The organism is Paracoccus xiamenensis (assembly GCF_011308835.1).
GTDB classification, from domain to species: domain Bacteria; phylum Pseudomonadota; class Alphaproteobacteria; order Rhodobacterales; family Rhodobacteraceae; genus Paracoccus; species Paracoccus xiamenensis.
The window spans coordinates 1-52,855 of the sequence record NZ_JAAOHY010000012.1; the positions used below are offsets into that span (position 1 = coordinate 1).

54 protein-coding genes, 1 tRNA gene and 2 pseudogenes are annotated in these 52,855 nt (G+C 62.6%); 11 read left to right on the forward strand and 46 right to left on the reverse strand.

Annotated features, from left to right (window positions below):
• The first annotated feature begins 72 nt into the window (after positions 1-72).
• Both G7044_RS17000 and G7044_RS17005 read left to right on the forward strand, forming a co-directional pair.
• Positions 73-149, forward strand: a tRNA-Met gene (locus G7044_RS17000).
• 27 nt (positions 150-176) lie between these two features.
• A complete protein-coding gene (locus tag G7044_RS17005) occupies positions 177-1,067 on the forward strand; it encodes a GIY-YIG nuclease family protein (RefSeq protein ID WP_166331071.1) in 891 nt (296 codons plus the stop codon).
• On the opposite strand, the gene G7044_RS17010 is transcribed toward G7044_RS17005, so the two are convergent.
• From G7044_RS17010 to G7044_RS17025, 4 genes are read right to left on the reverse strand one after another with little or no spacing between them, the layout of a single operon-like run.
• Complete coding sequence (locus G7044_RS17010; RefSeq protein ID WP_223115874.1) at positions 1,064-2,227, reverse strand: DNA cytosine methyltransferase; 1,164 nt, start codon at positions 2,225-2,227, stop codon at positions 1,064-1,066. The two genes, G7044_RS17005 and G7044_RS17010, sit on opposite strands and share 4 nt — an antisense overlap.
• Positions 2,224-2,634 carry a very short patch repair endonuclease gene (locus G7044_RS17015; RefSeq protein WP_166331073.1) on the reverse strand — a complete coding sequence of 137 codons (411 nt, stop codon included), beginning with the start codon at positions 2,632-2,634 and terminating at the stop codon, positions 2,224-2,226. Before G7044_RS17015 ends, G7044_RS17010 begins: the two co-directional genes overlap by 4 nt.
• Positions 2,635-2,645: 11 nt before the next feature.
• Positions 2,646-3,842 carry a helix-turn-helix domain-containing protein gene (locus G7044_RS17020; RefSeq protein WP_166331075.1) on the reverse strand — a complete coding sequence of 399 codons (1,197 nt, stop codon included), beginning with the start codon at positions 3,840-3,842 and terminating at the stop codon, positions 2,646-2,648.
• A gap of 29 nt (positions 3,843-3,871) precedes the next feature.
• Positions 3,872-4,564 (reverse strand): hypothetical protein, encoded by a 693-nt coding sequence (locus G7044_RS17025; protein WP_166331077.1) that lies wholly within the window; start codon positions 4,562-4,564, stop codon positions 3,872-3,874.
• A 178-nt stretch (positions 4,565-4,742) separates the two neighbouring features.
• On the opposite strand from G7044_RS17025, the gene G7044_RS17030 reads away from it, so the two are divergent.
• Positions 4,743-6,548, forward strand: a complete 1,806-nt coding sequence (locus tag G7044_RS17030) for an ATP-dependent nuclease (protein ID WP_166331079.1) — start codon at positions 4,743-4,745, stop codon at positions 6,546-6,548.
• A 111-nt stretch (positions 6,549-6,659) separates the two neighbouring features.
• Entirely contained in the window at positions 6,660-7,622 is a 963-nt protein-coding gene (locus G7044_RS17035; RefSeq protein WP_235931375.1) for an SOS response-associated peptidase, read from the forward strand.
• A 9-nt stretch (positions 7,623-7,631) separates the two neighbouring features.
• Here G7044_RS17035 and G7044_RS17040 read toward each other — a convergent pair whose 3' ends face one another.
• The 13 genes from G7044_RS17040 to G7044_RS17100 form a co-directional block, all read right to left on the reverse strand.
• Positions 7,632-7,823, reverse strand: coding sequence for a hypothetical protein (locus G7044_RS17040; protein ID WP_235931376.1), 192 nt, complete (start codon positions 7,821-7,823; stop codon positions 7,632-7,634).
• Complete coding sequence (locus G7044_RS17045; RefSeq protein WP_166331083.1) at positions 7,792-8,043, reverse strand: hypothetical protein; 252 nt, start codon at positions 8,041-8,043, stop codon at positions 7,792-7,794. The genes G7044_RS17040 and G7044_RS17045 overlap by 32 nt, the downstream gene beginning before the upstream one ends.
• Positions 8,043-8,717, reverse strand: coding sequence for a YcbK family protein (locus tag G7044_RS17050; RefSeq protein ID WP_166331085.1), 675 nt, complete (start codon positions 8,715-8,717; stop codon positions 8,043-8,045). Before G7044_RS17050 ends, G7044_RS17045 begins: the two co-directional genes overlap by 1 nt.
• A gap of 95 nt (positions 8,718-8,812) precedes the next feature.
• Positions 8,813-9,100 carry a DUF6127 family protein gene (locus G7044_RS17055; RefSeq protein WP_166331087.1) on the reverse strand — a complete coding sequence of 96 codons (288 nt, stop codon included), beginning with the start codon at positions 9,098-9,100 and terminating at the stop codon, positions 8,813-8,815.
• Positions 9,097-10,173: a DUF2793 domain-containing protein gene (locus G7044_RS17060; RefSeq protein WP_166331089.1), complete on the reverse strand. Its 1,077-nt coding sequence runs from the start codon at positions 10,171-10,173 to the stop codon at positions 9,097-9,099. Before G7044_RS17060 ends, G7044_RS17055 begins: the two co-directional genes overlap by 4 nt.
• A gap of 20 nt (positions 10,174-10,193) precedes the next feature.
• Complete coding sequence (locus G7044_RS17065; protein WP_166331091.1) at positions 10,194-14,192, reverse strand: baseplate multidomain protein megatron; 3,999 nt, start codon at positions 14,190-14,192, stop codon at positions 10,194-10,196.
• 9 nt (positions 14,193-14,201) lie between these two features.
• A complete protein-coding gene (locus tag G7044_RS17070; protein ID WP_166331093.1) occupies positions 14,202-14,648 on the reverse strand; it encodes an NlpC/P60 family protein in 447 nt (148 codons plus the stop codon).
• Positions 14,645-15,529 carry a DUF2163 domain-containing protein gene (locus G7044_RS17075; protein WP_166331095.1) on the reverse strand — a complete coding sequence of 295 codons (885 nt, stop codon included), beginning with the start codon at positions 15,527-15,529 and terminating at the stop codon, positions 14,645-14,647. The genes G7044_RS17070 and G7044_RS17075 overlap by 4 nt, the downstream gene beginning before the upstream one ends.
• Entirely contained in the window at positions 15,526-16,152 is a 627-nt protein-coding gene (locus G7044_RS17080) for a DUF2460 domain-containing protein (RefSeq protein ID WP_166331097.1), read from the reverse strand. Before G7044_RS17080 ends, G7044_RS17075 begins: the two co-directional genes overlap by 4 nt.
• 15 nt (positions 16,153-16,167) lie before the next feature.
• Positions 16,168-18,351, reverse strand: a complete 2,184-nt coding sequence (locus tag G7044_RS17085; protein WP_166331099.1) for a phage tail tape measure C-terminal domain-containing protein — start codon at positions 18,349-18,351, stop codon at positions 16,168-16,170.
• A gap of 1 nt (position 18,352) precedes the next feature.
• Positions 18,353-18,502, reverse strand: a complete 150-nt coding sequence (locus tag G7044_RS17090) for a DUF7697 family protein (RefSeq protein WP_235931379.1) — start codon at positions 18,500-18,502, stop codon at positions 18,353-18,355.
• A 68-nt stretch (positions 18,503-18,570) separates the two neighbouring features.
• Positions 18,571-19,008, reverse strand: coding sequence for a hypothetical protein (locus G7044_RS17095; protein ID WP_166331101.1), 438 nt, complete (start codon positions 19,006-19,008; stop codon positions 18,571-18,573).
• Positions 19,008-19,946 carry a phage tail tube protein gene (locus G7044_RS17100; protein ID WP_166331103.1) on the reverse strand — a complete coding sequence of 313 codons (939 nt, stop codon included), beginning with the start codon at positions 19,944-19,946 and terminating at the stop codon, positions 19,008-19,010. The genes G7044_RS17095 and G7044_RS17100 overlap by 1 nt, the downstream gene beginning before the upstream one ends.
• A gap of 188 nt (positions 19,947-20,134) precedes the next feature.
• Between G7044_RS17100 and G7044_RS17105 the strand changes: the two genes are divergently transcribed.
• On the forward strand, positions 20,135-20,509 hold the full coding sequence (locus G7044_RS17105) for a thermonuclease family protein (RefSeq protein ID WP_166331105.1): 375 nt from the start codon (positions 20,135-20,137) through the stop codon (positions 20,507-20,509).
• Positions 20,510-20,516: 7 nt separating this feature from the next.
• Here the strand turns inward: G7044_RS17105 and G7044_RS17110 are convergent, their stop codons facing one another.
• Entirely contained in the window at positions 20,517-20,936 is a 420-nt protein-coding gene (locus G7044_RS17110) for an acyl-CoA transferase (protein WP_166331107.1), read from the reverse strand.
• A 37-nt stretch (positions 20,937-20,973) separates the two neighbouring features.
• Here G7044_RS17110 and G7044_RS17115 point away from each other — a divergent pair, with 37 nt between their 5' ends.
• Positions 20,974-21,939, forward strand: a complete 966-nt coding sequence (locus G7044_RS17115) for a hypothetical protein (RefSeq protein WP_166331109.1) — start codon at positions 20,974-20,976, stop codon at positions 21,937-21,939.
• Here the strand turns inward: G7044_RS17115 and G7044_RS17120 are convergent.
• The 9 genes from G7044_RS17120 to G7044_RS17160 form a co-directional block, all read right to left on the reverse strand.
• Positions 21,936-22,568 (reverse strand): DUF6441 family protein, encoded by a 633-nt coding sequence (locus G7044_RS17120; protein ID WP_166331111.1) that lies wholly within the window; start codon positions 22,566-22,568, stop codon positions 21,936-21,938. The two genes, G7044_RS17115 and G7044_RS17120, sit on opposite strands and share 4 nt — an antisense overlap.
• The gene (locus tag G7044_RS17125) at positions 22,565-22,879 is read right to left on the reverse strand and encodes a head-tail joining protein (protein ID WP_166331113.1); all 315 of its coding nucleotides are present in this window, start codon (positions 22,877-22,879) and stop codon (positions 22,565-22,567) included. The genes G7044_RS17120 and G7044_RS17125 overlap by 4 nt, the downstream gene beginning before the upstream one ends.
• 6 nt (positions 22,880-22,885) lie before the next feature.
• Complete coding sequence (locus G7044_RS17130) at positions 22,886-23,908, reverse strand: major capsid protein (protein ID WP_166331115.1); 1,023 nt, start codon at positions 23,906-23,908, stop codon at positions 22,886-22,888.
• Between the two features lie 79 nt (positions 23,909-23,987).
• Positions 23,988-24,368, reverse strand: a complete 381-nt coding sequence (locus G7044_RS17135) for a head decoration protein (protein ID WP_166331117.1) — start codon at positions 24,366-24,368, stop codon at positions 23,988-23,990.
• Between the two features lie 26 nt (positions 24,369-24,394).
• Positions 24,395-25,780 carry a S49 family peptidase gene (locus G7044_RS17140; protein WP_166331119.1) on the reverse strand — a complete coding sequence of 462 codons (1,386 nt, stop codon included), beginning with the start codon at positions 25,778-25,780 and terminating at the stop codon, positions 24,395-24,397.
• The gene (locus G7044_RS17145; protein WP_166331121.1) at positions 25,780-27,300 is read right to left on the reverse strand and encodes a phage portal protein; all 1,521 of its coding nucleotides are present in this window, start codon (positions 27,298-27,300) and stop codon (positions 25,780-25,782) included. The genes G7044_RS17140 and G7044_RS17145 overlap by 1 nt, the downstream gene beginning before the upstream one ends.
• Positions 27,301-27,303: 3 nt before the next feature.
• Positions 27,304-27,516 (reverse strand): phage head-tail joining protein, encoded by a 213-nt coding sequence (locus tag G7044_RS17150; RefSeq protein WP_166331123.1) that lies wholly within the window; start codon positions 27,514-27,516, stop codon positions 27,304-27,306.
• 3 nt (positions 27,517-27,519) lie between these two features.
• Complete coding sequence (locus G7044_RS17155) at positions 27,520-29,583, reverse strand: phage terminase large subunit family protein (RefSeq protein ID WP_166331125.1); 2,064 nt, start codon at positions 29,581-29,583, stop codon at positions 27,520-27,522.
• Positions 29,531-30,124: a hypothetical protein gene (locus G7044_RS17160; RefSeq protein ID WP_166331127.1), complete on the reverse strand. Its 594-nt coding sequence runs from the start codon at positions 30,122-30,124 to the stop codon at positions 29,531-29,533. The genes G7044_RS17155 and G7044_RS17160 overlap by 53 nt, the downstream gene beginning before the upstream one ends.
• 124 nt (positions 30,125-30,248) lie before the next feature.
• Between G7044_RS17160 and G7044_RS17165 the strand changes: the two genes are divergently transcribed.
• Both G7044_RS17165 and G7044_RS17170 read left to right on the forward strand, forming a co-directional pair.
• A complete protein-coding gene (locus G7044_RS17165; RefSeq protein ID WP_187794880.1) occupies positions 30,249-30,476 on the forward strand; it encodes a hypothetical protein in 228 nt (75 codons plus the stop codon).
• Between the two features lie 97 nt (positions 30,477-30,573).
• Positions 30,574-31,104: a DUF3489 domain-containing protein gene (locus G7044_RS17170; protein ID WP_166331129.1), complete on the forward strand. Its 531-nt coding sequence runs from the start codon at positions 30,574-30,576 to the stop codon at positions 31,102-31,104.
• On the opposite strand, the gene G7044_RS18090 is transcribed toward G7044_RS17170, so the two are convergent.
• From G7044_RS18090 to G7044_RS17230, 14 genes and pseudogenes are all read right to left on the reverse strand, one after another.
• Positions 31,083-31,592 (reverse strand): hypothetical protein, encoded by a 510-nt coding sequence (locus tag G7044_RS18090; protein WP_235931380.1) that lies wholly within the window; start codon positions 31,590-31,592, stop codon positions 31,083-31,085. The genes G7044_RS17170 and G7044_RS18090 overlap by 22 nt on opposite strands.
• A gap of 112 nt (positions 31,593-31,704) precedes the next feature.
• A pseudogene (locus G7044_RS18095) lies at positions 31,705-32,214 on the reverse strand (DNA cytosine methyltransferase); the annotation flags it as partial.
• Between the two features lie 4 nt (positions 32,215-32,218).
• On the reverse strand, positions 32,219-33,472 hold the full coding sequence (locus tag G7044_RS17180; protein ID WP_166331133.1) for a site-specific DNA-methyltransferase: 1,254 nt from the start codon (positions 33,470-33,472) through the stop codon (positions 32,219-32,221).
• A 350-nt stretch (positions 33,473-33,822) separates the two neighbouring features.
• Positions 33,823-34,545, reverse strand: a complete 723-nt coding sequence (locus G7044_RS17185) for a DUF2290 domain-containing protein (protein WP_166331135.1) — start codon at positions 34,543-34,545, stop codon at positions 33,823-33,825.
• A gap of 3 nt (positions 34,546-34,548) precedes the next feature.
• Positions 34,549-36,639: a DEAD/DEAH box helicase gene (locus G7044_RS17190; protein ID WP_166331137.1), complete on the reverse strand. Its 2,091-nt coding sequence runs from the start codon at positions 36,637-36,639 to the stop codon at positions 34,549-34,551.
• A gap of 141 nt (positions 36,640-36,780) precedes the next feature.
• Entirely contained in the window at positions 36,781-39,474 is a 2,694-nt protein-coding gene (locus tag G7044_RS17195; protein WP_166331139.1) for a DEAD/DEAH box helicase family protein, read from the reverse strand.
• On the reverse strand, positions 39,471-41,009 hold the full coding sequence (locus G7044_RS17200; RefSeq protein WP_166331141.1) for a site-specific DNA-methyltransferase: 1,539 nt from the start codon (positions 41,007-41,009) through the stop codon (positions 39,471-39,473). Before G7044_RS17200 ends, G7044_RS17195 begins: the two co-directional genes overlap by 4 nt.
• 75 nt (positions 41,010-41,084) lie before the next feature.
• Positions 41,085-41,756, reverse strand: a complete 672-nt coding sequence (locus G7044_RS17205) for a hypothetical protein (protein WP_166331142.1) — start codon at positions 41,754-41,756, stop codon at positions 41,085-41,087.
• The gene (locus tag G7044_RS18100) at positions 41,753-42,529 is read right to left on the reverse strand and encodes a DNA methyltransferase (RefSeq protein WP_235931377.1); all 777 of its coding nucleotides are present in this window, start codon (positions 42,527-42,529) and stop codon (positions 41,753-41,755) included. Before G7044_RS18100 ends, G7044_RS17205 begins: the two co-directional genes overlap by 4 nt.
• 28 nt (positions 42,530-42,557) lie before the next feature.
• A pseudogene (locus G7044_RS18265) lies at positions 42,558-43,040 on the reverse strand (DNA cytosine methyltransferase); the annotation flags it as partial.
• A 5-nt stretch (positions 43,041-43,045) separates the two neighbouring features.
• The gene (locus G7044_RS17215; RefSeq protein WP_166331146.1) at positions 43,046-44,011 is read right to left on the reverse strand and encodes a helix-turn-helix domain-containing protein; all 966 of its coding nucleotides are present in this window, start codon (positions 44,009-44,011) and stop codon (positions 43,046-43,048) included.
• Entirely contained in the window at positions 44,008-44,403 is a 396-nt protein-coding gene (locus tag G7044_RS17220; RefSeq protein WP_166331148.1) for a VRR-NUC domain-containing protein, read from the reverse strand. The genes G7044_RS17215 and G7044_RS17220 overlap by 4 nt, the downstream gene beginning before the upstream one ends.
• The gene (locus G7044_RS17225) at positions 44,400-44,636 is read right to left on the reverse strand and encodes a hypothetical protein (RefSeq protein ID WP_166331150.1); all 237 of its coding nucleotides are present in this window, start codon (positions 44,634-44,636) and stop codon (positions 44,400-44,402) included. Before G7044_RS17225 ends, G7044_RS17220 begins: the two co-directional genes overlap by 4 nt.
• On the reverse strand, positions 44,636-44,893 hold the full coding sequence (locus G7044_RS17230; protein WP_166331152.1) for a helix-turn-helix transcriptional regulator: 258 nt from the start codon (positions 44,891-44,893) through the stop codon (positions 44,636-44,638). Before G7044_RS17230 ends, G7044_RS17225 begins: the two co-directional genes overlap by 1 nt.
• Positions 44,894-45,447: 554 nt before the next feature.
• Between G7044_RS17230 and G7044_RS17235 the strand changes: the two genes are divergently transcribed.
• Positions 45,448-46,713, forward strand: a complete 1,266-nt coding sequence (locus tag G7044_RS17235; protein WP_166331154.1) for a tyrosine-type recombinase/integrase — start codon at positions 45,448-45,450, stop codon at positions 46,711-46,713.
• Positions 46,714-46,737: 24 nt separating this feature from the next.
• Here the strand turns inward: G7044_RS17235 and G7044_RS17240 are convergent, their stop codons facing one another.
• Positions 46,738-47,337 (reverse strand): hypothetical protein, encoded by a 600-nt coding sequence (locus tag G7044_RS17240; protein ID WP_166331156.1) that lies wholly within the window; start codon positions 47,335-47,337, stop codon positions 46,738-46,740.
• A gap of 342 nt (positions 47,338-47,679) precedes the next feature.
• Here G7044_RS17240 and G7044_RS17245 point away from each other — a divergent pair, with 342 nt between their 5' ends.
• On the forward strand, positions 47,680-49,014 hold the full coding sequence (locus tag G7044_RS17245) for a hypothetical protein (protein WP_166331158.1): 1,335 nt from the start codon (positions 47,680-47,682) through the stop codon (positions 49,012-49,014).
• A gap of 479 nt (positions 49,015-49,493) precedes the next feature.
• Here G7044_RS17245 and G7044_RS17250 read toward each other — a convergent pair whose 3' ends face one another.
• The 4 genes from G7044_RS17250 to G7044_RS17265 form a co-directional block, all read right to left on the reverse strand.
• Positions 49,494-50,318 carry a hypothetical protein gene (locus tag G7044_RS17250; protein ID WP_166331160.1) on the reverse strand — a complete coding sequence of 275 codons (825 nt, stop codon included), beginning with the start codon at positions 50,316-50,318 and terminating at the stop codon, positions 49,494-49,496.
• 2 nt (positions 50,319-50,320) lie between these two features.
• Positions 50,321-50,755: a hypothetical protein gene (locus tag G7044_RS17255; RefSeq protein WP_166331162.1), complete on the reverse strand. Its 435-nt coding sequence runs from the start codon at positions 50,753-50,755 to the stop codon at positions 50,321-50,323.
• Positions 50,756-51,446: 691 nt separating this feature from the next.
• Positions 51,447-51,758 carry a type II toxin-antitoxin system RelE/ParE family toxin gene (locus G7044_RS17260; RefSeq protein ID WP_068767783.1) on the reverse strand — a complete coding sequence of 104 codons (312 nt, stop codon included), beginning with the start codon at positions 51,756-51,758 and terminating at the stop codon, positions 51,447-51,449.
• A 4-nt stretch (positions 51,759-51,762) separates the two neighbouring features.
• Positions 51,763-52,017, reverse strand: a complete 255-nt coding sequence (locus G7044_RS17265) for a ribbon-helix-helix domain-containing protein (RefSeq protein ID WP_068767782.1) — start codon at positions 52,015-52,017, stop codon at positions 51,763-51,765.
• Between the two features lie 336 nt (positions 52,018-52,353).
• On the opposite strand from G7044_RS17265, the gene G7044_RS17270 reads away from it, so the two are divergent.
• On the forward strand, positions 52,354-52,752 hold the full coding sequence (locus tag G7044_RS17270) for a hypothetical protein (protein WP_166331163.1): 399 nt from the start codon (positions 52,354-52,356) through the stop codon (positions 52,750-52,752).
• Positions 52,753-52,855 lie beyond the last annotated feature (103 nt).

Here is a 52,855-nt window from a genome sequence, read left to right on the forward strand (position 1 = left end):
TCTCTCTAAACGATGAACAAATCCGCACCATCAAACAAAGATCGGTGCAACCGTGCGCCATAACGCACCTGTCGCGGGGTAGAGCAGCCCGGTAGCTCGTCAGGCTCATAACCTGAAGGTCATAGGTTCAAATCCTATCCCCGCAACCAAAAAATTACCACAAATCAAACGCTTACATGCCGACTGAAACAGTCGGGCATCACAAGCGCGACTTTACATCAACGCCACATCAACGTTTGAAGAGAAGGGTGTGCAATGTCGGCCAGCGTGATACTCGTTTGATGGCAAACGGGGAATCGGGGTTGAGCTTGGCAGACGGATTTATTGCATTCGAACTGGACCTGATGGGTGCCGTCCTTGACCAGCTGATTCCCATTCTCGACAAGATGGAGGGAGAGCCACTGACGCGCGCGGCTGCCCAGCTTCTTCCCGACGCGCAAGGCGTATATCTTCTGATTCACCAGGGACAGGTTCATTACGTCGGCAAGACCGATGCAGAAGCTGGCCTGCGAACACGGCTTACCCGTCACGTCGCCAAGTTCGAACAGCGCGACAACATCGTTCCGGCCGACGTCCAGTTCAAGGCAGCGCAAATCCTTGTTCTGACCGCGATGGACATCGAGTCCAAACTGATCAATCACTATCGCACCGATTGGAATGGCTCCGGCTTCGGGTCAAACGATCCGGGCCGACAACGCGAAACGACGGCGAAACCGCCTCAAGGGTTCGATGCGCGGTTTCCGATCAATATTGATCTGCCGCTCGATTTTCTGGTCGCGGGTCCGACGACGGTGCACGATCTGCTGATGCAGCTGAAGCTGGGCCTGCCCTATACGCTGCGCTATGAGCTGGAGCCCGGTGCGAAGGGCAGCCATTCGTTCCGCAGCCGTCCTCACCCCGACATGCCGGGCGTTCCGCTGACGGTTCCTGTCGGCCCGATCACCGCGCGTCAGGCAATGCAATTGGTCCTGGGCGCGCTACCGCATGGCTGGCAGGCGACCTATTTCGCCAGCCACTTGATCCTCTACAAGGAAAACCGCGCCTATACGCACGGCATGCCAATTTAAGCCCGAAGCAGCTTTTCCTTCACTTCCTCGGCGACTATGCGGCCGAGTTGGCAGGGCACGGCGTTACCGAGCTGGCGCATCGTTTCCGTCCATGACCCATGAAACGTCATGTCGTCGGGGAAGGTCTGCAGACGGGCGCTCTCACGGACGGTGAAATAGCGGATCGATCCATCCGGTCGACGGAGCATGTTTTCGCCACCGGGAACGCCGTGCACGCCCGCCTTCAGCGTTTTTGCCGGTTCGTCCAGAGGGCTGCCCGTGTGGCCGGGATAGGAACGGGCGCCTGGCTGGAACCTGTGATCGTGGAATTTCCGGGCCGAACCGGGCGCCAACTCCGGATCGGGGAGATCAGAGATCGCGTCCCGGACGGTTCGCCAGCGAAGACCATTCGGCTTTCGCTCCAACTTCATCGCGCGTGCCTTGGCCGCGCCACCATCCGGTCGGTCCTTCTTCGCCACGCGATGCAGATCCCAATAGGTCTCTTCGCGCCATTGCTCCCAGAGCAACGCTTCCTTGGAGTGAGTTGGGGCGGGAAAATGCCATTCCACACTCGTGTCGGAACGGAAACCGACGAGGAAGACGCGCTCCCTGCGCTGTGGGACGCCGAAGTTCGCCGCATTCAGGACGCGCAGCATTACTTTGTAGCGCAGGCCCTTGTAGCGGCCGCGCGTGTGATAGTCCTCAAGGCGGGCAAGGTGGACCAGCCATTCCTCGTCCTTCTTCGCCGTCACCTCGGGATAGGTCAATTGCAGCCGGATATACTCGAGGTAGTTCGCGAAACTCGAGCGGGTCAGGCCTTTGACGTTCTCGAAGATGAAGGCTCGTGGCCGAAGCTCACGCACGGCCCGCACCGCCTGCGGGAACATATCCCTGCTGTCCAGAAACGCGCGATGCCGACCGCCCATCGAGAAAGGCTGACAGGGAGGTCCGCCGGTCACCAAGTCAATTTCGCCTTCCACCACTCCGAAGTCGAATTCGCGGACATCACATTCATGGAGAGGCCAGTCCCGGACAAGGTCCAGGCCGCGCTCCTTGTTCTCGCGAAGCGTGTCACATGCCCAGCGATCCCAATCCATGACCGCGGCGGGCGTGAACCCGGCTTGACTGACGCCGATTCCCAGGCCTCCCGCGCCGACAAAGAGTTCAACCGATTTCATCATCTCAGGAACTCCTCGATCCTTGCCTCTAGTGCCCCGCGATCCCCGGTCTCGCATTCCCATATGACGAGGGTTTGCCAGCCGAGATCCCGAAGCCGAGCGAGGTTGGCCTCGTCCCGTTTGCGATTGTTTTCCAATTTCGGCGCCCAAAAGTCCAGTTTGGTCTTCGGCATGCGCGCCAGTTTGCAAGCGGGATCGGGATGACGGTGCCAGAAGCATCCGTGAACGAAGATGACCTTGCGACGTGACGCAAACACCAAGTCTGGCTTGCCGGGCAGGTTTCGTCGATGAAGCCTGTATCGAAAGCCCAGCGCGTGGGTCAGCCGACGGACAATCATCTCAGGCTTGGAATCACGGCCCCGAATCCGGTCCATGCGCTCGCTGCGCTGTAAAGGGCTAAGGGTGTCCATGATGGACACTCCTAGCTGGGTTTCAATGGCACAACATTGTCCCGGGTGGCTGCCGAGGGCGTCTTCGTCTTCAAGGCGGGAAATGGGACAATCTCAGCCTTCGCATCGGATAGAAATCCGACTGGTAGACCGCAGAGAGACTCAACGTCGGCTTCTGCGAGTCGGAAATCGGCGATCAGGTCCGCTCTCGTCCTGACCCCTTCATCCAACAGGAGCCTGATGGAGCGCGAGAGCAGGCGTGGCTCCTCAGCGATCAGCGTATCGTCAAGGGGCTCGCTCTTCCGCCAGCCCCGCGCGCTATAATGTTTCCAAAGTCGACGCTCGTATTCGCCTTCAACAATCTCGAGGCTCACGCACCGTTTGATCATCGCTCCGACCGAAGTCCTCCACCTCTCCTTGAGGGCAAGCAACGTGTTCAGCGAAGGCGTCCATAACTCGGCCGAGAAGGTTTCCGCAGGCATCAGGAACGCACCCGCAAAGTGGAAGGCTTGCCGCTCGATTTCCTTGAAATCAGCAGATCCATTCAGGCTCTTCGAGGGAATGAAACGATGAAGCACAAGGTGTGCAAGTTCGTGCGCCGCGTCCATGCGGGATCGAACCGCAGTCGCCTTGTCGCTCGCGATCAGCATGTATGGACGATTGTCGAGATCAGACCAGTTCGACACGCCATCCATCTTCGATGTACCAACTTCCTCGCGGACGACCACGATTCCGGCATTTTCAATCGCGAGCAGCAGGTCGTTGATCGGCCCGAGGCCCAAACCCCAGCGGGCCCGACACTCAAGCGCGGCCGCCTCGATGTCCTCATCGCGAATATCCCGATGATCTTTTGCCGCGATCGACGGAATATCTACACCCGGCAGATCCACCCATTCCTGAAGTTCGGCCGAAATGTCTTGCGCCCAGCGCAGTCGGACCCTTGCGCGCTTCCGTTCCCCTTGGGTCGTACTCGACAAAAGGGACCGGAAGAACATCGGCCGCGCGCCATGTTCCAACTCCGAGCGCAGGAAATATGACACCGGCAGCCGCAGCGCTGTGGCAAGAGCATCCAACGCATCTGGCTCCGGCGAATGATCGCCGGATTCCCATCTCGAGATCGCGGAGCTCTTCCGGCCTATCATTTCGGCAAGGGCGATCTGGGTCAGTCCCCTCGAATCCCTTGCGTCCACCAATCGCTTCGCTTGGAAGCCCGGCGTTCCAGTCTTCATATCTTGTCCTCCAGTGTTCGAAGCAGGGCTCAGCCCAGCTCCGAAGGCCTCCTGCGCTTGAGCTTGGGAACCGCCCGATCCGCGATATCGACCGGAGCGTCCTTTTGTTCCGCAGGGGCGTTATAGAGCGCGATGATGTCCTCGATCGAAGCCAGCCTGATCCAAGTTGACAGATCGTGAGAGGGAATTCCGATGCCCACGAAGGCCGGGAGCATCGGATTGCCGTTCTTAGATGCCGTGACCACCAGCATCGCGCACATGTTATCTTGGGCCGGTTGCGGCCGATCCGTGTCGAAAAGATCAATCTGCCAAGGGCTAAGCCACTCGTTCAACGTGCTCCAGCGCCGCCGGAATTTTGTCGGTCGCGGCTGGCCGCAATGAGAAAGCACATTGGAACGGATCATGAAGTTTCCGTCGCGCTCAACCACAGAGTAACAGCCGCCCTTTGGTGAGGTGTCGGGCACATGAACAATGAGGCCGGCGGCTCTGCCAGCGCTACGAAAGCCATCCTCGGACAGGAAATGCCGCAACTGCCCCAAGGCGCCACGGCGCTCGGGGGGCGCTATCTTCTCTGCCGTCAGACTGTGGGCCTTAGCGAATGCGGCATCAATCTCTTCCGCCAGGGAACGGAAGAATGTCTCGGGCCAAGCCTGAACAAGGCGTGCAATGGGATCATCAGTCAAGGCGGCGCCCTGTTTGTTGTTTTCGGGATATTGCACCATTTATTTTGCGTTATCAAGTGGAGATCTAGCATCGGGTGCGCTCTTGCGGAGCTGCCGAAGCGGCCAATAATCCTAGCTTGGCGTGGTCGGTTAGCTGTTCTAAGCATAGCGACAAGGGCGGAGTGAGATGCCCAACTTTTGAACTGCCTCGTCCGGAGCGACAGGCTTGGGGGATGCGGTGGCGGCGACAATCAAGTCAATTCATATCGAGAACTTTCGATCAATTAAATCAATCGACGCGGATCTCGCGCAACTGGCGATCTTTGTCGGCAAGAACGATTGTGGAAAATCCAATATCCTGAGAGCACTCAATCTCTTCTTCAACGACGAGACGAATCCGGGTGTCGAGTTTTCCTTCAGTGAGGACTACAATTTCTTTGCGCCAGTGCGGGTGCGGAAGGCGAAAGAAATTGTAGTCCGGTTGGAGATTGCGTTGCCGGCTACCTACCACGCAACAAATGGCCATGTAATTATTTGGACAAAACGCTGGCGTGAGGATGGTCTGTGGAGCGAAGAGTATGATTATTATGGCCAACGCATCAAGAAAGGTAAGCGTGGCCAAGAGGTCCGTGAGGATGTCAAAATCTCAGAAAAATCGAACGTACATGCGCTCCTTCGCAAGATAGAATTTGAGTATGTTCCCGCCATCAAGGATTCCGAATACTTCGATGACCTTCGCGGCAGAATTTACGGAATCATATCGGAGGTCGCTGCTCGCTCTTTCCACGAATCCAGCACAGCTTTCGAGCAGTCGATCGGTGAACACCTCAATGAGCTGACCGCCAGCATCTCGGCTTCACTGGGTATCGACACCCGCTTGGCATTGCCGAGAGACCTCTATCATATATTCGAGCGGCTCGATTTTCTGAGCGGTGAAAAGGCCGTGTCCCTGAACAATCGTGGTGACGGCATCAAGGCTCGTCACATCCCGTTGATCCTTCGTTTTATGGCAGAGAAGAAGGCCGCGCTGTTGAGGCGTGGTGGGCAGCCAATCAGCAGCGTTTGGGCGTACGAAGAGCCCGAAAACAATCTTGAAATCGGCAGTGCTGTCCAGCTCGCAGATGAATTAAATGCCCTGGCGAAATCTGGGACAGCACAGATTTTACTTACAACTCATTCGCCGGCATTTTACGATCTTGGTCAGCAAGATAAGAAGATCGCTTTGCACTTCGTGACGCGCACGAGAGATGTTGATGGCACCGTCACTAAGACCGACGCGAAAGGCATCGATGAAAGCTTGGGCACTCTGGCGATGCTGGGGCCACGAATCACTGAGTTGGTTGCGCAAGTTCGACAGCAAGAGGAAGCGAAGGCCACAGCTGCCCGGCTGGCTCAGGAGAACTGCTCAAGGATTTTTGTCGAAGGCGAAAGCGATAAGCTAATTCTTCAAAGAGCGCTCGAGGTGTTTTTTCCGAACGCAGTAGACAAAGTGCGTTTCGAGACAAAGCGAGACGGTGCCGGGCACACCTATGTGATCGACATGTTGGTTGGTTGGCGTTCGCAACATAAACATCATCCTGATAGACCCAAGGCAATAGGCATTGTTGATGGTGACGCTATGCACGCAAAGAAAGAGTTCAACAAGCAGCCTGAAAATACGAAATCAGCAAAGTGTCTAGTTTACCCTGCACCAGCCAACCTTACTGCGGCTCGGGCTGCTCATTTTGACATCTATGCGTCCTTGGAGACGCTATATCCGGCAGATATCTGGACTGAAGCACGCGATCGGAACTGTCTGACCAGTCGCGATCCCGCTAAGGTGTGTCACCCGCAACTGGTAAGCAGGATTCTGCGTGGCGAGACAACCCTTGAAGCCGAACTTGCCGCAGATTGGGCTTATCTGGTAAAAGAAGACTTCGCGTCGGAATATAAGATTTCGACCGCTAGGCGCCTTTGTCAGCAAAACGACGAGATATGTCGGGAGACACTGGCTAACTTTGAGCCTGTACTGCGCGAAGCGCTCAGTTTTCTTGGTGTTGTATAGCGTGCTGTACTACCCCCTGAGCGTACGCCGTATCATCGAAGCGACCTTATATGTTCATGCAGGTTGTCGTGGCCCTTGAAACATAGTCCATGTTCTTGCTTTGTTTCGATCATGACGCGCCGCAGCACACCTCAAGCCAAAATCGATGATTCGGCCTTCCCGGTCCGGGTGCTGATTTGCGTGCCGGAGATGGGCTTTGGCCGACGGTCCGACGCGCTGCATGAGTGGCTGGCGACGCGGATCGGCCGAGGCAACTATGCCTGGCATGGCGGTGGGCGCGGCGGCACGCGGGACCGGATCGCGCTTTACTTCCGTGAGCCGGATGCGGCCAGCGCCTGCCTGACCGCCTTTCCGGATCTGGAACTGGCTGACAGAACATGCCTGCCGAGCTACAGTTCACCCTATCTGCCCTTTGGCCGTTCCGAGGACGACGATACCGTGTGCAACCTTTACAATCAGACCACCACGCAGGAGGCGATGCGCCAGCTTTTCAAGGGTCTGACCATGACCGACCGCGCGGGCAATGTCGCACCGGGCAAGGTCTATCCCGATCAGTTGGCACCGATCATCCGCCATGATGGTGCTTCGCTGGAATTGGTGAAGGCGCGGTGGGGGATGCCATCGCCGCCCTCGGTTTTGAAGACCCAGCGGGATCCGGGCGTTACCAATGTCCGCAACCTGACCTCACCGCATTGGCGGCGCTGGCTGGGCCCGGCGCATCGCTGCCTGGTGCCGGTCACAGCCTTTGCCGAACCGATCAAGGGCGGCAATCAGTGGTTCGCGCCGTCGGAAGCAGAAACGCCGATGTTCTTCGCCGGCATCGAGGTCAGGGGCTGGAAGTCGGTCCGGAAGGTGAAGGATGGCGAGACCACCGACGATCTCTATGCCTTTCTGACCTGCGCGCCCAATGCCGAGGTCAAAACGGTGCATCCGAACGCCATGCCGGTCCTCCTGACCGATCCCCGGGATTGGGAGACGTGGCTTTCGGCACCAATCGAAATCGCCGGCAAGCTGCAACGCCCGATGCCGGATGGCACATTGGCGCTGGTGGATGCCCCGGCCGAGGCGTCGTGACACCGGCGATCAGCCAGCGCACGCCTGAGCCTGCGCCCGCATGACGGCATAATCCGCCATCATCCCGACCAGCGCGGCATCCTCGGGCAGCGCCTCCAGCTCCGCCGCCGCCTTGTCGCGCGTGGCCTGATCGTAACCCACGACCGGCGGGCAGGCCGCGCCGCCCGGATCAGAACCGCCCGTCGCGCAGGCGCTCAGCAAGCTCGTCGCGATGGCGAGAGCGGTTGCTGGCTGCCTCCAGCATGCGGCGTTGGATGTCATTCTGGCGCTCCATCTGGTTCAGGCGTTCGGCATGACGACCGGCGGTTTCACCGGCCCGCCGAAGGTTGAGGGCGAAAAGAAGGACCGCGCCGATCAGCGTAATCCCGATGGCCAGCCGCCGCGCCCAGCGCGACGCCATCAGCGCGGCAAGGGCGCACATCACCGCCGCCCTCGGTTCCAGTCGTCGAGCCGGGCCCAGACGGTCAGGCCGATCCCGGCCAGTGCCAGGGCGATGAAGGCCCAGCGCAGGGTGTCGAGATAGGGGATCAGCGGCTGTATCGCCGATTGCGCATCGCTGAGCGTGTCCTGCGCGAGTTCGATGCCCGCTGCGCCGACGGTTGCCAGTCCTGCCGCCCCGCTGCCCTTCATCGTGCGGCTGTCCGCCAGATGTTCCCGCGCGGGTGGCTGGTCCTCTGCAAAGGGGATGACGCGGGTGGGAAACGGCTCGCCCCAGCGCCGGGCCGGGCCGAGATCGATATGCATGAAGCCGGATCGGGGATAGGTGCCAAAGCCGAGAAAGTTCTCGGTTCGCGCGGCCTTCTCGAAGACCGCCGGATCGTGATTGGCCATGGAGATGTCGAAGGCCGTGCCCTCAAGGTGCTTGGAGCGTTTGGCGCCTCGCACCCGGGCATTGTGCTCGGGGCTGCGATAGGCCGAGTTCACGATCAGCGGCTTGCCGAGACGGCTGCGCAGCGCCTGCAGCCGGTCGAGGGCCGCCTCATGGATCAGGATCGCTCCGGTGCCGCGACAGGCAATCTCGGCGGGCGAGAAGTTCGGCCAGCGCCAGCTGTCTTTCGGCACGTCGCGCCAATGGCGATAGAAGCGGGTGGTCATGAGGATCCTCCGGATATGAAAAGGGCCCGCCGGGATGGCGGGCCATGGGGTGAATGGGGTTGTGGGGGGTGCGGCGGCGATTACCGTCCAGCGGCTCAGCCGCCCTCGCCGAAGAGCTTGAGCTTCAGGGCGAGTCCGGCCAGCAGTGTCAGGATCAGCCCTGCCGTCAGTATGCGAATGACGGTCTGGGCAGCGGTGCGGCGCATCAGGCGGATGCCCTCCAGCAGTGCGCGCAGGTCGCGGATATCGAGGGCGGCTTCCCTGCCATCGAGCCCGACATCGACAAGGGCGCGTCTTGCGCCTTCCTGCGCCGCCCGGGCCAGCAGCTCCTCGAATTCGCTCTCGCTCATCTGCAGCATGTCATCGAGACGTTTGGGTGTCATCCGATCTTCGCTCCCCAGAAAGTGGTGTGATTGGCGGCGAAATACCCATCCGCCGCGCGAAAGCTGCCCTGCAGCGTCACGGTATCGCCCGCGTCCAGCGCGACCATGGTCTGCAGCCAGAGGGCGGTCGCCTCGGATACATGCGCACCGGAAACCTCGCCGAACGAGCCCCGGATTTCCGTGGATCCGTTCAGGACCAGCCGCCCGCGCATCCGGGCGTTGCCGCTGGCATTGATCTTGAAGAACAGCGAGGCGCCGAGGAGATAGGTTCCCGCGACCGGCGCCACGAAGCGGTTGGTGCCCGCGTCAAAGCAGCCCTGATCATTGTATTCGGCGACATTGATGCCGAGGGTGGTCCAGGTATCGGTGCCGACGTAATTGTCGTAATTCGTATAAGCCTTGAAGCGCGGCAGGTTCGGCTGGTCGGCAATGCCCGTCGCCGGATCGACGCCCAGCGCATCGCGGAAACTGGACCCGTCGGGCGAAACCGCGATGCGCAGCTTGTCCGATCCGAACATCCCGATCAGCGCCCGGGTGGAAAACCCGGTCTGCAGGATCAGCCCGGCATCGTCCGTACCCGTTTCCCGGTTCAGGGTCTGGGTCAGATCGCCGCTGCCGCCATCGGCCGCATAGAGGGCTGTCCAGAGGGCGCTGTTCAGCTTGGCCGAAAAGGGGGAACCCGCGCTGGCTTCCATGCCAATACCAAGCCGTGTCAGATCGTCGAAGGCGGTCGGGACCATCGGCTGCCAGCCCGCGCCATGCCGGACCAGCAGGACCGCCTCACCCTCGACCCATGCCCGCCAGCCCGCGCGCGGCGGCAGGCGCAGCCAGGCACCCTCGGTCCAGAGGGCCACGTTCAGATCCCAGCCCGCCCAGCCGCCGGTCGCGCCCGAGGCGACGATATAGCGATCGCCATCTGAAGGCGTGGCGGGTGGCGCGGTCAGGCCCCGGCTTTTGACCGAAAGCTGGACCAGCCCGTCCAGCAGACGCAGGGCCTCGTTATGGGTGATATGTTTCTGCGCCTGCGCCGCCATCAGATAGGGCAGCAGCAGGTTCGTCGTGCTGTCGGACATGCGTATGTCTCTCTTCAGGATCAGAGGTGGAGGGTTGTCGTTCGTGCCGTGCCGCGCCCGATACGGGCAGAGAACTGACAGATGCGGATGGTCAGGCTGTCGGCCGGCGCCAGCAACGCGCCCCAATCGGCGATCTGCTGGGCACTGGTGTAGAGGGCCGAGGACGCATTGCTCGTCAGCGTGCGTTTGACGGCCGCACCGTCCATGATCCGGACCTCGTAGCTTTCCTGTTCTTCCGCCATGGGCACCTCCATGCCCTGCCAGCTATCGGCGGCGAGGGCACGGGAGCGCCGTGTCCAGCGGATCGTCAGATCGCCAGGGCTATGCGGCTGGCGCCAGGGCTGGGTGACATGGACCGGCGAGAACGGCCGCAGTCCTTCGCCCTCGGGTGCGAAGCTGATGGCGGTGAAGGTGTCGCTGCTGACCGGATGGCGGGCGGGACCGATGCGCCAGTTGAAGGGTATGTCGAGATGGGCTTTCGGGATCGGCAGCGGCGTCAGGGCCTCGTTCAGCATCACCACCCGCGCCCCGGCCGGGGTGGGATTGCCCATGGCCTGTTCGGTGCCACGTTGTCCGCGCAGGAGTCGTTTCAGACGATATCGGCCCGGCGCGATCAGCTCGGCACTTCCAGCCTGGACAATCTCCCAGCGCCCCGGGGCGGATTCCACGACCAGCGCGTTGGCACCGCCAAACAGCGCCAGATCGCTAACACTTTCCAGCTGGCCGCTCGCCAGATCGAGGATCAGGACATTGCCGAAATCGAAACGCGATGTTGGACCGGGCCAGAGGTCGGTGGCGAGACGGCCGAGATTCGCACGGCGGCGCACGGTGGCGACTAGTTCGAACCCGTCATTGCCCGCGCTGCGATACACTGCCAGCGCGCCGGGCCATGGTTTTGCGGTGGCGGCGATCAGCGGCTGATGCGCGGGGATGTCGTCGTGCAGCTGCGGCAGATCGAGCAGGATGACCTCCGGCGGCCCGAAGGTCACGGCGCGGGGCAGTTTTGCCGGGCGTTCGGCGCCGGGCGGCAGGTCATAGGCCTCGCGGTCCTGCCGCACAGCCTCGATGCCGCGTGCTTCGGCATCGGCCACGGCCGTCAGGCGGAACTGCTGCACCCGGCCATGGTGGGTCAGCGCAATCACATCCGCCGGGTCCAGCGCCAGCCGTGAGGGCGGAAGGCGAAACACGGCGCTTTCGCGGCCCGCCCAGGCCTCCTGCAGGGCGCGACGGCAGCGGCGTTCGGCCTCTTCCGGCGGCACCGCCATCGGAAAACTTTCCGAGGCGATGCGGCTGGTATCCACGGTAATGCGCGCGGCCTCGACCAGAGCGGCATCGTAATCCTCGTCGGCCCGGGCCACCTGCCACTTCAGCGCCTGTGGCAGCTCCGTCTCTTGGGCGCGAGTTAGCTCGATGGGTTCGCCGTCCGAATTACCCGCGACCAGATCGTCATGGGCGATGGTGGCAACCGGTGCCCGGCCGCGCATCACAAATCGGATGACGCCCTCGCTCTCGACCGCGTCAAACCCGAAGTGCCGCGCCAGCGTGGTGATAGAGGCGCGGGGGCTTTCGAGGGCTGTGATGGCGTAGCCCTCGGCCGCGCCCCAGAGGCCGGAGACATCGATGCGGCTTTCCGGCAGTCCGGCGCGCCCGCAGAGATGGCGGACGAGGGCCGCGAGCGAGACCGCGCCCAGCCGCCCGGTCAGCCAGTGCCCTAGCCGCCAATTGGCGCCATCGGTCCAGACGTCGCTGAGGGCCGGAAAGAAGGGATAGGGGCGGGCATCCCAGGTCCATGCCGCGCATTCCGAGACCTCGACCATGCGCTGGCCGGTGATCGCGGAGACCGGGTTGTTCGCTGGTTTGCCCCAATGGAGATAGGACGCCTCCAGATAGGCGCGCTGGATGGCATCGTCGCGCCAGCCGCGCGAGAAATAGGGCGCGAAGCTCTCCGACGACTTCGGATCGTAGAAGACATTCGGCTGGTTGGTGCCGCGGTCGATGGCCGGGCAGCCGAGTTCGGTGAAGCGGATCGGCTTTGACTGCGGCACCCACGGCGTCGGTGTCGCGGCCTCGACGCCGCCCGGCCGGTCGAAATGCCGGTTCGACCACCATGAGCGCAGATCTTTGGGCCGGAAGACCCATGGCTTTCCGTGGGCACCATCGGTGATCGGGGTGCGGACCTGCGCCGCGCGGTCGGCCTCGGAGGCATAGAACCAATCGAACCCTTCGCCGCCCGCGATATTGGACTGCAGATAGGTCCGGTCATGAATGGCAGGCCAGCCAGCTTGGGCGTCCAGATGATCGAAGCCGTCGCGCCAGTCGGAGAGCGGCAGGTAATTGTCGATGCCGATGAAATCGACGTTCTGGTCGGCCCAGAGCGGGTCCAGATGGAAATGGACATCCCCGCTGCCGTCGCCCGGCTGATGCCCGAAATATTCCGACCAGTCGGCGGCGTAGCTGATCTTCGGGCCCGGCCCGAGGATGGCGCAGACATCAGCGGCCAGCGCCTGGAAGGCAGCGACGGCCGGATAGCTGTTCAATTCCGAACGGATCGTGGTCAGTCCACGCATCTCTGAACCGATCAGGAAGGCATCGACCCCGCCCGCCACCGCGCAGAGATGGGCGTAATGCAGCACCATGCGCCGCAGACCATGGTCGCTCGGGTCGCCTGTCCATCGGACATCATCACCGGTAATGGTAAAGTCGCCCGCGCTGGCACTGCCGAAGAAGGCATCAACCTGATCTCCGGCCGTCGCCGTCTTGTCGGCGCTGCCTGCCTGACCGGCGGCGGGCGAACAGGTGATCCGTCCACGCCAGGGGAATGCGGGCTGACCCGTCCCGGCGGCGTTGTCCGAATAGGGGTCCGGCAGAGTGTTGCCCGGCGGGATATCCATCAGGATGAAGGGATAGAAGGTCACCCGCAGCCCGCGCGCCTTCATCTCCCGAATTGCCTGCACCACCGCGAAATCCGCCGGCGTGCCGCCATAGACGGGACGATCCTGACCATCGCGGCTGACGAGATGGGCATCGGCCCGGCTGACGCCATTCACGGACCATGTCCAGGGGCTGCTCAACTTCTCGGCGACCTCGACGCCGGGCCGGATGGCGCAATGGCTGCAGCGCAGATCATCGCCGAACCAGGCCACGACCAGACTGACGCTTTCGACCTTCGGCGCCATGGCCTGCAGCCGGTCCAGCGCCACGATCATGTCCGGGCTGCCGGGCATGGCGTTCAGGTTCTCGGTAGAGGTCGTGCCGCCGGTACTGTGGCCGAAGACATTGGTTTTGGCGCCCGTGGTCTTGCGCACCGGCTCGGTGGCATAGGTGAACTCGCCCGAGGCCGGGATCAGCGTCACGGCACGGGTCAGCCCCTCGGCGGTATCCGGATCGGCCAGCGGCCGGAAGACCTCGAAGCTCAGCTGCGGCAGGCGGTTGCCGTAATCGTTCAGCGGCAGATCTTCGAAGACGACATAGGCGGTGCCGCGATATGCGGGCGTGGCCTCTGGGCCCATCGTGGCGGCGATGAATGGATCGGGCTGTTGCGTCTCGCTGCCTGGGTACCAGCGCCAGGTAAGTCCCGAGGTGTCGAGCGGCTTGCCATCGGCCCAGATCCGCCCGATGCCGGTAATCTCGCCTTCACATAAGGCGACCGCGAAGGATGCATAATAGAGATATTCCGTGGTCTCGACCTTCGGTCCGCCACCCTTGCCGCCGCCCTGACGGCTGGTGCGGGTCTCCTCGCGGAAATCCGTGGCCCAGACGATATTCCCGCCCATGCGCATGCGGCCGAAGATGCGCGGGATCACTGCGCCCTCGGTCGAGGCGGTGATGCGCAGATTGTCGAGCCGCGCGCCTTCGATTCGTTGGGCCGGGGCCAGCGAGGAGACGATCCAGCTGTCCACGGCCGCGCCTATGGTGGAGCCGATCATGCCGCCGATGGCAGCACCGGAAAATCCGAGGATCGCGCCGCCGAAGCCGCCGCCAATCGTAGCGCCGACCGAGGCCAATACCAATGTTGCCATGAAAAAGTCTCAAATGCTGGGGAAGAGGAAGGCAAAAGCGATGCGGCGGCGCCAAGAAGGCGTCAGAGGTTCTTCGATCACACCAAGCCGCTCATAGGCGTGGATGAAACGGTCGGGCGCGGTGAGAATTCCGACGTGCTTGGCGATGGCATCCGTTCTCATGCGGAAGAGGACCAGTGCACCCTGCCCGGCATCCGCGACGGATAACTCGATCATCATCCGCCGCGCGCCCTCGGCCAAGACTTCGCGGGTGCCCGTCTCGCCCCAATCGCGGCTATAGGGCGGGATCGGAAAAGGCTCGTCGCCCACGACCTCGCGCCAGACGCCGCGCGCCAGCCCGAGGCAATCGCATCCGACGCCCCGGAGGCTCGCCTGATCGTGATAGGGCGTTCCAAGCCAGCCGCGCGCGGTGGCGATGATGCGGTCCGGAGCCCCATCGGTTTGCGACCGGGTCACAGCACACCGCCATCGTGGCGACCGTCCGATGAGGCATAGCGCAGAATGGTGTCCTGACCGGGAATATGCGGGAAGCCCCGGAAGTTCGCCACATTCCCGAACTTCTGGCCGCAAGTGGCGATGCGCTTGTCGCAGCCCGCCCGGATCGTGAAGCCGTCCCCCGCGCCGATGGGGCGGATCGGCGCTTCCAGCAATGTTAGCACCGCAATCCCATCGCTGCGGTCATGGGCCAGCACCTCCGCGCGGCGACCGGCATTGGGCCCGGATGTCCATGTGAGCGTGCCGAAGCGGAACCAGCCGGGTGCGAACCCACCGAGTCCGGAGGCGGTGAACGCCCGGTCGCGCAGGCTGTCGATGACGGTCCCCGCGCCGCGAAAAGCCGGATCCTCCAGATCGTGACAGCAGCGCGCATCGCCCAGCGCGGCGTCGCAGCTGGCCTGAAAGGTCCGCCCGACGGTTTGGCCGAGGAGTTGCGACATCGACCGGACCTCGGCCACAAAGGCATGGCGCCCGCGCCTTATCTGGCCGATGGCGCCGCGCCGCATCAGCACCCTTTCCGATGGCGCCTGCCAGTTGACCCGCCAGAGTTCCACTTCGGCATTGTCCCAGCGCCCGTCCAGAATATCGGCCTCGGTGATCCGGTCCGAGCGCAACGCGCCTGCCGCATCCTGCGCATCGACCGAAAGGTCCGCGCCCGACCTGATCTCGCTGGCCGTCAGCCCGCTTTCCGGTTCGAACTCCGTGCCGTCGAACATCAGCACCCGGTCGTGATCGGTGAAGCCGAAAGCTGTGCCATCGGCGCGGGTGATGCGCCAGCACCAGGCCAGTGTCGTGGTGCCGCTGTCGAGATGGGTCTGCAATGCGGGCAGGATGTTCTTCATCGCCGGATCTCCAGCAGCGGAATGGAGGTGATCGATCCCAGCCGCTCGATATCCAGCGTGACGTCCAGCACGTCGCTGTCGAAGCGGACCAGCACGTCGAATTCGAACCCGGCGGTGATGGCGATGCCGGTGGCGGGCGCGGTCTCGAAGCTGATCAGGCCTGTCTTGTGATCGACCGACCAGCCGCCAGCTTGTGGCACGCCATTCACGGCGATCTGGACGGTGCCCGCGACCGGCTTGCTGATCGTTCGCGTCCAGGACTGGCCGCCAGAGGCGTAGCGCTTTGCCAGCTGGAACGCGGTCGCGACGCCATCGCCGGTGCCGATCTGCTGATCCATCGGCGACGGAGTCTGCGACGGCAGGCAGGACCGATGATCCGCCCAGTCCTTGAACCGGAAGCCGTAAAGCCTGCCGTTCCGCGCCTCGAAAAAGGCCACCACCACCGCCAGATCGTCGGCGCGGCGGATGCCGTAGCTGACATCGTAGCGGCGGCGCGAATTGGCCCAGCTGGCATTGCGCTCCTCGTCGCCGCTTGCCAGTTCGACGATCTGGGTGCGCCGTTCCGGTCCGCCCCGCGCGCCGCGGCTGATCGTGTCCGGAAACCGGACTTCGTGGAATGCCATGTTCTGATCTCTTTCTTACAATCCGCGCCGGCCGAGCGAGACGGCACGGGCGATATCGGCGGCGATCTGGGTGCGGGACTGCCGGAAGCTCTCGGCGTCGCGCGCATGGATGTTGACTGTGACGCCCTTGCCGTGATCCTGCGCCTCGCGGCGCGAGAGCACACGCTCGCCGCGCTGGAGGATCGCGGGCACCTCGTCATGGCGCAGCCCGACCATGCCGCCAGCATGCATGCGTGGCGCGCCCGCAAAGGCGAGTGCCGGAACCATGCGGCCAGCACCTGTGGCACCGACCATTCCGCCCGTATGCATGATGCTGGCGAAAATCCCGCCCGCGCCGCCCAGCGCACTCGAAAGCGCATTGGCAATCGGCCCGAGCAGGAAACGCCGCGCGGCCAGCTTCGAGAGATCGGCCAGCAGCGAGGTCACCAGATCGCGGAAATCGAGTTCGCCGGTCTTCACGAATTCCCCAACGGCGTTCTCGGCGCTCTGGAATGCGCCCACCAGCGCCTGTCCGATATCGGCGCCGATATCCTTTGCCTTCTTCGCGTAGTCCGACAGCGCCTCTGTCACGGCCTTCCAGCCGGTCGCCGTGGCCTCGGTCGCGGGCTTGGCCTCTTCCGCCGCTTCCTTGCCAGCGGCCCCGGCATCCTTTGCCGCTGCGCCCGCGCCGCTGGCAGCCGTTTCGACCCCGCCCAGCGCATCCTCGTAATGCCCGGCGGCTTCCGTCGCCACGTCCAGCGCCGCGCCACCGGCATCATCCTCGCCGCCCGACATCGCGGCACGCAGCGCATCCATCGCCCGACCGACGCCATCGAAGGCCGAGGCTCGGCTGGAACTGGCACGGTCGCGATAGCGCCCCGCCATATGCGCCGAATTGCTGGCCGCATGTTCCAGCATCGAGGCACGGCCTAGCGCCTCGAACACGTCGATGCGGGTATCGGAGCCGATTTCTTCGGCCACCTTGTTGAAGGTGGGCGCGATCATCCCCAGAAAATCCGCCCATTTCCCGGCGAGGAAGGCCATCAGCCGGGTCCAGATCGCTTCGATCTCGGATTGCATGGCCCGGAAATCATCGGCGAAGGACATGACCGTGACCTTGATCCCCTCCCAGACGGCCTTGGCCACATCGCCCATCAGCGCCATGGCATTGCCAAAGCCGCCCGCGCCGTTGACCAGCTTCGTGAACTGATAGACCAGTTCCCCGGCGCCGACGATCAATGCGCCGATGCCGGTGCGGATCAGCGCCCCGCGCAGCACCACCAGTGCTGTGGCGAGGCCCCGGACGGAGAGTGCCGCTGCCGCCAGCCCTGCGACCCAGCGGCCGGCCATGAAACCCGCGAAGCTGGCCGCATAGGTGGACAGACGTCCGATCTGGTCGAAGATCCCGGAGATCGCCATGCCGAGCGGGCCGGTGCGGCTGGCCAGCGCCGCCATTGCGTCGGCGACGGCTTCCAACGCAGGTGCGGCGGCCACCGCCAGCTGGTTCGACAACCCGCGCCAGACCAGGCCCAGCCGCGAGATGGCGTCATTCGTGCGCTCGATCCGGTCGGCATCCTGCTCGGAAACCACGACCCCGAAAGCCCGGACATCCTCAGTCGCCTGCCGCAAACTGGCGGTGTCAATGCGCGACATGGCGATGGAGCCTTCTTCGCCAAACAACTGCCCCGCCACGGCTGCACGTTGCGCGACCGGCACGAACTCGGCAATGGCGGCATTGATCGCGCCGACGCGCTGATCCAGCGGAAGGGCCAGCAGGTCAGCGCCCGTCAGACCCAGCCGCGCCAGCGCGTCCGCCGCCGGACCTCCGCCCGCTGCCGCCTGGCTCAGCCGCCGGGTCAGATCCTTGGTTGCCTGTTCGATCCCGGACATCGACACACCTGCCAGTTCTCCTGCCCGCTCCAGCGTCTGGATCGAGGCGACTGTGGTGCGGAGGGATTGCGCGAGCTTGGCCTGCGCATCCACCGTCTGGAGTCCGGCCCGGACCATGGCGATCCCGGCCGCAGTGGCGGCGGCGACCGCAGCGGCTGCTGCCACACCGACTTTGCGGGTGAACCCGGCCATACGGGCATTCGCCGCCTCCATATCGCGTGAGAGCCGCCCGAAGCCGCGCGATCCGGCCTCGCCGACACCTTCCAGCTCGGCGCGCACCTGTCGTCCGCCCACTGCCGCAAGGCGGACGCTGACGCGTTTTTCTGCCATCTCATCGTTCCATCTGTTCGTTCATCTTGCGCACCATCACCGCCTCGATGATGGGCAGCAGTTCGGCGGCTGCCGGGGCTGGAATGCCCAGCGCCGCTGCCAGCCCCAGCGCCGCGTTCAGATCCCAGCCGACCACTGCGCCCGGCAGCACCCGCAGCTGACCGCCAAGCCGCCCGACCAGATCCCAGATCTGCCAGCCCTCGAAGGTCAGCGGCTGGTTCAGCCGCGACGGGCAGTCTTCGCAGCTTTGCGTGCAGGCCGCGCAGTAGCTGTCGCCCCCGCCGAAAGACCATTCGGCGAGGGCGCGGAGACGTTTTTTTCCTGTTCCAGCAGCAGACCCTTCGAGACATAGACCAGCTGGAAAGCCTCGAAGATCGGCCAGATATCCAGAAGCGCGTCGATGGCATCCGGGCTGGGGGCAATGGCATTCCCCTCGGCGTCGCCGACACCCTCCCAGTCCAGCACCGCGCGCCGGGCCAGCGCCTTGGCGAAGATCAGGGCGCGGGTCTCGTCGATGGTCCCGTCCGGCACTGCTTCGACATCCGGATCGCTACGGGTGGCGACCATCAGCGCGGTGGTCAGCGGGCGCAGCTGCACGCGGACGCCGGGCGCCAGCGCGTGCCAGCGCGGTTCGTTGGTCAGGTCGAGTGTCAGCATCAGTATTCCTCGCGGTCGTTGATCAGGGTGGCGGTGCACATGCGGCCCAGCGCACTGTCGCGCGCGGCCTGCCAGTCGAAGGTTGCCTGCACGCCCTGCGGACCGGAAATCTCGATCCGGGGGCGGGGCAGATAGACAGCATGCACGGTGAAGCTGAAGCTCTCTCCCGAGGGCAGGGCATAGGAGAAATCCAACTCGCAGGGTTCGCCATTGATGGCTTGGCTCACCAGCGTGCTGTCCGAGAACCGGACCTCAATCGAGCCGGTCAGGGCCGCAATGGACGGATCGGCACCATCGATGCGGCCATCGGCGCGGATGGTCTCGATCCGGTCGAGATTGTTGGCATAGCTGATCTGGGCCGAGACAACATTGCCCAATGCCGCGCCGTTGCGGGTGATCGCGCCGTTGAAATGGCCGAAGCGCTTCAGGTCGATGGGGGTAGGGGTTCCGGCATTGCTGACGGTCCCGACCGTCTCGCCCTGCGCGACCAGGCGCGTGGTCGCGGTCAGAAGACCGGAGCGCTGCATCTGCCAGCTAAGCTGGTCCAGCACGCAGCCCGAATAGATCGCATAGCGCGGCACCTCGGGCATGCCGGTCTCGATGGTAAGGCTGGGAAGCGTCCAGGCGCCCGAGCGGAACTCATGCGTCCAGGGCCCGGTGCCGGTGGTGACCGGGTCTCCAAACGCCGCCTTCAGCCAGAAGCCGAACGCTTCGGCATCGATCGGCAGGACGACATCGCCGTCGGCCGTCACCGCATCCTTGATCGGCGGCAGCGGATCGCGGTCATAGCCCAGCAGTTCGGAATTCAGCAGCGGTTGCTCCGCGCCGAGCGTGGTGCTGGCAAACGGCATTTTGGTAAAGCCGCCAATCGGCGGCGTGCCATAGACGGTCTCGAACGCAAGCGCCATCTGCGCCCGCGCCCCCTGGGCTCGTGCCATGAAATGTCCTTTCGGTCGGTGTCAGGTTAAGGTGATTTGCGGCGCGCGGTTGCGGGTCCGGGCGCTGCGCCGCAGAATGGGCCGGTGGTGGGATACGGTTTGTGAGAGGTGCGATGGTGGTGTTGGGATTGCTTCGAGGCGCAGGTTGGTTGTTTGGAAAGCGGGCGCCCCTCGCGGTCATAGTGGCCATGGTTCTGACGGGATGTGTGCCGTCCGAGGTTGCGGCACCCGCGACGCCATCACGGTTCGATTTTGCCGGGCAGGTGACCCGGGTTGTCGATGGCGACACCTTCTGGATCAACGGGCAACGCACCCGCATCCGGGTCTGGGGGCTCGACGCACCGGAGATCGGCCGGGCGGGCGGGTCGACCGCGACGGCGCAACTGGCGGGCCTCGTCTCCGGGCGGTCTGTTCAGTGCCGGATGCGCGATGTCGACCGCTACGGGCGCATCGTCGGGCAATGCTGGTTGCCGGACGGTCGCGACATCGCGGCGACGATGATCGCCAGTGGCACCGCGCGGGAATATTGCCGTTTCTCGGGCAACTATTACGGCACCTGCTGAGCGCCGTTCACGCCAACGGGTCTGCGGTCGTGTAGTGTAGCATCACAGGAATCACCGCTGCCTTCAGGCTCGCCGCGCCCTCGACAGGAAGATCGACCGGTCGGGGCGCTTCAGCCTCGACCCAGTCGCAGAGCCCGCCCAGCGTCCGGTCGGCGGCGATTGCCGCGCCGATGCTGGCGCAGAGGGCGTCGAAAGCGGCATCACGGCCGGTGCCCTGAACCATCGCCTCGATCTCGGTGCGGTGCTGATAGTGATAGCTCAGAGGGGACAGTGTCACCTCGGGCTCGCCCGGATCACCATCGCGCAGGATCAGAAGGCCATCAGCCGGGAGGCGTTCGGGTAGGACATCGCCGCGCAGGGCGGTGGCGGGAAGCGCCGAGAGCCGCGCGTGCAGCGCGGCGAGGATGGTTTCGCGTGGGGTGGGCATGTATTATCTCTTGGCATGCATTCTGCGGAGGTGATTCATGGATGTTTCAGTAGTCATAGTTGAGCAACTCGACTTGGGAGGCGAGCTTCGTTCCTTCCAGATGAAGGCAGGCTCTGGTGACCACGTTACCGTGGCATTCGCAGATGAGTATGACGAGCCTCGATCTGGACCATTTCATTTTTTGGATAGGAAGCAGGAAAGAGCATTTTCGGAAGGCTTCGCTGAATGCTCAGCGCGAAAACTAACCGCCAGCCGCTACAGGGTCACAGAGCGAGGGTACGAGTTTAATACTTCGTGGCGCGGAGTTCTGACCGAACGAGGTCGACTAAGTTATTACGCAGTTTCACTTCCAGAGCATGCTATCCCTGTAAGTGTCCGCTTCTTCGATCTTAGATCCGGACGAGAATACCAAAAATCAGTGAACAGAGATGATCAGCGGAAACGTTTTGTGCTCTACCTCGAGTGCAGGTCATCGCATGGATCGTTCGATTTCGGTCTTGAAGTTCGTTTTGTAGTATCCGCAGAAGATTTTTATGCAGCTCAATACGTGGACGAAAGTACAACGGGCTACGGCGCACACCCTGATGCCTATGAATACCTGCTGAGAGACGGCCAACAACACGTTGTCCAACAATTCTTCATGGAGTCAATGAACATGGGCGATCATTACCAAACGGGCCAGGCGGGCGCTGTTGGACCGAATTCGCGCGCTGAGAACAACACCTTCCAGCAAATATGGAACCAAAGGTCATCCGATGTAGACCTGCCGCAATTAGCTGAAGAATTGCGGCAGCTCAGGATGGCCCTTAAGGCGGAAGGCACAACAATCGAGCACGATAAAGCAATAGCTTCGGTCGCAGCAGCAGAAGAAGCCGCTCAGAAGAATGACGGGGCTGGCGCGTTGCGACACCTGCAGGCTGCTGGCAAATGGACCCTTGATGTTGCAACGAAGATTGGCACGTCGGTCGCGGCCAAAGCGATTACAAGCGCGATGGGCATCTAGTGAAGCCGCCCCTCCACCCACTTCCCGACGATCCTCCCCGGCACCCCATCCGCCGCCTTTTCCGCCTCCCTTGCCAGATCCATCCGCTTTGGCAGCCTGACCTGCGGCACCAGCAGGAAGATCGGCACGGTGGCACGTCCGCGCCCGGTCTTCGATCTGGATGCCACCGCGCGACCTTTCGTGTTCAGCCGCCCCTCGGCAACCAACAGGCTCGGCCCGCGCCTGCGATAGACAAAGCGCAGCGGCAACCCGGTGCGACGCTCCCATTCGCCGGGGGTGATGCGCCCGCCGCGCAGGGATTTCCCGGCGGCTTCGGTCGGAATCGCCAGCCAGAACCCATCGCGCGAGCGGATCAGCGGCCCGGCATTATGGGCGCTGATGATCACCGGGGCCTTCGACCAGACCAGCGCCGTCGCGTTCAGGCTCTCTCCGGCCTTCGGATAGATGGCGTTGCGGATCGAATTCGCCAGCCGCCGTCCCAGTCCTGCCCCGGTGATCTGCCCGCGCCATGCAGTTTTCAGGCCTGTGCCTGCCTCGCGCATGGCCCCGGTCACGGCCCTTTCGCCCGCCCTGATCTCGGCCTGCATCATGGCGACCAGATCGGGATCGATATCGAGTTTCAGCTTCATGCAGGCACCAGTTCCACGGTCCAGATCAGCCGGTCCCGGTCCCGGACCGGCTCGCCCTGAATGGCGAAGCTCTCCGCGCCGATGACGATCAGATCGCCGGGCCGGGGATCGGGGAGATCGCTGACCCGGATATCGGCAGTCAGGGTTTCTGAGAGGATCCGCGCCGATCCGAACTCGGCGATCCGATCCGGCGCGCGGCGGATGAGCCGGATCGGGCGTTCTTCGCTGGTCCCGGCTGCCATCCAGACGGCGGAGGTGCTCATGTCCGGATGGCCGAAGATGCGATCCATTGCGGCGCTGAAGGCGTTCATGATCGGTCAGTTCGATGTGTGCAGCCGGATCGCCAGCCGGGGCCGCTTGTTGACCGGCAGGATCGAGGCTTCGGTCATCAGATCGATCCAGCGGCCCTTAGGGTCGAGATGCTGGCGGGCATAGAGCGGCAGACCGATGGTATTGGCGGTTTCCAGCAGGTTGGCCGGACCGCCATAGGTGGTAAACGTGTCCATGGTGCCGGTCGGGAAGGCGATGCCTTCGTTTGCCGGAACCAGCCGCTCGGCGGCTTTCGTGGAAAGCGTCACAGCACCCGCATATTCCTCGAACAAAATCCCCGCGAAGGGGAAGTTGCGCCGCACATCCTGCCGGAGCGGCTGGGCCCCGGTCGCGGCATAGAACTTGTAGGCCTCCTCCGTCTTCGGATGCGCGATCAGCTTGTCGAAGAACTCGCGGCTGACGAGCGCGTGGACACCCGACATGCTTTCGCCCAGCAGACTGTCCTCGACGGCGCGCAGCACCTCGCGGACCTTGCCCTGAACGTTCGTGCCAGCGGTGCCCAGCACGAAGTCGACGCTGATCTGCGCGATGCCGAATTCGGTGAAGTAATTGTAGAGGGTGGTGCCCGCTCCGTCCTTTACGATGCCGCGCAGGGCGTTCATCTCCATATATTCGCGGGTCTGGGCATGCTTGCGGCGCATCAGCGTCAGCTTGCGGGTCATCACCGCGACCAGCGGATCGGCTTCGTCGCCTGCGCCGATGGCCGGTACGCCCTGTATATCGGCGGGCAGAATGACGTCGTCATGCGGTATCCAGGGCAGGGCAAAACTGCGCATGGCACGGCCTTCGCGCGAGCCGACCGTGGCCGGACCGCCCAGGGGCACCGAGGGCAAGAGGTTCAGCACGCCCTCGATCTGTTCGATGATGACGCTGCGCTGCGAGACGCCCTCGAAGCGGAAGAGGCCGAGTTCGCCGAGACGGGTGTAAAGGTTCGGCAGGATATTGATGGCCTGGGTCATCTCGGCCAGCGAATAGCCGCCGGAATCGAAGGGATTGCGGATAATGGTCATGGGGAAGCCTTGTCGGGAAGGAGGATAAGAAAGAAGGCGCCGCAGCCGCAGCCGCAGCCGCAGCCGCAGCCGCAGCCGGTCAGGCGCTGTCGCGGATGACGATGCCCAGCGCGGTCAGCTCGGTCTGCTTCAGGGCGATCTTGGCCGCGTCGTCGACGCTGCCATCGTAGAAGAGCGCGTCACGCGACAGGATCGCCGGTCCACGGGCAAGCAGAATGCCGGTGGCATCCGCAAGGCGCGTGTCGACCGGATAGAGCAGAATGCCGAGGGCGGTTTCTGCGCCATCGCTGCCGCCATGACTGGCGAAGGTGTATTGGCCGCTGACGGTAATGCGACCGAGAACCGCGCCAGCCGGGTATTCGGTGCCTGCGGCGAGAGTGACGGTCTCGCGGGTATAATTGGGGTTCAGCTCATATTTGAGCGCATCGCCCATGCTGGGCGGTTGGGTCAAGACGGGCATCTTGGTCTCCGGAAGGTGTCAGGCTGTCAGCGGCTGGCGCTGTCGGCGGATTTGCGGGCCGCAGCGACGAGCGGGCTCGGCTTGTTCGTGGGCGCGGGTGCGCTGGCCAGAATGCCGCTGGCATCGCTCTTGGCCGCGAGGCTGTCGAGGATCTGGCCGCGCAGGGCGTCTGGGTTCACCCCGCGCCGGACGGCATCGGCGGCGTCCAGGGTGACGCCGAGCTGTGCCGCCTGGGCGCAGATCGACGCCACTTCGGCGGCTTCAGCGCGGATGGCGTCGGCATCGGTCGGAGCGGCAGCCGGTGCGGTGCCGGGCGTGGACGGTTCCGCTGCCGGTTGCTCTTCCGTCGGCGCGGCGGTTGCACCGGGCACTGCCGCTTGCGGGTCTTGCTGGTCCGGTGTCCGGGCATCTTCATCCGTCTGATTGCTCATGATCATCTCCTTTTGGTTTCGGGGTGGTGAAAGGGTCTGGCGCGTCGGCGTTTGGCCGATCCGGACAGCCGGGCGGCTGAGACTGTCGGCAAAGGCGCGAAAGGCGGCGCGGGGATCGGCGACGGCATCGGCGAGACCGGCTTTGAGCGCCGCAGCGCCCCGGAAGATGGCAGCTTCGGTGGCCAGTGCCGCATCTTTGCCGAGCTTTGTCCCGCGCCCGGCGGCGACGGTCTCGGCGAAGAGGATGCGCAGATCCTCCAGCTCGGCCTGCAGCCGGTCGCGGATGCCATCAGGCAGGGCGGCATAGGGATTGGCATCGGCTTTTCTGGCCCCGGCATGGATCAGCGTTACTGCAACGCCTTTCTGGGCCAGCATGCCGGACATGTCGGTATGCATGGTGATGACGCCGATGCTGCCCGCCGCCCCAGTGCGGGGCAGGGTGATGCGGGTCGCCTGCGAGGCCAGCGCGTAGCCTGCCGAGAGCGCATGTTCGGCGAGAAAGGCGTGCACCGGTTTTTTGGTCCGCGCCGCGCGGATGCGGTCGGCCAGATCGAAGGCCCCGGCGACCTCGCCGCCAAAGCTGTCGATCTCCAGCGCGATACCGCGAATGGCCGGGTCATGGACCGCCGCATCGATCTGGGCGGCCAGCCCCTCATAGGAGGTCAGCCCGGAGCTCTGACCGATCCAGGCGCCGCGATGGACCAGCGTTCCGGCAATGGCGATGACCGCAACGCCGTCGACGACGGGGAAGGGTGCATCTGCATCGCTGCCATGGCGCTGGGCGAGATCGCCGCCGATCAGCGAGGCGCAGGCGATTTGCCGCGCCGCTGTCTGATCGGGTTCGGCGACCGTCATGCCGTCAAAGCGAATTTCCTGCCCGGTGATGCGGGGTCCGAGGCTAGAGAGAAAGGCCAGCGCCTTGGCGGGGGCAATCATCAGCGGGGTGTCGAAGGCGCGCTGGGCGATCTGGGCATGATGCATCAGCGGTCCTCCCCGGGATTGGCATCGTCATCGTCGGTGTCATCATCAGGGTCGGTGGCGCCGTCTTCGTCATCGTCCTTGCCGTCGCTGGTGTCGCGGCCATCACCAGCCGCCTCGCCCTTCGGCCCTTGCGCGGGCGATCCGGGGCGGCGGAAGTCGAGGCCCAGCGCTGCTTCGCGCTTGCGTTCCGCTGCGATCTCGCGGTCGACCTGTTCGGCGTCATATCCGCGCTCGGAGATCGCTTGGCTGCGGGATTTGAGGCCCGCCTCGATCTGCAGGATCTCGGCCGAGGCATCCTTCATCGGATCGACCCAGTCCCAGCGCGTCGGCAGCCAGCTGACGGACTGGTATGCCCGCCGGTCGCGATCATAGCCGGGAAAGTCGATGGCACCGGACAGCACGGCCAGATCCATCCAGCGCTGCCAGACTGGTCGGCAGAGCTGATGCACGATGACGCTGTGCTGGATCGCCGAGACCCGGCGGCGGAAATCCAGCAATGCCACGCGCGTGTTGGAAAAGTTGCCGCGTGCGGCATCGCCGGTCAGGTATGGGTAGGGGATGCCCAGCGCGGCGGCGATCTGCAGCAGCGTCCGGTACTGGAAGGGCTCATAGGTCGATCCGGAATCCGGCGTCGCGGGGGTCGAGACATCCTCGCCCGGATCCAGACGCACGACCTGACCGGGTTCGACTTCCAGATCCTCATCTGCCGGTTCCAGTGGCGTTTCCGGGGCGGGCGAGGTGATGAACATGGCAAACATCGCCGCCGTCTTCTTCCGCTCCAGCTCGGCATCGTCATAGAGATCGAGGGTGAAGAGTTTCACGATGGCAGGCGCGAAGCGCGACACCCCGCGCAGCTGTCCGGCTTCGACCGGGTCAAGGACGTGAATGATCTCGCTGGCGGGCACGCGGACCGTCTCGCCCACCAGCCCCGGATCGGTAATGTCGCCCGGATGACGGCGGAGAAGGTGGTAGGCCACGCGCCGCCCGATGCCGTCGAATTGGATGCCCTGGCGGATCGCCCCGCCGCCCGGCAGTTCGCGGTTCAGGTCTATCGGCAGCATCTCCGAGGGCAGCATCTGCAGCTGCAGCGGTACCGACAGACCGTCGTCCGGTCTGCGCGGGCGTAGCCGCAGAAACACCTCGCCTGCCAGAAACAGTTCTCGCGCGGCGCGGCGCTGCAATCCGTAGAAATCGGTCAGCCCCTCGGCATCGGCCTCGTCGGTCCAGCGGAGCCAGAGTGTCTGCAGCGCCTCTTTCTGCGCGGCATCGGCGATGGAGGACGACGGTTTGATCCCGTCGCCGACCACATTGCTGGCGTAAGCCTCGACCGCCCCGCTGGCATAACCGTTGTTCCGCGCCAGCCAGCGGGCGCGGGCCGTGATGGTCTCGCCTGCACCCGCGATCAGCGTGTTCACATGGGCGCGGCTGGCGCGGAACCCGCGCAGGCGTCGGTGTGACTGCGCCGCATCGAACCCGCCGATGATCGCGCCGAGACGCTGGCGGATACCGTCAAACGTCATGGATTAAAGCCCCTTCGTGGCGACAGTGCCCCAGCGCCGACGGCGGTTGGTGCCAGCGGCGCGGGCAATCCGGGCTTCCAGATCGGCGATGGCGGATGCCAGTTCGGCATCGGATCCATAGGTCAGGGTCTTGCCGTCATAGCTGACGCTGCGCAGCCCGCTGAACCTGGCTTCCTGCAGGGCTGATAGCAGCGCCCGCATCCGGTCGATGTCCATCTCTCACCTCATGAAACGCGGTGTGTAAGTCTGCCGCTTGCGGCGCGGTGTGGTTGGCGGGGCGCCCGCCTGACGGGCAGGCGGGCCATTTGTCGGCACGGACGGGTCATCGGCCTTCGCAGCCGTGCCACCCGCATCCGCTACTGGCGGTGCCACCCCGGCTTGTTCCTCCAGCTGCCGCCACATCCGCTCGTCCCAGCGATCCGCACCCATGATCCAGGCGGCGGCGCGGGCATAGACGCGGGTATCCAGCGCCTCGTTCCGTTCGCGCAGCTTTTGCCATTCCTGCCTTGCATAGCCGCGCTTGTTCCTGACCGTGACCAACTGCTCGGCGACCAGCTGTTTCAGCCATTCGCTGTCGGCCCAGTCCGGCAGATGGATCATCCCCGGCGGATCGGGCTGGCCCGCCGCACGTTCTTCGTCCGTGGGCCGTTCCAGCCGCAGAAATCGATAGGTCTCGATCTTGAAAGTGGCGGTGGCCACCGACCAGAGCCGGGCGCCGCGCCGCAGGCGTTTGCCGCCCACGGTCGCATCGACGAAGGTCGGCCCGGAAACCGGCGTCGCACGGTTGAAGCCCTCAAACCCCTTGACCGGCACGACCTGTTCGAACCCCTGTGCCCTCGCCCAGGCATAGACTGCCGCCGCCTCATAGCCGGTATCGATGGCCAATTTGGCAATCGGCATCACCGCGCCATTGGCATGCTGCCATGTGCGGGTCAGAAGCTTCGTCAGTTCGGCCCATGCCGCCGGGCTGTCCGGACCGCCGGGGATGACGATGTGATCGACGAGCCAGCTCTGCAGTCCTCGCCCCCAGGCCCAGATATCGACCTCGAACCGGTCTTTCTGGATATCGGCCCCGGCGGTCAGGAACAGACCGCCTTCGGGGATCTGCGCCGCGAACACTTCCCGCCGGTCGGCCAGCCGCTGCCATTCCGGTGCCTCGCCGCGTTCGACCCAGGTCTCGCCCAAGAGCGTGTTGCGCGCCGCGCGCAGCATCTCGTCATTGCCCTGTGCCGCCAGCCATTCCCGCGCGATCTGTTCCCAGCTCTTCCAGCCGATGGGCGAATAAAGCGCCGAAAGGTGATAGCCGACATGATGCGGATCGGCGGCGACTGCTGTTGCCCGCCATTCGCCTGCCTCCAGCATCGCCGTCTTGTGATGCTCGGCGATCAGCGCCTCGCAGCTGTTGCAGGCATAGGCGGCGGTCTCCGGCCGACCCTTCTCCCAGCGCAGCCGTTCGAATTCCAGCCATTGCATCGCCCCGCAATGCGGGCAGGGCACGAAATAGCGCCGCTGGTCCGAGGCCTCGAATTCCTGCTCGATCCGGCTCAGCCCCCGGATCGTCGGGGTCGAGACCAGGAACACCTTGCGGCGATGGGCGAAAGTGGTGCTGCGGGCCTCGGCCAGCGTCACCGGATCGCCCTCTTCGTCGGCCGAGGGCGGATAGGCGTCGATCTCGTCCAGAAACAGATAGCGCGCGGGCATCGACCGCAGGCCTGTCGCGCTGTTGGCCCCGGTCAGCACCAGAATGCCGCCCGGGAATTCCTTGGACAGCATCGAATTCCCGGCATCGCGCGACCGCGCCGGGCTGACCCGTTCCCTGAGCGCAGGCGAATCCGAAATCAGCGGATCGAGGCGACCGCGCGAGGCACGCTTGGCCATCTCGACCGTCGGCAGCACCGCCAGCATCGGTCCCGGCGCATGATGGATGACAAAGCCGATCCAGTTGTTGCCCGCTTCCGTGGCGCCCACCTGCGCGGCCTTCATGAAGCTGATCCGCTGTGCCGGATGACCGGGCGAGAGCGCGTCCATGATCTCGCGCAGATAGGGGGTGCGGGCGGTGCGATAGCGCCCGGGCTCGGCAGCAGCGCGCGATGACAGCCAACGGTGTTTATCTGCCCATTCGGACACCGTCAGATCGGGATCGGGCCGGATGCCGCGCGACCAGGCGCGCAGAACATCCTCGGCGCCGTCGAAACTCAGGTCGGGGCTGTGATCATCGCTCCCATCCTCGTCATTCAAGAGAAACCTTGAGCTCGGCGAGGGCGGTGAGCTGGTCTCGGACATGGGCTTCCAGCACCCTCTGCAGCACCCCGGTACCGATGCTGATCGCTTCTCCGGTGGTCTTTTCCATCTCGGCCGACAATTCCGCCGCCATGATCGCGGCGACACGGGCGGGCCATGTCACCCAGGCATCGCGTTCCTGCCGGGCGAGGCGAAACACCAGCGTTTCGGCCCGGGCCCGGTCGACTAGCACACCCTTCTTCTTCTGGATGGCGATCTGGCGTTCCTGTGCCTGATAGACCGTCAGCGCTGTCCGGGCCTTCAGATAGGAGGAACTGTCGCCCGGGCCGGAGATTGACGGGGCGGCGAGACTGTCGGCGGGGCGGGTCGGTCTGTCCGGCACCGCCGCCTGCCGCGCCGTGCCAGCCTTGGACCGGTTCTGCTGGTCGGGATCGGTGGTGGCCGCGCGCCGGGCGTCCGACGCCGCCGCATCGATGGAGCCATCGGCGAACAAGACCAGCCTGCCGCTTTTCCGCGCCTTCTGGATCGCTCCGCGCGACAGCCCGGCATGGGCGGCAAAGGCCCGCTCGCTCATGCCCTGCATGACAGACCCGTCCGAAGATGATGGTGATGTGCATCAGAAAGCACTGTTATTGCTCCGAATTCTCTACACTTCAGGACGCCCCGGAGCGATGCTGCATCAACGAAACGCTGCACCGGAGACCGACATGACCCGCCAGACCGCCCGCACCAATGACGCCGCCCTTGCCGCCTTCATCGCGAAGAAAGCGGAAATCGACGCCATGCTGGCCCGGTTGCAGACCTTCAGCGAGGACCACTTCGGCGCCGATCCACAGCGGGTGAACTGGGGTCACGTCGGAAGCCTCGAATATCAGGCCCACCTGCTGAAGCAGATCAGCGATTTTGCCTTCGGTGAGGGCGAACACGCCGCCTGACGCCACTGCGGATATCGACCGCTGAACCCCGCCGGTAGCGGGGCCCGGCTCCGTAGAAGCCGACCGCGACCTGCGGCGGCGATGCACGGAGCCCGTCATGACGAAAATGACCGACACCCAGACCCTGATCCTGACCCGGGCCAGCGCACGGCCGGGAAATCTCGCCCTGCCGCTGCCCGAGGGGTTGCACGGCGCGGCGGCGAAGATGGCCGTCGGCCGGATGATCAAGCTCGGCTGGATCGAAGAGGTCGAGGCCAATCTCCGGCGCGACGAGCCCCTCTGGCGCGAGACCGGTGACGGGCACGGCACGACGCTGATCGCCACCGAGGCCGGGCTGGACGCCATCGGCATCGAACCGGTGGTGGTCAGGACCATGGCGGGATTGCGGGACGCCAAGCCCGAAGCCATCGCCGCTGCCCAGCGCCCCGGCACGAAACAGGCGCAGTTGATCGCTATGCTGCAGCGCCCTGAAGGCGCGAGTATCGCCGAGATCGCCGAGGCGACGGGGTGGCAGCACCACTCGATTCGCGGTGCCATCTCCGGATCGCTGAAGAAGAAGCTGGGCCTAACCGTGACCTCCGAGAAACTCGCCGAACGGGGTCGGGTCTATAAGCTGAGTTCTTCCTGATCCGGCGCCGCGTCATCCATCCTCCAGCAGCTGATACGCCAGAGTTCTGAGCGCATGCGCGGCAACCAGCGGGACCACGCCATTGCCACAGAGGCGGAGCCTGTCCACCCTGTTGGCCAGCCCATCAGCGCCTCGACGAATAGCGGGTTCAAGGTCCGGCGCTGATCGGAGGTATCGGGACCAGCCATCTGCGTCGTGAGGACCTGGCGGCCAAGCAGGCCGTTCACCGGCGTGTTCGCCAGCGTCGTCGCCCCGTCCTTGTGATCGCGCGCCGTGGGCGTCATCCACATGCCCGCCGCATGGGTCAGATCGGCCGATTTGCGATTGCCCGTGCTCGGCTTGTTGCCATCCGTCGCCAGCGGGGTCGGCCATTGCGCCGCTGTTGTCGCAAGGTTCATCCCGTGCCTGCCCGCTGCCTGCGACGGCGTCGGTCTCGTCTGCCGGTTCTCGTTGGCGCTGGCCCGGGTTGTCGGCCAGAGGCGCAGCATCTCCGTCCGGTTCCCGCCACTTGAGCGGGTGCCGGAGCAGGCGCGCGGGGTCGGCCATGTCGTCGCCTTCCCGGATGGCGAGGATGAACAGGCGTTCCCGACGATGGGGCGCGCCGACTTCCGCCGCCGTAAACAATCCTGCCGCAAGGCGGTAGCCCATGCCGACCAGTCCGCTGGCGACTTCGGGGAAGCCGAGGCGGAGATGATGGGCGACGTTTTCAAGGAAGACGAAGGGCGGCTCGACCTCGCCGATGATGCGGGCGACATGCGGCCAGAGGTGGCGCGGATCCTCGGCACCCCTTCGCTTGCCCGCCACGCTGAACGGCTGGCACGGATAGCCCGCAGAGACGATATCCACCGCGCCGCGCCAAGGCTTGCCGTCGAATGTGGCAATGTCGTCCCAGATAACAGCCTGATCCAGGGCCGCGTCCGCCATCCGCGCCACGAGAGTGGCCGCAGCATATGTTTCCCGCTCGACATGGCCCACAGCTCGGTATCCGGGCAGGGCAAGGGTGAGGCCGAGATCGATCCCGCCCGCGCCTGAACAGAGGGAAAGCCCGAAGAGGCAGGTGTCGTCGGCCCCGGAACAGCGTCCGAGGGCAGGTAAAGCCAGGTCATTCATGGTCTCAGCGTCGGTTGGCGGTCAGGTCGTCGAAGGTTTTGTCGGTGCCATCAAGAATGGCGGATTGCCCGGTCAGGTTCTGCCAGCGGGTGATGGCGACATCGACATAGGCGGGGTTCAGCTCGATGCCGTAGCAGACCCGGCCGGTGGTCTCGGCGGCGATCAGCGTGGTGCCGGAACCCATGAAGGGTTCATACACGGCCTGTCCGGGGCTGGAATTGTTCAGGATCGGGCGGCGCATGCATTCGACCGGCTTCTGCGTGCCGTGCACCGTCTCGGCATCCTGATCGCGATTGGCGATCTGCCACAGCGTGGTCTGCTTGCGATCACCGGCCCAATGGCCTTTGCCGCGTTTCGTCACCGCATACCAGCAGGGTTCGTGCTGCCAGTGATAATCGCCCCGGCTGAGGACCAGCCGGTCCTTGGCCCAGATGATCTGCGAGCGGATATCGAACCCGGCGGCGATCAGGCTGTCGGCGACGGTGGTGGCATGCAGCGCGCCGTGCCAGACATAGGCGACATCGCCCGGAAACAGCGCCCAGGCCTCGCGCCAGTCAGCCCGGTCGTCATTCAGGACTTTGCCGGTGCGTTTGGTCGCCGATGCGCCCGTGGCATTGCGCCAAGCCGGGTCGTAGTCCACCCCATAGGGCGGGTCGGTGACCATCAGCAGCGGGCGGACATCGCCCAGCAGCTCTGCAACCACATCGGCCGACGTGCTGTCGCCGCAGATCAGCCGGTGGGCCCCGAGCCGCCAGAGATCGCCCGGCACCGAGACGGGTTCGGCAGGCGGTTCCGGGACATCGCCTTCGCCCTCGGCGGCGCCGTCATCGCCGAGATCCGGATCCTGCAGCAGCGCCTCCAGCTCGTCTTCGGCAAATCCCAGCAGCGACAGGTCAAAGTCATCGGCGAGCAGGCCAGCCACCTCGTCGCGCAGCAGCGCTTCGTCCCAGTCGCCGAGTTCGGTCAGCTTGTTGTCGGCGATGCGGTAGGCCCGGCGTTCGGCCTCGTCGAGATGCCCGAGCCGGATCACCGGCACCTCATTCAGGCCCAGCTCCGTCGCCGCCAGCACGCGGCCATGGCCCGCGATCAGCTCGCCATCGTCGCCGACCATGCATGGCACGGTCCAGCCGAAGCGGGCCATGCTGGCGGCGATGCGCGCCACCTGATCGGGCCCGTGCATCTTCGCGTTCCGGGCATAGGGGCGCAGGCGCTCGATCGGCCAGAATTCGATCTGGCGCGGCGCAAAGGCGAGGTCCATGGGGCAGGGTCGTCCTGTGGTTTTAGGTGGCTTCGGGCCGGGTGGATCCCGCCTGGATTCCGCTGGCTTCCGCCGTGCTGGATCCCGGTCCTGGCTTCCGCGAAGTGGCTTCCGGTATCCACCTCGGAATCCAGCAGGAATCCACCCCGCGAAGGTTCTTAAGGCCTTGTTTTGTTGATCGAAACGGCGCTCGTGTGGCTCAGGTGGATTCCGCCTGGATTCCCCGGTGAAAACGCCTGACGCTGGAAAACTTCCGCGCTGCGCCCCCCCGAATACAGATGCCGCCGGGGAGGAACCGAGGCAGGGGGTAGGGCACGAGAGTGTACTACCCTTGACTTGCGGCCACGTCTTCAGACGGTCGAAAAGTGAAGTCCCGGCCGCTCTTCTTCACAAAAAAGATGAGACACCCCGTCATTTCTTAGGGAGTTTTCCAATTTCTTGTCGAGACAATACTCCAGTATTTTGGGTGAAGCCCAATCTTCCCGCGATTGCGAAAACCTTGACAGAGGCCACCAATGCTCTGGATAATAGTATTTCAGCATGAGGTAACAGAATGACAACGGAGACAAGCGCCTCGACGAGCCCCAACGATCCTCACCCGACATGCCGATATGAAAATGTGCCCCCGGATGTTGTACAGGTCTAAACTGACTCTCACTAAATTCATACCGGAAGCGCGGCACATAATAGTTTATCGGCATACTTGTAGATAATTCAGAAAACTCTTCTTCCGAAATTTCTCCGCTATCCCGAGCAACGGAAAACTCTTTGAATTCAGAAAGCGCTTCGATCGAGCCTGTTATTCTCGGGTTTGGGTAGAAAGCTAAAGCCCACTCCGTTGGGCCCTTGTGAGTGAACTGAAAATAAGCGAGATCTAAGAGTAGAAAATTATAGTGAGAAAGTCGTAGGCCAGTCTCATAAATTTCATTATAGTCTTTGCTTGTAAGGCAGGTCTGGTTAAAATCCATAGATCTTGGAAGCGAGCAGTTGTAAACAGTGCCCTCAAGAAGGTTGAGATCGGCTAGGACGGCGTCGACAGCTCTTATGCTCCTGTTGAAGCTTTCAATGTTCACCCCTTACTCCTCGATTAGACTGTTCAGGTCGTCGTCAGAGAGGTTCAACTCATTTTTCATTTTCTCCATGCGTCGTTTGGCTTCAAGAATTCGTGCGTGCTTTTCCTCTAGTCCGCGCTGTATGGTGTTCAGTTGATTCATATCCGGCATGGTAAATTTGATACGTGGACTATTTTCTATCGCTGTGTCGAATTCTCTCTGCATTTGCTTGAAGGTTTTACTGTTTACTCCCATAATGCGGAGCCAAGCCTTGCTCCTTGTCATGGCAACAAATATTTTATTTCGACCAGTGCGGGTTCTTAGTACCGCAGCATCAGCGCCGACAACAATTACCACAGCAGCCTCGTTTCCTTTTGCTCTGTAGACAGTGCTCATCGTAACCATACCGTCGATCCTAAATGGAGGCTCACTGTATGTATCTTTGATGATATTGTTGCTGACAATGTTGTGGTTATTCAAATCTTTTGATATTCTTGAGAAGTAGCTTCGGGCTACCCTGTCATCCAAGCTTATGACCATTATTTGGTGTGGCGCAATTCCGTGATCGATAAAGAACTTTATTTCTTCTACGGCAAATGAAACCTCTTGGTCGAAATCCGTAGCAGCACGGGTTGAAGCTATTGGTATTCCTTCAGGAGAGTGTAGTATACTTGGGCTATTTCGAAGAGGGCGCTCGACGACGTTCTCGCTGCCAGTATCAAAAGTGCCGGATATCACTTCGTAGCCGACGTCTTCCCAGTGCTTTGCATTTTCCAGCATCTGTACGACGTCACTATAGACGCCGAATCCCAAAGAGTGTGCCAGAACAAGGACTTCACGCTGATTTCGGTATGAGCGCTGAAGGACGAAGTCATTTGTGTCCGTACCGGCGGGCAAGCTGCGAAGCAGAGAGATGCGCGGCTGACCATCGGAGTCTGTTCCGAACAGCAATTCAGGCTCTCGTACTTGCACATCGAACACATTTTGAAGCTCATCGTACGCCCAGATGATTTGCTTTTCATCGCGCGTACCTTTGGCAAGATAAAAGCACATTTGGTAGAAGCTATCTGGGAAATCTTGCCCCTCATCAACCAGAATTATATCGTAGAACTCCGAGATCGCGTTGCTTTGTACAATTTCTTGGCAAACCGCACCAAAAGGGTTTTTTGCACCTCTTACATCATTGAAGCTTTTAGGCGATCTCCCTTCTCGCACGCAGGTGTCGCGATAAACCCCGGGCAGATTGCTTCGACCCCAACCATGGCGAACATGAATATTGTCCCAGTTTGGATCGGTTTCGGCAAAGTGGCGATGAAATCTTGTGATAAGACGTTCAATTACATCTCGGAGGCTTCTGGTATAATAAGTGATAAGAATTTTGGCGTTTGGATTTTCAATATGAGCCAGCGCGGCCTTCATGGCCAAAATTACCGTTTTCCCTGTGCCTGCAAGACCGCGAATTCGCTGTGGCCCATTAATACTTGTCAGCGCGACAGCTCTTTGTGTGGCGTCGAAATTGTAGATGATGGCTTCGAGATCGTTGAATGCGCGTGCTACGGGGTCAATTAGATCTGTATCGTCCTTTTCTCCGATCTGGCCTAATGCCTTTGCCCCCTCAATGATAGCTTGGACTTCGGCTTGTTGCTCTGTGGATAGTTCGTTATCACTTTCTGCAAGGAGACGAATAATCTCAACTTCGCTACGAGCGAGTTCTATTTCATCAGTTCCGATGTCTGTTCCGGAGAAATTTGGCGCGAATAAAATTGGAACTACATCAAAAATCAACTTCCGCTTCTTTTTTAGTTCAAGACTTTTCCCGAGAAGCGCTTCTGTTGTTGCAGCGGCCTGAAGAATGCTAAGTGCATCCTTCTTGAGATCTGTGCTACTTGAAGAAGGAGAAAACTTTACCAGCTTCACTCCATGGTGGTTACTGACCACAGTTAAATCTGCGGTGTGGGTTCTTCCGCTATAATCCTTTACTTGCGGCCATCCCGCGTAGAGTATGACCTGATCCTCTGGTGAATAGACAACACCTTCTCTAACCTTTCGAGCGATCTGAGCTACGTCGTAGTTCTCCTCGCCCCTACCGATTGTCGGAATGTATGTAACGGTCATATTAGTCTCATTCGATTTTGTTGGTGGGGCTGATATTGCGCTGCTGGACACATAGCCGCTAGTATTGGCTAGGAAAATGTCGACGTCATTTCTGCGATGTCTTAGGTTTTCGGTATTCTAACGATCTACAACGTAATTGCGTCAAACTCCTCGGATTGCGTTGAGCATCTGGTCCTGAACGCCGATGCCATGCTGCATTTTGCGCACGGTCAGGAAGACATTACCGGTCTTCTCGGCCCAGAGCCTACCCAGCATGTCTTTTTCGCGTGCATCCTGCGCGGTGGCAAGGTGCTCGCCCTTGTATTCAACGACGAACAGCCGACCATCGGTGAGGCGGGCGATGAAGTCGGGATAGAAGCGGTGCTGGACACGGGGCAGCCAGAAGCTGGCCGGGTGTTTGGAGATGTTCCGCACCCACAGGTCCACCTCCTCCAGACTGTCGAGTGCCCAGGCGCACTGAAACTCTTCGCCGCCGAGATCGCCATCGAGCAGTGGGACGCGATCCGCGCCGAGCAGATGGCGGCGCAGGCGAAATGCACCGGTCGGCGTGGTCGGCACATTGGCATAGCTTTCGGCATCGAACCTTGCGACGCATGCCGGATCGGTGCCTAGCACGGCCGTATCATCGAAAAGCGCGACCTGATGGGCCTGCTGGCGCACCCCAGCGCGGATTTCGGCGATCTTTGCGCGAATGCGTGTGGCGAGCGGATATTGCCAGTCGATGAGCGTGCGTGCGGAAATCCCGCGTTCGGCGACCAGATTGGCGACAATCCGCGCCAGCCATGCAGACAGGTCGGTCGGCGGAATATCCGCAGCCCGGCACTGACGATCCAGCCATTGCAGGAGGCTTGACGCGAGCGTCGCATCGTCAGGATCTGCAAGTCCGATCAGCGGCAGCTGCGTCGTCTGGGTCTGCGAATAGACCAGCTTCTCGCCCTCGACATCGATCTCGATCACATTCTCGGCGCGGCGGAAACTCATTTCTGCTTCGGTGATCTGGGCGGGATGGTTCAGTATCGACCATTCGACCCGCTCCATGATCAGGTCGGTATCGGCCTGGAACAAATCGCCATCCATTTCGACCATCAGGAACGGCACCTCGATGGCGGCACCCTTTTCGGCGGGCGACAGCGCGGCCTCGACCTGTGCCTCGTGCCGGTCGATTTCGGCGCGCAGGGCAGGGCGCTGTTCCTCTGGCGTATGGCGTTCGATGGTGCTGGCGACAGCCTCGGTCACAGCACCCTTCACCCCGACCTTCAGCGTACCGGAATCGGTGCGGATAAACTCTGCACCGGCCTCGGCAAGCTCAGCCAGATCCGCGCGGGCCACGTCGCTGTCGGGGATTTCAAAGGTCATGACCGGCTTCGGCGCCACCGGATCCGGATCGAACAGCTGGCCCTGCGCATCTTCCTCGACAGAAGCCGGGCGCAGCGACTGCCGGACCTCTTCATCGGTGAAGCCCATGTCGATCAGCTTGTCGCGCAGGCTGGCCGCTACTTCAGCGAAGGACGGTTCGGCCACATGCGCATAGGCCATGTTCAACGCCGCATCCCGGCGCCGCTTGGCATAGGGCATCCGCAGAACACGGCCCAGAAGCTGCTCGACCGCCGTTGCCGATGCCACTTTCTGCGTGGCGCAGAGCACATAGGCCGAGGGGCAATCCCAGCCCTCGCGGAGCGCCTGAACCGTGATGACGTGCCGCGTGGGCTCGTTCGGATCGCGCAGATTGACGCCATCCAGCTCGCGGTTGTCGCCCGTCGCGACCTTGATCCAGGCGGGAGGAATTGCTTTTTCTTCAACAAGATAGCGGCGCAACTCCTCGACTGTGGGGTGCCCGTTCTTGGCCTGTGCCTGATACAGGGCAACGGGACGCAGGAACTCGGCCTCGCGTTTGGCCTTCTCCTCCAGCATGTTGCGGGTTGCGACCGCGCCGGTCACTGCCTCTTCCCAGCCGTCATGCGGGCGCACGCGGATAGGCAGCTTGATCATTTCCTCGTCCTTCAGCGCGCCGGCTGTGACGGAAAACAGCACGTTCGACACGCCGCGCGGGGTCGCGGTGAATTCGATGATCGCCGACGGGCGCAGCCGCGCTTGCATGTCGCGCGAAAGGCCGGTCACGGCGTTATGGGCCTCGTCCACGATCATTATTGGGCGGTGATGATACATCAGATTGGCAAAGCTGAACTTCACCGTGCCTTCGCGGCCTGCCAGCAGAGGCTCGCGCGCCGCGTCCGACGCTGTTACCAGCTCCATTCCCTCGGTCGGAAGCCCCGAGAAATGCGGCTCGAACTCCTCCTGATAGGCATAGACCTTGCGCTGGGTGGTATCCGTCACGCGGAACGACTGGATGGTTGCCACGATCACGCAGGTGAAACGGCCGATATCGCTGGGACGCAGGGTTACGAATTCCTCGATATCGAAAACTCGCGTCCTGCCGCCGGTCACCGCGTCCAGCCGCTGCCGATAGGGGTGGTTCACATCCTTCAACGCCTCGACCGTCTGGCGCTTGATCGCGTCCGAGGTCACCATCCACAGCACCATCGGATGCGGCTTCTGGACGAATTCCGCACCCACTCGGATCGCTTCGGTCGCGAGCAGCGTCTTGCCGCCGCCAGTCGGCAGGCGCAGACAGACATAGGGCATGTCGGGCTTGTCGGCGAAGGGGGTCTCATAGTGGCGAGGCTCCAGCTTGCGGCCTTCAAGCTGTGCCTCTTCCTCCTGACGGGCGACCTCTTCGGCGAAAGCCGCGGCAGGGCCTTTCGCGCCCGAACGGGTCAGGAACCGCGACAGGGAATTCAGGGCGGACTGCTGGTAGCGCTTCAATTCCATGGTCATGCCCTTGCCTTGATATCCCAGGGCGTCTGGCGAAAGCTCACCTCTGCCTCATCCAGAGTTCGGTCCGACAGGCGGTTTGCCGCGCCATATACGGTGACCGGCCCCGTATGGCCCGCCGCATGGGCCTCATCGCGGATCAGCCGCAGCACAGCATGGGTCAGCACGTTGCCGCCGCTGACCGAGCGATCCTTAAGGATGCCGTTGTACAGCAGCGCCAGCCCGCGTCCGTCATGTGCGCCCAGAAACGGACCAGAGGGCGAAGCTGCCAGCGGCACCCGGAATTCCGAGAACCACAGATGCCGGGCGAGATCCGCGAAACGGATATCCGGGTTGATCTGACCGGCATGGTCGAACACCGCCGCGCCCAGCGTGCAGAAACGAAACCCGCCGCCGCCCTGCCAGCCGATATCGGCCGAGATGCCGCCCTGTTCGCCCTCGATCACCTTCCGCATGCGCAGCGCGCAATGGGTCCGGGCGTGATCGCCCATTTCCACCCCGATCCAGCGCCGACCCATCTTGTGCGCCACCGCCGCCGTGGTGCCCGAGCCCAGAAAACTGTCGAGCACCAGATCGCCGGGGTTGGTCGCGATATGCAGGATGCGCTGGATCAGGCGTTCAGGCTTGGGGGTAGCGAAAATATCCTCATCCTCGAAGACAGCGAGGATCTCCTTCTTTGCCCTCTGGTTGTCGCCAGACTCAGCCGCTGTCCACCATGTCATCGGTGCAAGGCCAGAGTCTTCCCATTCGTATTTCTTGATGCGTGGCCGGCCTTCACCGCCTTTGGGCCAGTAGACGCGCCCCTCTGATCGGTAGCGTTCGAATTCTGGCTCTGTCGCACCCCAACAGCGCCCCTTTGGTGGTGAAAGCTGCGACCCTGTTGGTGTCGTGATGGTATACATTTGATTGGGTCGATACCCTTGGGCGCTGAAGGGAATGGAGCGCCAGCGGCCTTGAGGATCGCTATCGGGATTTGAGTAGCCCGCGTCCGTATCTGGTTCCAGATTCCGATACTCTTTCCATTCGGCCGGACCTTTTCGCGCGTAGACAAGGATATGATCATGCGCTGAACCGACAGCCTTTCGATTTTCGCGCGAAGTTCTCTTTTGCCACACGAGGTTGGCTATGAAATTCCTGCGCCCGAAGACCTCGTCCATCAGAACTTTGAGATAATGCCCCTCGTAGTCATCGATGCTGACCCAGATCGAGCCGTCTTCGCTCAGAAACTCACGCAGCAATTGCAGGCGCGGCACCATCATTGCCAGCCATTTGGCGTGTTCCAGACTGTCGTCGTAATGCTCGAAGGCCGAGCCTGTGTTATAGGGCGGGTCGATATAGATGCACTTCACCCGTCCGGCATAGAAGGGCAGCAGCGCCCGCAGTGCCTCCAGATTGTCGCCCTGGACCAGCAGATTGCCGTCCGCATCCCCGCCAGTGTCCGGCACCGACAGATCGGGCACCTCATCAAGCAGCCGATATGCCACGCGATCAGCGGCGGTCAGGTCCTGATCGCGGGTCAGCCATTGAAGAAGGGGCATAAGGGAAATGTCCTGCCGGTTGTTTTTCCGACAATCTGCCCGCGATTGCCCGGGCCTGCAAGGCAGCGCGACCGTTCATGTCAACGCAGGCCGTGCTTGCCACGGCCTCACCTTCGGCATCGCCTGCGTCACCTCCACCTCCCGCAGCATCCCGCCCGCAATCAGCCCGTCGCGGATCCAGCCCAGCGCCTGCCACCAGTCCTCATAGGCGCGGCGGGCGGCTTCGATCTGGTGGGGATGGGGCGAGAAGGTGACGGGGCAGGCCATAATATCGACTGTGCGCCATTTGCCACGGGACAGCACCCGCGCTGTGCCGACGACCGCCGTTGCTGCCCGCTCCCCATGCTGGTTGCGCCTCACCTCGACCGGCACGCAGCGCGGCAGGGCGCCGGGCATCCAGTCCGGTGTCAGCCCGGCGCGGGCCAGTTCCGCGATCCGGATCGCCATGCGCCTCCCGCCAAGACTGTCGGGCATGCCAGCCACGCAGGCGGCGATCACTTCGGCATCCTCATGGGTATAGCTGCCGAACTTGTGCTGGCCGCCATCGATCCTGCAGCCCAGCGCCGCGCGCTGCAGCAGGACATGTTCAAGCCCATATCCGTAGCTCTCACCTGTTGTGTCCTTCGGCACCGGCAGATCCAGCTGCGCCTTCTCGACCCGGAAGGCCCATTCCAGCGCCGCCTGCACGCCCAGCGCGCGCCTCACCCGTCCGCCGCCCGTGCGGCCGATCCGTCCCTGAATGCTCATGGCTGCGGTCCTTCAAACAGGGACATCTGCGCCGGGCGCTGGGGTTCCTCCGCCGGACGCCAGATCCACGGGCCCGAGGCCATGGGCAGCTGCGAGAGTGCGCCACGCATGTGCCGCTGCCAATGGGTGAACTCCGTTGCCGAGCAGGCGCAGAGCGCGTGCCCGATGGGCCAGCCCATCAGCCATCCGACGAAGAGCGGGTTCAGCCGCCGCCGCGCCCGCGCCTTCAGGATCCGCCGCGAGACAGCGCGCCCATGCGAGGCAATCATGAAAGCCCAGAGCGGGCGCGAGATCGGGGCGTGCGGCGAGGATTGTGGCCCATGCGGCGTGATCGCCGGGGCCGGGCGGGTGAAGCCCTGTTCCGCCCGGTAATGCAGGACATCCATCCGGCTTTTGCCATCCGCCCGGGTGATGCTGGCTTCCGAACTGCCCTTCCAGTTCTGCGCGGCCGGGGTCGGCCATTGCGTCGCTGGTGTCGCCCAGTTTTGCGCATCTCGCGCCAGGCAACGGTTGCCAGCCTTCGGTCCTGGAATCTGACCCGCACCCCGAGGGCTGACATCGTGTGCCTGCGGTGTCGTCCACCATTGCGCCGCCTGCGCTGGCAATGGTGGCGTTCCGCACGAGCCATAGCTCTGACCCGGTCCGCCCTTCGACCCATCGCTGGCCTTCGGCGTCGACCAGCTGGCGATGCCCAGCGCCAATGCTTCCGCCTTGCGGGTAAAATCGCTGTTGCCCGCCGGGTTGTAGCGGGTGGTTCCGGGATGCAGGCTCATCGGTGTGGGCCAGGATGAAGATCCGCAGCCGCTGGTGCGGCGCACCGACTTCTGCCGCTGAGAACAGACCCGCCGCAGGCGTGTAACCCAGTCCCCAAAGCTCTCGGAGCACGGTTTCGAGACCGAGGGTGACGTGCCCGGCGACGTTTTCGAGGGAGACCCATTCCGGTCGGCATTCGGCGATGACACGGGCGACTTCGGGCCAGAGGTGTCGGGGATCGGCCGCGCCGCCGCGCTTTCCGGCGGCACTGAAGGGCTGGCAGGGATACCCGGCCAGCACTGTGTCGAAGGCGCCACGGAAGGGGCGGGCATCGAAGCTGCGCAGATCGTCCCAGATCGGGGCCGGGGCGAAATACCCGGCATTCTGGGCTGCGATGAGCACCGATCTCGGCCAGTCCTCCCATTCGACAAAGGCGCGGGTATGATATCCGGGCTCGGCGAGCATGAGGCCCATATCCAGGCCTCCGCCGCCTGCGCAGAGGCTGAGTCCGTGCCGGGGACGTGACACCATGGCATTCACAGCACCCCTCGTTCGCGCAGGCGCTGGGCCGTCACCAGCCCCCTCTCAAGCAGTGCATTGCGCACGGTGTTGGAGATGGCGTTCGAGGGCAGGTAGCCGTCGCCGTTCACCATCCCGGCGTAGAAGCTGGCGATTTCGTCGAGGCTGGCCCCTGGGGCGTCGCTAGGTTTGGTTTTGCGCTTGCGGCGGTGATCGCCCTCGGAAGGGGGCGGGGCCTTGGCCGTGCGTGCCGCCCGTTCCATCAGCCGGTCCAGCGCCCGCGGCCCGTCCGGCGGTTCGGGATGGGTGTCCCGGCTGTCCCGGGCGACCGCGATGATCCGGTCCTCGGTCAGCCCGAGATCGGTGATCCAGCGCCGGACATGCTCGCGGGCTGGCCAGCCCTGCCACCAGGCGGGAAGGGCGGCCTCAAGGTCCAGACCCAGCGCATCGAGCAGTTCCCCGAAAAATTCCTCAAATCGGTCATCGCGCGCACGCGCGTCCTCCTCCTCCTTTACTGGTTCCCTTAAAGGTTCCCTTACAGGGTTAGTCTCCGGATTCCGGAGATGGCTTTCGGCAAAATCCGGAGATGGCTTTGCCGAAAATCCGGAGATGGGTCCATGTCCGGAATCCGGAGTTGGATCGCCGCCCGGTTCCCCCTCCAGCCCTTCATCGCCATCTCCGGTTTTCGGAGACGGGTCGTGCGGAAAGCTTGGCTCGAAACCCAGAATATAGCGGGTGGCCTGACGCTTGTGGGTGCGGGGATCATGCGTGCGGACCCGGTGGATCAGGCGCCGTTCCTCGAGCTTGATGAGATGTTCGTTCAGCGCCGAAACCGACATCTCGGCGTCTTCGGCCAGCCGCACCTGCGTCGGAAAGCAGCCGAAATCGGGATTGTGGCGGTCGCAGAGATGCCAGAGCACGATCTTGGTCGCAGGCTTCAGCCCGCGCTGCTGGATGGCCCAGTTGGTGGCGGCATGGCTCATGGCGCGACCCTCCGGGCCGGGGCTGCAATGCGGGTGGAAAACCCGTGATCGGCCAGCGCACCCAGTGCATCGTCGAGGGACCGGACCAGCGCCCAGCCGAAACCCTGCGCCATCACGGCGTCGCGGAACGCCTCCTGCGTCGGTCGCAACCGCCCCTTCGGGGCTTTCAGCTCCAGAAACAGCACGCGGCCATCGCAGAGGATCATCAGATCGGCGAAACCGGCATGAACGCCCATGCCGACGAGGATCGCCTGACGCTTCGCGCCGCGCGGTCCGGGTTCCGTGACCTCGTTGGCGCAGTGATGGATGATGGCGGTGCGGGGCAGGATCTGGCGCAGGCTGCGGACCACGGCGCGCTGCAGATCGGCTTCGGGGGTGCCGCGGCGCTTCATGGTTGTACCTCGTCACCATCATTGCGCCGGGCGCGGACCGGCCGCCGGGCATCGACGATCAGGCGCAGCAGCTTTGCCTCTTCGCGCTCTTCCTCGGTCGCGCCATGGCGGGCCAGAACTTCGCAGGCGATGGTCACGAGGCGGTCGCTGTGATGGGCGGCATCGGCAATGACAGCCCTTGCCTCGGCGACGCGATCGGCGGACCAGTCGGGCGCATGGATCAGGTCGGTCATCAGCGGCGGCCTCCGGCGCGGCGGCGGCGCGGGGCGGCCTGTTCCTGCTCTTCCAGCCAGTCCTCGACGGCGGCGCGGCGATAATAGACCTTTCGGCCAGCGCGGACGCAGGGCGGGCCCATCCGCTGGGCTTCCCAGCGGCGCAGGGTATCGACCGAAAGGCCGAGTTCCATGGCGAGATCGAGGCGGCTGATCCAGCCGGCCATCAGGGTGCGGGGTTTTGCGGTCGGTTCCGGCATCGATCCGAGATGCGGCATCGGGGTCTCCATCATTGCTGTGGAGGCGATTGAGCGCAGATGCCGAGGGGTGGCGGCGAGGCGGAGGGTGGCGCAAAGAATGCCACAGGCGTGCCACCCCATGTTTTGCTGGCTTTGTGGCGCTTTGCTTGGCGAAGCGGGGCAGGGAGGCAACTGCCACCGATCACCCCCGGATTGACCCCAAGGCGGCAAGCACCAGCGAACCGCCGGAAATGTCGGCATTGACCGGCATTGATGGGCAAAGGGGGGGTGGCACCCGGCAGGGCACCGCGCCACCCATTGAAATCATTCGGGATTTACAAAGCCGGGTCTGCCGATCCCGCGAAAACGCCCGCTATTGTTGGCGATTCCGATGATGAGCCTGAGATCGGGCCGGGACATCGCACCGGGTCAAGTGCCCGCCTGATCGTAGAAAGCCCAGCAAAACAAGGGGTGGCGCGAGTATGGCGACGTTTATGCCACTCTCCGCCTCGCTGCCACCCAGGTTCCCATGCTTGGCTTGATAGAGCCGCAGAACCACGCCTCATGTCGGATGCCAGAAGGACCGAACGACCATGCCCGAACGCATCAAGCTGACCGAAAAGATTCTGCGCGAGGTCGAACCCGTGCCGGGGCGCGATTACCAGATTTTTGACAGCGAGATGCGCGGCTTCGCGGTCTGCATCTATCGCGGTGGCGGGCGCGCCTTCACGCTGGATTACCGCCATGCCGGTCGCCAGCGCCGGATGACCTTCGGACGCTGGCCCGACTGGTCGGTCTCGGCGGCGCGGGAACGTGCCCGTGAACTCCGGCGCGAAATCGATGCCGGGGCCGATCCGCTGGCCCTGCGCGAGGAAAAGCGCGAAGCGCCGCGCGTCGACGATCTGATCGAACGCTACTGCGCCGAGCATCTGCCGAAACTGTCGGAACGCAGTCAGGCAGACCAGCGCTCGGTCATGGCGAAGCTGGTCGCCCCGGTCTGGGGTAGGAAGCTGGTGGTGGACATCACCCAGAGCGATGTGGACAGGTTGCTGACGCAGATCGCCGAGGGTCGGGCAAGGCCGCACAAGGCGAAGCCGAACAACCGGGCGCGCAAGCTGCAGGGCGCAAAACCCACGCCGGTCCGCGCCAACCGGGTCGGAGAGATCATTCGAAAGATGTTCACGCTGGCGGTGCAATGGGGCTGGTGCGAAGACAATCCCGCCCAGCGCTTCCATCGCCGCATGGAAACGCCGCGCGAGCGCTTTCTGTCAAAGGAAGAGATCGCCAAACTGGCTGCCGCGCTGGATGCGGCCGAGGACCGGCGCGCGGCCGATATCATCCGGCTCTGCATGCTGACCGGGGCTCGCCTCGGCGAGGTGCGGCAGGCCCGGTTCGAACAGTTCAATCTCGAACAGATGAGCTGGTCGAAACCGCCTGCCATGACCAAACAGCGCCGCGCCCATCGGGTGCCGATCTCGGACGAGACCGCCGCCATCGTGCGGCAGCGGCTGATGCTGGTGCCGAATGGGGTGCCATGGCTCTTTCCCGGCGACACGCCCGGCCAGCCGGTGCAGGAGGTCCGCCGCTTCTGGGCGCGGGTGCAGAAGGACTGTGGGTTGGAGGACGTGCGCATCCACGATCTGCGCCACACCTTCGCCTCGCTTCTGGTCAGCGGCGGGGCCTCGCTGGAGATGATCGGCAAATTGCTCGGCCACAGTCAGATGCAGACCACGCTGCGCTATGCCCATCTGATGGATTCGCCGCTCCGCGCAGGGGTCGATGCCGTGGCCAGCGCCTTCCGGCCAAAGCCCCGGCTGGTGCACGATGCCGAGGCAACTGTGAAACACCAGTCTGCCTGACCGGCCGAGCGCCGCCCCGGTCCTTTACTCATCCTCGCGCCGCAGGGCTTTCCACACCGGCGTGATCCGCCTCCGAATGCTGCGGCCGTCGGGGATTCTGTCACCGTTCGACCGGTTTGCGAACCAATCCTGCATCTCGGCGACTAACTCTGCCTGCGTCGCGGGCAGGCCATCGTCATGAATGCGCAGGATCAGGGCGACGTTCATGCCTTCCCAGTCATAGGGCGTCGCCGCGCCCGGTCCGGATGCGACCCGGCGCACCATATCGTTCTCGTCCTCGAAGGCGTGCACCTCCTCGGCCAGGATCAGCATGTCGGCAATTGCCACCGTGATCCCGCCCACCGGATCCGTGATCAGCAGCCAGTCTTCCCGGTCGACGGGCCGGATGCGTCGCATGACACCTTCCGTCGGGCCGGTGCCGCAACGGCGGAAGAGCGGCAGCAGTTCCATTGGCGACAGAACCACCTTCCCTGCCACTGTTTCGCTGCCGCAATGCACCACCGCGATCCCGGTCAAAATCCTGAAGCGGCCCGCATCCGCCCATCCCGCGATATCGGCGATGTTGCAGCCCCAGCGGGCAGTGACTTCATGCAGGGTGTAATGCGTGCGCGGCGGCAGGGCCATGGTCTTATCCTCTCCGTTTCTGCAGAGGATTGCCGTCGCTCAAACCCGGTGCAGCCCGCGCCCGAGGGTGCGGGGGGAAGTGGAATTGGCGGCAATAAGGGCAGGGCGCTTCCTTGCGCCCGATCGCCTGTCCCTGAGCTATATTCCGATGAGGCTGCTATGCTTGTGGTTGAGCTTGATTCTCCTCTTGCGCGTCGTTGTGCACCGTTCGGTCGATGGGAACAAGTCAAGAACACGCGTTAACTTGCAAACACGCGGATGCTGCCGCGACGTCGTTCGGAGGTGGCGTTCAGCACGGTTCCGGGGATAGAAACCGGTCAACAAAATTCCCGGGAGAATATCATGACCAAGCGCAGCGACATGTCCGATCTGATGGGCTTTATCGGAGAGAAGGGTGTCTGGGCTGACCGCATGAAGGAAGTCACGGCCGAACACATCCGGTCGACGCTGGAAGACTTCGGGATCGATTTCCTGAGCCTGATCGAGGTGCTGGGCGGTCAATGGAAAGTCGCCCTTTGGGATTGCGGTTTCGAGGATTTCCTGTCGCGCCACTATGAGGACGGCAATATCGTCGATCACTATCTGACGAGCCGCAACTGGAGGGACACTGTCCGGAACCGGGATTACCTGACGGCTTTGCGCGACACGCCGATCAGCCTCTATGAGGTCGATGAAGTTCAGCCTGGTGTCTCGATGGTGCTGCGGGATGTGCTGGGACCGGCAGAACCCGTCACCGTGCGGGCGACCGACCGCAATCTGCAGCAAGGCAGCCGGATCGCGACGCGGCTGATGCCCAAAGGCGATCATCATGTCATCGCGGGCGCGTTACTGGCTTTCCGAGCAGAGGCGGTGAAATTGCTGTTCCACAGGCTGCGTGACGCGCTGGAACTGGACACGTACGACCTGCCGCGCCTTACGCGGGATCAGCTGATGCTCTGCGCGCCGGTCTTCACCTCGGCCTGGCTGTTTACCGAGCTTGATCTCGCCGAAAAACCCGTCGAGGCGGTCATTTTCAACACAGACGGCGACGACGTGCTGTTCCATGATCTGCGTTTTCCCCTGGCCGACGGCGTGACGCAGAAGGACGTGGCCGAACAGCTTGGCCGCGTTGACGGTTTCAAACCGGATGGGCCGAACCTCTGGAACTGGCTCAGGGTTCACAAGGGCCCCGTCGGAGGGTCGGCGGGAGGTATGATCATGGACAACGAGATCGATGGCGCCACGGTGATGGGAACGCTGGAGCTGACGGAGCGGACGTTGATCGTCGATGTGAATTCGGCCGCGCGCGCTGCACACGTCGACGCGCTGGTGACGGCGGCCTGTGGCGAGTTGCTGACGGGCTCGATTACGATCAGGCGCACGATGGATCAGATGCGCGGCGAGTATCGCCCGATCCAGCCGCTGGTCGCATCAGACGAAATCCCGCCGGAAAATACCCCGAAAGTCACGCACGAAGATCTGGATCGGCATTACCGCGAAACGCTGGATGCGCCGATCCCCGCCCTCGGCGGCAAGACGCCGCGTGCGTCCACTCGCACTGCCGTCGGTCGAGCGAAGGTGGTCGATTGGCTGGAATATCTGGAGGGCGGACGTGATCGCTATCCGGACAGTCCGGTTGCGGAATATGATTTCGGCTGGATGTGGGATGAACTGGGGCTGAAGGAACTGCGGAAATGACGGTCGCAGACGTTTGCCACCTAGGACTTTGAAGTCAGCGCAATCACTCCTAACCGGCCGCTCATGATCGACGCAGCGAAAGCCGGGTTGCGGAGCCATACTTGTCAATCGCGGCGTGCAAACCGAAAGGATGCTCTTTTGAGTTTGCCCTGTAGGTTTGGTAGCGCCCTCAAGGAAGGAATGACGACTGAATCGCGATGCAGGCTGACATGCTTAGTAGGCCTAGAGACGTGGTTCTCCCCTAGTGCTAGGCCGACGGCGCGTCGGTTTGCGATTGACTTCTAGAGGCTCAAATCCTAAATCTACTCCTATCTATCGAGCCTACATGCGCTTTGAGAGCCCCGAGCCTGAAAGCGCCATGCGATTGTACGGATGAGTCGAAAAATTAGGGTTAGCCCTTGATCCACTCAGACCGCTTTCGGTGAGAGAGCATCATAGACGCATTTAAGGGAGCTACACTGTACTCCCTGATGCCACTTTCAGAAAAAGTCGCTAGTAAACATATTGAGGTGGGAATTTTTCCCGTGCTCACGGAGTATTCCGTGACAATCCTCGTAGATACCCTTCATAGACACGTTTTTATCGCGACTAACATTGTAATGGGTTGATCCATCAAACCTATGCCCGAAGCGCATGTTATTTGAGACCACACAAATTGCATTATGTGGCGGCATACTTGTTTCTGCCTGCGCGTGGCGTTCCGGTCCCAATTTGAAGTGTTTGTCCTTATCATCGACAAGGTAGACCTCCGGATAGGCAGAAGCCTTCTTGGGCTTTTGTCGCTTGCGCATGTCTTTCAACAGCGCGTCTATCTCACGGCCGTAGTTGCGTTGAGTCATATCGCGACAGATTTTGCGCATCTCAACAATTTCAGGGGCATCGAAATTTCTGAGCGGTAGCCGAAAAATCTGCTGGTATTTTTTGTCGGTGAAGCGTTTTGCGAAAAATCTGAAGGCGCGTAAGCACTTCGCCAGCACCGAGGTGATCACGTTGTCAACGTTCTTACTATTTGACGGGGCTTCGAAAAGGTGAACGCTGAAGTGGTCACCAAGATTTTCCGCCAAGCTCGGCATGCTTTCATCCGAAATAACAATGACCCCCGACGCATCTTCCCATCTTAGCCAATCTACGAAATCGTTTATGCTTTTGCTTTTATTCGTGTCAAAAGCGGTCAAAACTAAGTTGTGGACGCCAAGTGCCGAGAAACCATTTGCGCGTAGATCCGCAGGCACGAGAGAAGTCTTTTTCGACGCCACAGCTTCAAGTACCGCAGATTCAGCGGTTACAAATACAACGACAAGCATGATCAGCTTCTGAGAAGAGCTATGAGAACCTTTGCGGGTACCGACAATTCTGCCGAAGCGGTTTCCGGCATTGCTGCTAAGGAATCGACAAACTTTATCAGTTCTTGTCCTCGCCGGTCGCTAGGGCGCGATCGAGAATGGATTTGATCAGCCGCCGGTTCGCTCGAGAAGTCAAAATCGACGCCAGCAGGAATAAGTCCTACCTTTGCCTTAACTGTTGGATGGGCAACGAGCTTTGTGTCTGGAATGTCTTCTCTAGTCAGCCATTGCGCGAGTCGAAGTGGCCCTGTGAACGTGCGATAGTCCACACCCTTCTGTTTCAAATCGATAGCTACAAGGCTCAGATAGTAGGGAATTTGCCTCTCGTCCCATGTTTCCTGCGCACGCTGTCGCAAGAAATCCTTAACGTCGTTGGCGTCGTCGATGGAGGTGGTCAAAACTTTTACATCCTCAAATTTGAGCGCGCAGTGTTTGCTTATCTCATTCAAAGATAACTGTCACTCTACGGTTTAAGCTAAGACATGTATAATTGCTAGGCGATGTACACTAGGCAGGCCATCACGGACGACGGCTAGAAGGGTTCGGCGACCGGGTCGATGGCTGTCGTTCAGTTTCTCAAGGTGGTAATTGCCGCTCGCCCAACTCGTCCCGCATCCTACCAGTCCGTGTGCGGCGCAGTGTACGTCTGAACCCAAGCGCACACTTTGCTCAGCGTCAACATGCAGGCGTTCCAAACAAAGTTCTCGCTGGTTTCCGATCATTGATGGCGGGCCGGGCTCCGGACTACATCAACGCCACATCAACCTGCGACTGCGGGATTCGCGCCCGTTTTGCGCGTGAATCCGTGCCAATGCTGCTTGGTGCGGGGAAGGAAACTGTGTTAAATCAAAGATTTATCGCGTAAACTATTGATATTGCTAAGTTGTTGAAATTTCGGGGCTATGGGCTCATAACCTGAAGGTCGTAGGTTCAAATCCTACCCCCGCAACCAAAAAATCCAACACTATCAAAGACTTCAAAGCCGAGCGCTTCGCTCGGCTTTCGTCGTTCCAAATTCTTGTCAACACCTGGTCAACGTTTTACGAGCCCCCCATCGACGGTGCGGATAATCGTCGCCCGAGCCACCCTTCACTTCGGAAGATCCTCCCGAAACCGGTCCATCTGGTGCATCCGCTCGTGCAGGATCGTCACGATGCCGACGTCCCCGTTCGACAGACGCCGCCAGTACACGAAATGATGGAGATGCCGGAAGTAGAAGCCTTCGACCCCGAACTCAGCCGGAATGGGCCGTGACGCGACGCCATGGCTTTCGATCTGGCCGAACGCCGCGAAGAGCTCGGTGATGTAACGTTCCGCTTGCTCAATGCCCCAGCGGTCGCGGGTGTAGCGGTAGATCTCGTCCAGCCGCAGCGATGCGGCCTCCTGGACGCGGATGGCCACGATGTCAGCCCCGGTTCCGGGCGATGACCTCGGCAGCGGTCAACGGTCGATAGCTTTCTTCTGGTGCTGCGAAGGCGCGCGTCAGTTCCGCCTTCAGACGATCAAACGCCTCCCGCTCCGCCCTCTCCTTGTCGCGCCGGATCAGGTCGCGGACGTATTCGCTGATGTTCTCGTAGGAACCGTTCTCGCCGACGTTCGACGCCACGAACTCGCTCAGCGCACCGCTGATGCGGACAGTCATCGTCGTGGTCTGGGACATAGTGGCCTCCGTCTGGTTGTATTCAAGATAAGCAATAATGAAGACGGGAGCAAGACGCAGTCCGAACCGAAGCAGGGAACCAGCCCGTCCGGGAAAGCCTGGCCGTCAAGATGCTATGACGGTGGAATATTTTCGCCACCCACGCAAAAGTAGTAAGCTCTGCGTGCGAAGTTGCTTCCGTAGAAGTTCCTGGAAGCGCTCGTTTGTGGCGCGATGCGAAAAAACCCGATATCTAGGGGCTATCAGGGCGGACGCAGCGAAGTGCCATCGAAAGTCCGTCCAGGTTGGCGGCAATGCCCTTGTCAGTTCGGCTTCTGCTTCAAAGGTAGGTAAAGCATGGTTCAGGAGCTGAAGCTCTTTTTCACAGATTACCCTCGGCAGATCCTCGAAATGCAGGGGATGAGTCCAGCCGAGTTGCCTGCGGGCCTGATGGATCAGTTATTGGACTATCGGGAGCGCTCTCTCGCCATCCTTGATGACGCCCAGGTCTTCCGGATCGATATCGATGCCTACTGGATGATGAGCGAGCTAGTGAACGAGATGAAGCGGGAAGGGCTGGACGAGCTATTCTCTCAGGTTCAGCTGCCATTTCCGACCATGATTATCATGCCACCTCTCCTGGGGACGGATGGGATCATGCGACAGAATGACGGCTCGGTCTTCGGGCTCGTCGCGCAGGTCGGGGAAGAGATCTACACTCAGCGTTTCGCCATTCGCCTGTCAACGGCGGCGTAAAACCCAGCCACTGGGCGGCGCAAAAGTCGGCCACCCTTGCGCGCGGCTGAGACCGCCGTGAGGGCGTAGCCCGAGCGGGGGTCTCAGCCGCGTGGTTCGATTT

Bases quoted from the DNA above. Each gene is read 5' to 3' on its own strand.
- G7044_RS17170 (WP_166331129.1), top strand. From the start codon at position 30,574: ATGACGAAAATGACCGACACCCAGACCCTGATCCTGACCCGGGCCAGC.
- G7044_RS17120 (WP_166331111.1), bottom strand. From the start codon at position 22,568: ATGAAGCTGAAACTCGATATCGATCCCGATCTGGTCGCCATGATGCAG.
- G7044_RS17245 (WP_166331158.1), top strand. From the start codon at position 47,680: ATGACCAAGCGCAGCGACATGTCCGATCTGATGGGCTTTATCGGAGAG.
- G7044_RS17165 (WP_187794880.1), top strand. From the start codon at position 30,249: ATGACCCGCCAGACCGCCCGCACCAATGACGCCGCCCTTGCCGCCTTC.
- G7044_RS17235 (WP_166331154.1), top strand. From the start codon at position 45,448: ATGCCCGAACGCATCAAGCTGACCGAAAAGATTCTGCGCGAGGTCGAA.
- G7044_RS17080 (WP_166331097.1), bottom strand. From the start codon at position 16,152: ATGGCATTCCACGAAGTCCGGTTTCCGGACACGATCAGCCGCGGCGCG.
- G7044_RS17225 (WP_166331150.1), bottom strand. From the start codon at position 44,636: ATGACCGACCTGATCCATGCGCCCGACTGGTCCGCCGATCGCGTCGCC.
- G7044_RS18100 (WP_235931377.1), bottom strand. From the start codon at position 42,529: ATGAGCCTGCATCCCGGAACCACCCGCTACAACCCGGCGGGCAACAGC.
- G7044_RS17215 (WP_166331146.1), bottom strand. From the start codon at position 44,011: ATGAGCCATGCCGCCACCAACTGGGCCATCCAGCAGCGCGGGCTGAAG.
- G7044_RS17150 (WP_166331123.1), bottom strand. From the start codon at position 27,516: ATGGACATCGACCGGATGCGGGCGCTGCTATCAGCCCTGCAGGAAGCC.
- G7044_RS17230 (WP_166331152.1), bottom strand. From the start codon at position 44,893: ATGCCGCATCTCGGATCGATGCCGGAACCGACCGCAAAACCCCGCACC.
- G7044_RS17240 (WP_166331156.1), bottom strand. From the start codon at position 47,337: ATGGCCCTGCCGCCGCGCACGCATTACACCCTGCATGAAGTCACTGCC.
- G7044_RS17095 (WP_166331101.1), bottom strand. From the start codon at position 19,008: ATGCTGACACTCGACCTGACCAACGAACCGCGCTGGCACGCGCTGGCG.
- G7044_RS18090 (WP_235931380.1), bottom strand. From the start codon at position 31,592: ATGCTGCGCCTCTGGCCGACAACCCGGGCCAGCGCCAACGAGAACCGG.
- G7044_RS17160 (WP_166331127.1), bottom strand. From the start codon at position 30,124: ATGCAGGGCATGAGCGAGCGGGCCTTTGCCGCCCATGCCGGGCTGTCG.
- G7044_RS17265 (WP_068767782.1), bottom strand. From the start codon at position 52,017: ATGTCCCAGACCACGACGATGACTGTCCGCATCAGCGGTGCGCTGAGC.
- G7044_RS17015 (WP_166331073.1), bottom strand. From the start codon at position 2,634: ATGGACACCCTTAGCCCTTTACAGCGCAGCGAGCGCATGGACCGGATT.
- G7044_RS17250 (WP_166331160.1), bottom strand. From the start codon at position 50,318: ATGCTTGTCGTTGTATTTGTAACCGCTGAATCTGCGGTACTTGAAGCT.
- G7044_RS17085 (WP_166331099.1), bottom strand. From the start codon at position 18,351: ATGGCAGAAAAACGCGTCAGCGTCCGCCTTGCGGCAGTGGGCGGACGA.
- G7044_RS17155 (WP_166331125.1), bottom strand. From the start codon at position 29,583: ATGTCCGAGACCAGCTCACCGCCCTCGCCGAGCTCAAGGTTTCTCTTG.
- G7044_RS17065 (WP_166331091.1), bottom strand. From the start codon at position 14,192: ATGGCAACATTGGTATTGGCCTCGGTCGGCGCTACGATTGGCGGCGGC.
- G7044_RS17075 (WP_166331095.1), bottom strand. From the start codon at position 15,529: ATGAAGAACATCCTGCCCGCATTGCAGACCCATCTCGACAGCGGCACC.
- G7044_RS17135 (WP_166331117.1), bottom strand. From the start codon at position 24,368: ATGCCCGTCTTGACCCAACCGCCCAGCATGGGCGATGCGCTCAAATAT.
- G7044_RS17180 (WP_166331133.1), bottom strand. From the start codon at position 33,472: ATGGACCTCGCCTTTGCGCCGCGCCAGATCGAATTCTGGCCGATCGAG.
- G7044_RS17105 (WP_166331105.1), top strand. From the start codon at position 20,135: ATGGTTCTGACGGGATGTGTGCCGTCCGAGGTTGCGGCACCCGCGACG.
- G7044_RS17110 (WP_166331107.1), bottom strand. From the start codon at position 20,936: ATGCCCACCCCACGCGAAACCATCCTCGCCGCGCTGCACGCGCGGCTC.
- G7044_RS17220 (WP_166331148.1), bottom strand. From the start codon at position 44,403: ATGAAGCGCCGCGGCACCCCCGAAGCCGATCTGCAGCGCGCCGTGGTC.
- G7044_RS17270 (WP_166331163.1), top strand. From the start codon at position 52,354: ATGGTTCAGGAGCTGAAGCTCTTTTTCACAGATTACCCTCGGCAGATC.
- G7044_RS17055 (WP_166331087.1), bottom strand. From the start codon at position 9,100: ATGACACCCAAACGTCTCGATGACATGCTGCAGATGAGCGAGAGCGAA.
- G7044_RS17130 (WP_166331115.1), bottom strand. From the start codon at position 23,908: ATGACCATTATCCGCAATCCCTTCGATTCCGGCGGCTATTCGCTGGCC.
- G7044_RS17140 (WP_166331119.1), bottom strand. From the start codon at position 25,780: ATGCATCATGCCCAGATCGCCCAGCGCGCCTTCGACACCCCGCTGATG.
- G7044_RS17010 (WP_223115874.1), bottom strand. From the start codon at position 2,227: ATGATGAAATCGGTTGAACTCTTTGTCGGCGCGGGAGGCCTGGGAATC.
- G7044_RS17115 (WP_166331109.1), top strand. From the start codon at position 20,974: ATGGATGTTTCAGTAGTCATAGTTGAGCAACTCGACTTGGGAGGCGAG.
- G7044_RS17125 (WP_166331113.1), bottom strand. From the start codon at position 22,879: ATGAACGCCTTCAGCGCCGCAATGGATCGCATCTTCGGCCATCCGGAC.
- G7044_RS17005 (WP_166331071.1), top strand. From the start codon at position 177: ATGCCGACTGAAACAGTCGGGCATCACAAGCGCGACTTTACATCAACG.
- G7044_RS17100 (WP_166331103.1), bottom strand. From the start codon at position 19,946: ATGGCACGAGCCCAGGGGGCGCGGGCGCAGATGGCGCTTGCGTTCGAG.
- G7044_RS17190 (WP_166331137.1), bottom strand. From the start codon at position 36,639: ATGACCGTTACATACATTCCGACAATCGGTAGGGGCGAGGAGAACTAC.
- G7044_RS17045 (WP_166331083.1), bottom strand. From the start codon at position 8,043: ATGTGCGCCCTTGCCGCGCTGATGGCGTCGCGCTGGGCGCGGCGGCTG.
- G7044_RS17205 (WP_166331142.1), bottom strand. From the start codon at position 41,756: ATGAGCATTCAGGGACGGATCGGCCGCACGGGCGGCGGACGGGTGAGG.
- G7044_RS17035 (WP_235931375.1), top strand. From the start codon at position 6,660: ATGACGCGCCGCAGCACACCTCAAGCCAAAATCGATGATTCGGCCTTC.
- G7044_RS17195 (WP_166331139.1), bottom strand. From the start codon at position 39,474: ATGACCATGGAATTGAAGCGCTACCAGCAGTCCGCCCTGAATTCCCTG.
- G7044_RS17020 (WP_166331075.1), bottom strand. From the start codon at position 3,842: ATGAAGACTGGAACGCCGGGCTTCCAAGCGAAGCGATTGGTGGACGCA.
- G7044_RS17025 (WP_166331077.1), bottom strand. From the start codon at position 4,564: ATGGTGCAATATCCCGAAAACAACAAACAGGGCGCCGCCTTGACTGAT.
- G7044_RS17060 (WP_166331089.1), bottom strand. From the start codon at position 10,173: ATGTCCGACAGCACGACGAACCTGCTGCTGCCCTATCTGATGGCGGCG.
- G7044_RS17050 (WP_166331085.1), bottom strand. From the start codon at position 8,717: ATGACCACCCGCTTCTATCGCCATTGGCGCGACGTGCCGAAAGACAGC.
- G7044_RS17145 (WP_166331121.1), bottom strand. From the start codon at position 27,300: ATGACGTTTGACGGTATCCGCCAGCGTCTCGGCGCGATCATCGGCGGG.
- G7044_RS17200 (WP_166331141.1), bottom strand. From the start codon at position 41,009: ATGCCCCTTCTTCAATGGCTGACCCGCGATCAGGACCTGACCGCCGCT.